The following is a 49,920-nucleotide window of genomic DNA, read 5'->3' as shown; positions in this document are numbered from 1 at the left end:
CAATGTTATTCTGAATTAATGAATTAATTCGTGTGTCACTGATATTGATTTTTTATCCCGAAGGACTATTTTGAAATCTACTATCAATGCTCACACAGATTGTTTGATTAAATTGTTAAAGAGCGTGCTTACCAGCTAGGCCGTATCAGCGAGGTGCGTATAATACGCTACCTTTGAAGCTTGTCAATCGTTTATTTTAAATTACTTTAAAATGTTTTTTATGACTCAAACTCATTGAGCTTGTTGCTTCGGACTTGGTTGGTAACTTGCGTTGCCGTCCGTGTCTGTGGGGTCGCATTATAGGGATTGAGGAAGCCTTGGCAAGGCTTTATTTACAATTAAAGTTCGTTCGCTCATTAAACAAACAATGCGATGTTTTTATCCGCTAAATTGCAACTTTAAATACAGTTTCTGTAGGATATGTTAAAGCGCAAGCTTATTTCGCTTACGTGAATGATTGCTAGGACTGATATCAATGTTATCCAATGCAAAACGCGCTACGCTGTTATCAATGTCATTAACATAAACGGCATTAATCAACACTTCGTGTACCCCAAAAAACTTTTCTTTAAGTTCGATTCGCGATAATGGAGATGAGATAACCAGTAACTGTTCCGCAATAACTTTACCTTCACGGTCTAATCCAAGGAGATTAAGGCTAAATTCACCATCGTGATCATATATTTTACCAATATCGAAAGCGTAAAAATCAAATAGTAGTTGCTCTTTATGTTTTATAGAAATACCAGGAGCGCAACTATTACTGCCCATATCGATAGAGAGAAAGTTTTCACTTTGGTTACTATCACCTAAATTAGCGGCGATTTTAAAGTCGTAATAGAAGAGTGTCCCTCCATCAAAGTATCTACTTGCCTTAAATTCAAATTCTTGTGATGCATAAGGCTTATAATTAAACTCCTTACCAGATGATAAGTCTTCAAAATCTACCCATTCAGCCAAGCTTAGTGGTGTAAATAATATGCAAGTTATAAACATGTAACACTTATATAATGACATTTAACCTTTTCCTTACAACTCATCTGCAAATATGTAACACTACCAATCATAAACTAAAAGTCACCAACACATATTATTCTAATTTCAACCGTTTGATCGTTCTATCACTTATACATCTACTTAATAGACAACACCGAACATAGCGATTAGGCTATTTTTATTTTTAAAGGGAATAACATGCGCCAACACCTGAGATCTTTTTTTTCTTTACCGCTTCTTATAAGTTTCTTCATTTCTATTATTTTCAGTCATATTAGCTATGCACAAAACAGTACCTACGATCGAATCAACAAAGAAGGAACTTTAATTGTTGGAATGTCAGGCGAACAGCCACCATTCAATTTTGTGTCTAATACAGATATGATTGTTGGTTACGATGTTGAGCTAGCAACTATTCTAGGCGAAGCTTTAAAAGTTAAAGTCGTTATTGAACTAATGCCATTTGATCAGTTGATGAACGCCCTTTCAAAACAAAAAATAGACATTATTATTTCTGGTTTTTCGTTTAGTGAAGAGCGTAGCAAGAAAATCACTTTCATTGGACCTTACGCGCTCTCTGGAAAATCGTTGTTAATTACAAAAGAAAAATTAGAAGATATTAAGGGTACAACGGGGTTTAACCATAAGAGTGTTCACCTCATGGCTTTAGAAAATTCAACCAGTAAAGATCTTGCTAAAGATAGACTCAATAAAGCCAAGCTAACGACCATCAAGCATTATGAGGATGCCCTTTTGGCATTACGTTCCGGAGAAGCCGATGCATTAGTGGCAGACCTCGCAATATGTGAACTTGCTGTAATCCGCGATACTAACCAACAATTAACTACTTTACCAAAACCATTAGCAGTTGAAGAAATTGGCATTGCAATTAATAAAAATGAACCACTTTTAGCTGATAAACTATCCGAGCAACTTCGTAATTTAACTAAATCAAACTCCCTAAAACAGTTACACGATAAATGGTTTAGCAATCCAGCCTGGTTGGAGTTTCTACCTTAGCATTATTTATTTAAGAGGGTGGCTACCCTAGCTCACCTCTTAAATCAGATTGAAAAAACTCAATTAATTCCTGATGTGGCAGTGATTGACTCAATAAGTAATATAATTTCGCAATCACTGCTTCTGTTGTCATATCGCCACCACTTATCACCCCGGCCTCATTCAAAGCATGTCCCGTGGCATATCCCTGCATATTAACAGCCCCTTTTAAACATTGGCTACAATTAACAATTAAAATCCCACGCTCACTAGCGCGTTTTAATGTATCTAATAGTTGCTTATCTTGTTGTGCATTACCCACGCCATAAGTGAGCAAAACCAGTGCTTTTAAGGGACTTTTTAATAGGTTGTCTAACACTTGCCAATTTAAACCAGGGAAAAGATGTAAAATAGCAATCGACTGCACCTCGATTGAACGTACAACTAATTCTTCAGTAGGCACTGCTACTGGTAATTTGCTTAATTTTTTTATTTCGATACCAGCTTCTAGCAGTGGCGCATAATTAGGAGAGACAAAGGCATCAAAACCATCTGCATATTGTTTAGTTGTTCGGTTTCCTCTAAACAGGTAATTATTAAAAAATAGACAAACTTCATTGATCGGGTGATGAGCTGCAATATATAAAGCGTTTAATAGATTAATACGGGCATCAGTGCGTAACTGAGAAAGTGGAATTTGTGAGCCGGTGATAATAATAGGCTTGCTTAGGTGCTCAAAAATAAACGACAATGCAGACGCGGTATAGGACATTGTATCTGTGCCATGTAATACAATAAAACCATCAAAGTCATCATAGCGAGATTGAATATCGAGGGCGATTGTATGCCAAATTTGTGGCGATACGTTAGCCGAGTCTATCAACGGCATATATTCATTAATTTCAAACTCAGGCATATCATCATGATAAAAATCAGGCATATTTGCAATCGTTTCGGTTAAGTATCCCGGAACAGGCACAAAGCCTGACTGCGAAGGCTTCATACCAATTGTGCCTCCGGTATAAGCGATATAAATGCGTTTCTTCATATTGTTATTACCTATGTAATGATTCCCAGTAAGAGTATGAAGCAAACCACAATTTTTTTTACTCTAAATCAATATATTTTCATCATTTTATTTTTGTTAAAGAAACTTAACAAACCAGCCATAACAACACTTATTTTTAACAAATAAGATGCGAGAGCAAGAAATACGCATCCATTTGTTAAATATTATTATTTGATTAAAAAGACATTTAAAAGAGCAACAAATATGCCTGTTATCAATCCCTCTTCTCGTATTGATCTAGATCAATTTAGAGCTTAACTTACTCCTAATGACTTTTTAATTTAATGGAGACAAGCTATGTCAAATTTTGAATTAGCACACCAAGCACCAAGTAAAGCATCAGAGTATATCGCCTATAAAATTACACAGATATTAAAATTCACACTTAATATTTTTTACGGAAAAAAATATGCTAAACGCGCTGTTATTTTAGAAACTATTGCAGCAGTACCAGGAATGGTTGCAGGTATGCTTAATCATTTAAAAGCATTACGACGAATGCGTGATGACGAAGGTTGGGTGCGAGAATTGTTAGATGAAGCAGAGAATGAACGCATGCACTTAATGATCTTTCTCGATATTGCTAAGCCAACCTGGATTGAACGAACATTAGTCTTATTAGGGCAAGGGGTTTTCTTAGGCGTTTATACCTTACTTTATTTACTCTCTTCTAAAACTGCACATCGCGTAGTGGGCTATTTTGAAGAGGAAGCTTGCATCAGCTATACAGAGTTTTTAGATAAAATAGCCTCTGGCGAAGTAGAAAATATCGCGGCACCAGATATAGCCAAAAAATACTATCAGTTAGCCGATGATGCGCGCTTAATGGATGTTATTTATCGCATTCGAGAAGATGAAGCCGAACATCGTAATCGCAACCATGAGTTTGCTAATGCCTTTGAAAATGACCAATTACCGTCACACCAACAATAAAATAAAACTGTTGGCATCTAACTGCCTACTTTTGTTGCGATTGTTCAAGGTATTGAAGTACCTCTGCAAAGGGGTACTTCTCTAACAGCGCAAAACCAGTTATTTTACGCACTTTTAAACGCGTAAAAATAGGTGTTGTTAATCCACATAAAAAACGAGCAACCAATGTATGGCTGTCATGCCCCGCTAGTTTTTTCCTAATCGGTGTAGTCAGTTCGTCTAGGTCAAAGTCATTTAATGGCTTTAAAGGTTGAGCTTCAGGAAGTTTAGTGATGACTCCTTTACAAACACTACAGTGCCCACATGTTTGGGTGAGATTATCATCTGAAAAATAGTTAGCTAATTGCAAATTTAAACAGCAATTATTAGCAAAGAAATTAAGCAAAAAATGGATCCTATCTATCTCACTTTTCTCTTTATCGCTGAATCTTTTCGTGAGGTGAGCGACTAAATGTTCGCCAATCATCTCTTTAGCAACATGATAAACATGAGTCATCTGTTTAGTTTGTAGCTCAATGAGTCCCTGCTGATCTAAGTAATCTAAGGCATTGATCACCCGAGTACGATCCGCTGAATAGTTACCTGCTAACTTATCAAAGTTAACCGTCGACCACGTTCTCGCGGTATCTGAACTGCTAAATATCGCCTTAATAAATTTAACACGTTCGCTATTAAAGCGCTCAAGCAACGTAGCCTCGGTAGTGAGTAGCTTAAATTTGTACTCCGCATAATAGCTATAGGCAGGTTGCAATACTCCTTCTAGTTCAAGGTAAACAAGCAGTGTTTTTAAGGCAGATAATCGAATATTGGACTCACTCGATAAGCTATTCATCAACACCTCCCACTGCTCGCTACTGCTTGCGATACGATTGATGACATGTTGAATTGCAGTCTGCTCAGGCGTTTCACTGAAAACAAAGTTTTCTAATATATTGAGATTATCTTGATTAGCCAATACTAAACAATCGGCGGGTTTACCATCTCTACCCGCCCTGCCAATCTCTTGAGCATAGTTTTCTATCGACTTAGGCAAGTCATAATGGACAACAAAACGAATATCACTTTTATCGATGCCCATACCAAATGCAATGGTCGCAACAATTAAAGGTAACTCTCCCGACATAAAGCGTTGTTGAATATGGTTTCGTTGCTCACTGTTCATGCCTGCATGGTACGCTTGCGCTTCAATACCATTTTGTGAAAGTGCACTCGCAACGCGCTCAGCAGTTTTCTGCAAAGTCACATAGATAATTCCAGCGCTATTAGCACGCGCCTTTAGCCAAGGAGTAAGGTGATTCAGTTTATCTACTTCGGTAGAACCGATAACAGCAAGGTTCAAATTACTACGATAGGATCCGGTAACGGTAATATTCTTATTTTCGATTGAAAACTTACTCGCCATATCATTAACCACCTGCGTAGTAGCAGTCGCCGTTAGCAGTAATACCTGTTTAATATTAAAAGCTTGGCGATAAAAGGCCAGCTTTAAGTAGTCCGGGCGAAAATTATGCCCCCACTCTGAGATACAGTGCGCCTCATCCACGACAAGTAATGAAATAGGTAACTGTTTTAAAAAGTGACGAAATCGTTCATTGTTCAAACGCTCTACCGAGATAAACAATATTTTTATCTCGCCTCTGCTTAAAGCGCTATACACCGCTGAAGATTCAGATGCGCTTTGCATTGACTGAATACTAGCAGCAGCAATCCCCTTACTGTGTAGAAAATTGAGCTGATCTTGTATTAAAGCTAATAGGGGTGAAACAACAACGGTAAGATGCGCCAATTGTAATGCGGGTAATTGATAACATAAACTTTTTCCCGACCCCGTAGGGAAAATAGCAACGGCACTCTCGCCATTCAATAACGCCTCAATTACTGGTTTTTGTCCGGCACGAAAGGTATTAAAGCCAAAATATTGCTGTAATAAGTTTTCCATTGTTTTACCCTAAGAAGAAATACAATTGAGATGATAACACCATGAGAACTCATGCACTGCATAAACTTTATGAACAACGTTTAAGTGAATCTACACGCCCTTTTCTAGCACGAGGAGGTCGCATTTCACGATGCATTCATTGTATGTTACTTCCTTACTTATGTATTTGCCCGTTTAAACGAACGGTACAAACCAACAGCGCCTTTCTTTTATTGATGTATGACGATGAGATTTTAAAACCCAGCAATACTGGAAGACTAATCGCGGATATTATTCCTGATACTCATGCTTTTATATGGTCACGCACGCAACCTAACGAGAGAATGTTGGCATTATTACGCGATCCACAGTGGCAACCAGTGATTATTTTCCCAGCTGAATATTGCCAAGCAGAACGTGTTATCAGCTCACAACATAGTGATATTGGCGATAAAAAACCGCTTTTTATCCTGTTAGATGGGAGTTGGGCACAAGCAAAAAAGATGTTCCGCAAAAGCCCATACCTAGATAACTTACCTGTCCTATCATTTTCACCAGAAAATATTTCACGTTATTTAGTCCGTAAAGCAGTAAAGGATAATCAACTTGCTACGGCAGAAGTTGCGGCGCTAGCATTAGATTATATTGGCGAACCACAAAATAGTGCTCAATTAGCATTATTGTTTGATGTGTTTAAAGAGAACTACCTATTGGGTAAAGAACGAAAGCAACTACCAGAAGATGCAAGCTATTATAAGTTGAAAAGCTAAAAGGATTAAAAGCTGAAAGATCGAAGGCTGAAGGATTGAAGGATTGAAAGCTTGAAGGCTTGAGGGCTTGAGGGCTTGAAGGCTTGAAGGCTTAAAAGCTGAAGGCTTAAAAGCTGAAGGCTTAAAAGCTGAGGGCTTGAGGCATTCCAGCATTCCAGCATTCTCACTTTCTTTTAGACATAAAAAAAGAGCGCCTAAGCGCTCTTTCATATATTTAAACCTAAAGGTTTAAATATTAGTCGATGATTGTAGAAACAACACCAGCACCTACAGTACGGCCACCTTCACGGATAGCGAAACGTAGACCTTCATCCATTGCGATTGGAGCGATTAGCTCAACAACGAATTTAAGGTTATCACCAGGCATTACCATTTCAACACCTTCTGGAAGCTCTACAGCACCAGTGATGTCAGTTGTACGGAAGTAGAACTGTGGACGGTAACCTTTGAAGAAAGGAGTGTGACGACCACCCTCATCTTTGCTTAGTACGTATACTTCAGACTCAAATTTAGTATGAGGAGTAATTGAACCAGGCTTAGCTAGAACTTGACCACGTTCGATCTCATCACGCTTAGTACCACGTAGAAGAACACCAACGTTCTCACCAGCACGACCTTCGTCAAGAAGTTTACGGAACATCTCAACACCAGTACATGTAGTTTTAGTAGTATCTTTAAGACCGATGATTTCAATCTCTTCACCAACTTTGATGATACCACGCTCAACACGACCAGTAACAACAGTACCACGACCTGAAATTGAGAATACATCTTCAATTGGTAGGATGAATGGCTTATCGATGTCACGCTCTGGAAGCGGGATGTATGCGTCTAGTGCAGCAGCAAGCTCAACGATTTTGTCTTCCCACTCTTTTTCGCCTTCAAGCGCTTTAAGAGCTGAACCTTGGATTACTGGTAAGTCATCACCTGGGAAATCGTATTCAGAAAGAAGTTCACGAACTTCCATTTCTACTAGCTCAAGAAGCTCTTCGTCGTCAACCATGTCACATTTGTTCATGAAAACAACTAAGTGTGGAACACCAACTTGACGAGAAAGTAGGATGTGCTCACGAGTTTGAGGCATAGGACCGTCTGTTGCAGCAACAACTAGGATACCACCATCCATTTGTGCAGCACCAGTGATCATGTTTTTAACGTAATCGGCATGTCCAGGACAGTCTACGTGTGCGTAGTGACGAGTTTCAGTATCGTACTCAACGTGAGAAGTTGAGATTGTGATACCACGCTCACGCTCTTCTGGAGCGTTATCGATTGATGCGAAGTCTTTTGCTTCACCGCCGTTTACTTTTGCAAGTACGTTAGTGATAGCAGCAGTTAGAGTTGTTTTACCGTGGTCGACGTGGCCGATTGTACCAACGTTTACGTGCGGTTTATTACGTTCAAATTTTTCTTTAGACACAGTGTGTACCTTCTTTTTCAGTTAATACCTCTCCACGTGCCATCACATGGAAAGGCGATAGTTTAGTTTATTTTTTATTTCGCTTCAATAATTGCGTTAGCTATTTTTTTAGGCGCATCACCATATTCTAAAAATTCCATAGAATAGGAAGCACGGCCTTGTGTTGCTGAGCGTAATGAGGTCGCATAACCAAACATTTCAGCAAGCGGTACTTTAGCATGCACGATTTTAACACCACCAGGGCCTTCGTCCATACCTTCAATCATACCACGACGACGATTTAGGTCGCCCACAACATCACCCATCCAGTCTTCTGGTGTAGTGATTTCAACTTTCATGACAGGCTCAAGGATGGTTGCATCAGCTTTTAATGCTCCGTCTCTAAAACCTAACATAGCAGCTACTTTGAATGACATCTCTTGTGAATCTGTTTCGTGGAATGAACCACCAATCAGCGTTGCACGAATATCAAGCATCGGATAACCCGCTAACACACCTTGGTTCATTTGTTCTTCACAGCCTTTGCTAATCGCCGGAAAGTACTCTTTAGGAATACAACCATTTGTGACTTCATTAACAAATTCAAAACCTGCGCCCGCTTCAAGCGGTTCAAGCTTCAAGATGACGTGGCCATATTGGCTCGGCCCTTCACCTTGACGAATAAATTTACCTTCAATTTCAACCGTTTTACGGATGGCTTCTCGGTATGCAACTTGAGGATTACCCACGTTACAGTTAACACTAAACTCACGGCGCATACGATCTACGATAATATCTAGGTGAAGCTCACCCATGCCAGAGAGTAGTATTTGTCCAGATTCTTCATTCGTTTCAACACGAAAAGAAGGATCTTCTGCTGCTAACTTTTCAAGCGCAATGGTCAGTTTATCTTGGTCAACCTTCGTTCGAGGTTCAACTGCAATCTGAATCACTGGCTCAGGAAAGTCCATACGCTCAAGAATCACTTTATGATCAGCATTACATAGCGTGTCACCCGTCGTAACATCTTTAAGGCCGATTGCAGCAGCGATATCGCCAGCGCGCACCTCTTTGATCTCTTGACGGTCATTGGCGTGCATCTGAACGATACGGCCAAAACGCTCACGCTTTTGTTTTACTGAGTTATAAACATGATCACCTGAATTAACAACACCTGAATAAACGCGCATAAATGTCAACGTACCTACGAATGGGTCCGTTGCAATTTTAAATGCAAGCGCTGCAAAGGGTGCGTTATCGTCAGCAGGACATGCGACTTCATTCTCTTTTTCGTCGATGCCTTTAATGGCTTCAACTTCAATTGGAGAAGGCAAGAAATCAATCACTGCATCTAGTACTGCTTGCACACCTTTATTTTTAAAGGCGCTACCGCAGGTCGCTAGTACAATTTCATTGCTTAACGTACGAATACGTAAGCCCTGTTTGATCTCTTCGACAGAAAGTTCACCTTCTTCAAGGTACTTTTCCATCAGTTCATCGTTTGCTTCTGCAGCTGTATCAACAATCTCTTCGTGCAGTTCTTGCGCTCGCTCAACTAAGTCGTCTGGAATATCGTGATATTCAAACGTCATGCCTTGGTCTGCGTCAGTCCAGTTGATTAACTTCATTTTGATGAGATCAATCACACCGCTAAAGTCTTCCTCTGTGCCCACATTCAAATGAATTGGAACACAAGTGGCGCCTAAGCGTTCACGAATTTGTTCTACAACTGCTTCAAAATCAGCACCGGTTCTATCCATCTTGTTCACAAATACAATACGTGGAACGTGGTATTTGTTCGCTTGACGCCAAACAGTTTCTGATTGAGGCTCTACACCCGATGAGCCACAAAATACAACCACTGCGCCATCAAGTACACGTAAGGAACGTTCAACTTCAATGGTGAAGTCAACATGTCCCGGTGTGTCGATGATATTAATACGATGCTTGTCAAACTGACCTTCCATACCAGACCAGAATGTCGTCGTTGCAGCAGATGTGATAGTGATACCACGCTCCTGCTCCTGCTCCATCCAGTCCATTGTTGCTGCACCGTCATGTACCTCACCCATTCGGTGAGATATGCCGGTGTAGAACAAAATACGTTCAGTCGTTGTTGTTTTTCCCGCATCGACATGCGCAACAATGCCGATATTACGGTATTGCTCAATAGCTGTTGTACGTGCCAATCTGATGTCCTTTAATACTAACTATAATTTTTTTAAAGCAAAAAACGCAAGCAAAAGCTTGCGTTAAGATCCTACCAACGGTAGTGAGCAAACGCTTTGTTAGCGTCAGCCATGCGGTGAACGTCTTCACGTTTCTTAACCGCAGAACCTTTGTTATCTGCTGCATCAACTAGCTCACCAGCTAGACGTAATGCCATTGATTTTTCACCACGCTTACGAGAAGCTTCAACTAACCAACGCATTGCTAAAGCATTACGACGAGAAGGGCGAACTTCTACAGGAACTTGGTATGTTGAACCACCAACACGACGAGATTTAACCTCTACGCTTGGGCGGATGTTTTCTAGTGCTACTTCAAAAAGGTCTAGTGCTTCTTTTTCAGCTTTTTGTGAAGCTGTATCTAGTGCACCGTAAACGATTTTTTCTGCAACTGATTTTTTACCGTCAACCATTACAACGTTAACGAATTTTGCAAGGATTTCCGATCCGAACTTAGGATCTGGAAGTACTTTACGAGTAGCTATGACGCGTCTTCTTGGCATCTTATTATCTCCGTGCGCTTCAGGATTTTACCCAAAACATATTAAATTAAAATAGTGTTTGTTTGGCCTTACTTACGGATAGTCTTAAGACTTAGGCTTTTTAGCACCGTATTTAGAACGACCTTTACGACGATCTGCAACACCTGAAGTATCAAGTGCACCACGTACAGTATGGTAACGAACACCCGGTAAATCTTTTACACGACCGCCACGGATCAAGATTACACTATGCTCTTGCAAGTTATGGCCTTCACCACCGATGTACGAAGTTACTTCGAAACCGTTAGTTAGACGAACACGAGCAACTTTACGCATTGCTGAGTTAGGTTTTTTTGGAGTAGTAGTATATACACGAGTACATACACCACGTTTTTGTGGACACGCTTCTAACGCAGGAACATTAGTTTTTTGAACTTTGTCCTTACGCGGTTTGCGTACCAATTGTGAAATTGTTGCCATTATTAAATAGCTCCTAGTTGTGTGTGAAAAATCAAACCCTAAAATTTAGGGTGGCGAGAGTTTACGCTGCTTGAAAAGGGGAGTCAATAATTAAGCAATTGTGTTTTCGCTCACAGAAAAATCATAAGGGAAGGCTATTAGCTGCTAGTAAAAGAAAAATTCACTTTCTATGAATTCAATCGTGGGTTGATTTGTGTAGCTAGCAATATTGAGTTTCTGAAAGTAGTAACTTATACATCGAGAGAATTAGTTGGAAGATGCTTTTGAACTTACTGAGAGCTGAAAGAAAAAAACTGACAGCTTGTATTTATCACCACGCCATTTGACTATTATGGCTAACGATTAGATCAACAAAATCAGTGTAACTACAACTTTTACCAATTTTATTTTCAATGCCTCGCGCTTCTAAATCTGAAGTTAGTACCATTAAGCGACCCGCTTGATCAATTCTTTGCAATTGTGCAAACAAAGAATGTTTTGCTTGAACTGCAATCACAGCATCTTCTATCAATAGTAAACTATCTTGTTCAGAAAAAAGGCTTAAACATTGCTGTAACGCATGGGTTTGGAAAGGAGAGGTATTAATGGTGTGTAATATAGACATGTTAAAAGCTCAGTATTTGGTCTTGTAAAGCAAGTTTAGTTTTGATTTGTTGCGTATCTACCACGGTAACGTCAATGATCAGGTCTGAAAATGCTAGTTCGCGCTTCCATAATGAATCCTGACACACATAGATATTTTCAACATCATACAGCTCTAACATTTTGAAAAGGGGCTGATAATGTTTTTGTAGTGTATCGCTTGTGTTATGCCCATCTAGTAATTGATAAACGCCATCATCGATAAAAAACAAGGATAATGATTCATTAAAAGCAGACATAGCGAGGGTTAAGTCTAGAGACTCTCTCCCCTGTGAGCTACCATGTGGTAAACAACGATTAATAATACCAATTTTTTTTTCTTTCATCGAAATTGCACCAACCTATCAGCACCAGCACTAAGTTCAGCCAGTTGCCCTAGCCCACTCAATGTAAAGGGGGGTTTTAAATTAAACTGCTCAAGGGAAAGTTGATCTGCTTCAACTTGATTTACGACGCCACGACGAAGAGAAGCGGAAACACAGACCTCTAAAGGGAAATTGGACTGGATCGCTAATTTAGCCCAAAAGTCTGGCAAATTGACTTCATCAGTACTAGGGCTCACCAGCTGATTTGCATTGAGTACTCCCTCTTGATAAAAAAACACACCAACGATTTCATGGCCAGCCTGTAGGGCAGAAACACAAAATTGATATGCAGTGGCTGAACCTTGTGAACCATAGGGAGCACTTGATACAAGCACTGCAATTTTAGTTGATTGTTTACTCACCTATTCAAACTCTTTTAAAGGCGTAACCGCAACTGCTTCAACTTCGACCAAAACATCCTTAGGTAAACGAGCAACCTCGACACATGAGCGTGCCGGTTCAAAATCAGGGAAATACTTGCCATAGATTTCATTAAAAACAGCAAAGTCATTCATATCTTTTAAATAACAAGTTGTTTTAACGATAGTTGCAGCAGCAGCCCTTGCTTTATGTAATACCGCAAATAAATTTTTCATTACTTGTTCCGTTTGCTCTTCAATTCCACCTTCTACTATTTCCATCGTTTTAGGATCAAGTGGAATTTGTCCAGAAGTAAAAACAAGATTGCCGATTTGGTTTGCTTGTGAATAAGGGCCGATTGCTGATGGTGCATTAGGTGTAGATATAATTTTTTTAGTGCTCATATAAACCTCTTTTTATTATGTGGTTACTGAGATCAAGTTTGATACATTTTTCTTATTTTTCAAGGAGAAATATACATTTTGAGCGATAGTTTTTCTACAGGTAACAAAAAAGGTGCCGAAGCACCTTTTTATTTAAACGTCTGTTTGATTGCCTTGCTAATCACTACAAAGTAGTTTCAAAGCCGACTCTGAGTTGTTACAAGATAACTTTTCCTAAGCTGTTTTCAAAAAACCTTAAACAATAGTTATTTGAAAACAAAAGAGCAAGTAACCTTGAAGCCGACTCTTAATCGTTACAAGATAACTTTTCCTAAGCTGTTTTCAAAAAACCTTAAACAATGGTTATTTGAAAACAAAAGAGCAAGTAACCTTGAAGCCGATTCTGAATCGTTACAAATTAACTTACTCTAAATTGATTTCAAAAAATCTTAACTAACTGATTATTTTAAATATCAAAAGAGTAAGTAATTTTATAGCCGATTCTTATTTATTCACCGAAATCAACCGCGTTTAATAGATCTGCTAAGTTTTGCTCAGCAGCATCTACATCTACAACTGGCTCTTCAACCATTGGCTCAAGTGCTTTTGCTTTTTCAGCAGCACGCGCTTTATGATGAGCAAAACCAGTACCAGCAGGAATCAGACGACCAACAATAACGTTCTCTTTAAGACCGTGTAGTTTGTCACACTTACCAGCAACAGCAGCTTCCGTAAGAACACGTGTTGTTTCTTGGAAAGATGCAGCTGAAATAAATGATTCAGTTGCTAGTGATGCTTTGGTAATACCGAGCAGTTGGTATTCAAACTTAGCAGGTACTTTACCTTCCGCTTCAAGACGACGGTTTTCAATGATAACACGTACCACTTCAGCCTGTTCGCCAACTAAGAAGTTAGAGTCACCAGCATCAGTGATGAGACCTTTACGTAGCATTTGATTAACGATAACTTCAATATGCTTATCATTAATTTTTACGCCTTGTAAACGGTAAACTTCTTGTACTTCGTTAGTGATGTAGTTAGCTACTGGGCTAATACCACGTAAACGTAAGATATCATGCGGAGACTCAGGACCATCCGAGATAACCTCACCTTTTTCTATCTTCTCACCTTCGAAGATGTTTAGGTGACGCCATTTAGGAATCATCTCTTCATAAGTATTACCATCAGCTTGAGTAATCACTAAGCGTACTTTACCTTTGGTTTCTTTACCAAATGAAAGCGTACCTGATACTTCAGCAAGAATCGCAGCATCTTTTGGAATACGTGCTTCGAACAAGTCAGCAACACGTGGTAGACCACCGGTAATATCACGTGTTTTCGAGCTTTCTTGTGGAATACGTGCAACCGCATCACCAACTTTCACTTCAGCGCCATCTTCGAGGCTAACAATCGCGTTTGAAGGTAACGTGTATTGCGCAGCAACCGTTGTACCAGGGATAAACAGATCACTACCATCGGCGTTAACTAGTTTCGCTGTAGGACGCATCTCTTTACCAGCACTTGGACGTTGTGCAGGGTCGATAATGACAATACTAGATAGACCAGTTAATTCATCCGTTTCTTTGCTGATGGTAATACCTTCAACGAAGTCTAGGAATTCAATTTTACCCGCTACCTCAGTAATAATTGGATGTGTATGCGGGTCCCAGTTAGCGATAATTTCGCCAGCAGTAATCGCTTCACCATCTTGTTTATCAAGAACCGCACCGTAAGGTAGTTTATGGTTCTCTTTCGTACGACCTAATTCATCGATAACCGTTAATTCAGTTGAACGAGATGTCACAACAACTTTTTCATCTGAGTTAATTACAAATTTAGCATTGTGTAATTTAACTTTACCGCTGTTCTTAACTTGAATACTGTTCTCAGAAGCAGCACGCGATGCAGCACCACCGATATGGAACGTACGCATTGTAAGCTGTGTACCCGGCTCACCAATTGACTGCGCAGCCATAACACCGATTGCTTCACCTTGACCAACAACATGACCACGTGCCAAGTCACGACCGTAACATGCAGCACAGGCACCAAAGTCTGTATTACAAGTAATAACAGAACGTACCCAGATTTGGTCTACTGAACACTCTTCAATAAGATCACACAGTTTTTCGTCAAGTAATGTATTTCGCGCAAGTAATACTTCATCTTTAGTGCCAGGCTTAATGACATCCTGAGCAACAACACGACCAAGTACACGTTCACGTAACGGCTCAACAATATCACCACCTTGGATAAGCGGTGTTACTAATAGGCCTTCTGTACTGCCACAATCTTCTTCTGTGATAACTAAATCTTGTGCAATATCAACAAGACGACGAGTTAGGTAACCCGAGTTTGCTGTTTTAAGTGCGGTATCGGCTAGACCTTTACGTGCACCATGCGTTGAGATGAAGTACTGAAGTACGTTTAGACCTTCACGGAAGTTCGCTACGATAGGCGTTTCGATGATTGAGCCATCTGGCTTAGCCATTAGACCACGCATACCAGCTAGCTGACGAATCTGTGCAGGGCTACCACGTGCGCCTGAGTCGGCCATCATGTAAACACTGTTGAATGATTTCTGTTCAACGTATTCGCCTTGCGCATTTTCAACTTCATCTGTAGACAAGTTATCCATCATCGCTTTTGCAACTTGATCATTGGTACTTGCCCAAATATCGATCACTTTGTTGTAGCGCTCACCGGCTGTTACAAGACCAGCTTGGAATTGCTCGTAAATTTCAGAAACTTGCTCTTCAGCTTCATCAACTAATTTTTTCTTCGCGTCAGGAATAACCATATCGTCGATACCTACAGAGGCACCTGACAATGTTGCGTATTCAAAACCGGTATACATTAATTGGTCAGCAAAAATAACGGTATCTTTAATACCTAATAAACGGTAACAAGCATTTAGTACGTTAGAGATTGCTTTTTTACCCATATCTAAATCTACATGCGCGAAAGGAAGACCTTCAGGCATGATTAAAGATAGGATCGCACGACCTACAGTCGTTTCAACAATTTCAGTTGTTTGAGTACGTGATTTATCATCAGCAATATGTGTTTGCGTCATACGTACTTTAACGATTGCTTGTAAGTCCACAGCACGCGCACGGTAAGCTTTTTCAACTTCCTTTGCACTCTGGAACCACATGCCTTCACCCTTCGCGTTAATTTTCGAACGCGTCATGTAGTAAAGACCTAGTACAACGTCTTGTGATGGTACGATAATCGGCTCACCATTTGCAGGTGAAAGGATGTTATTCGTAGACATCATCAAAGTACGTGCTTCAAGCTGTGCTTCGATTGTTAACGGTACGTGTACCGCCATTTGGTCACCATCGAAATCGGCGTTATATGCCGCACATACTAACGGGTGAAGCTGAATCGCTTTACCTTCGATAAGTACAGGTTCGAATGCTTGGATACCCAATCTGTGAAGTGTTGGTGCACGGTTAAGTAGCACTGGATGTTCACGGATAACACTTTCTAGGATATCCCAAACTTCACCGCCTTCACGGTCAACTAATTTCTTAGCTGCTTTAATCGTTGTTGCAAGACCTAATGCTTCTAGTTTTCCGTAAACAAATGGCTTGAATAGCTCAAGTGCCATCTTCTTAGGAAGACCACATTGGTGTAAACGTAGTGTTGGACCTACTGTGATTACAGAACGGCCAGAGTAATCTACACGTTTACCTAGTAAGTTTTGACGGAAACGACCTTGCTTACCTTTGATCATATCTGCAAGCGATTTAAGAGGACGCTTGTTAGAACCAGTGATAGCACGACCACGACGACCATTATCTAATAGTGCATCTACAGACTCTTGTAACATACGTTTTTCATTACGTACGATGATGTCTGGTGCAGCTAGGTCTAACAGACGTTTTAGACGGTTATTACGGTTAATAACACGACGGTATAGGTCATTTAAGTCAGATGTTGCAAAACGTCCGCCATCTAGTGGTACTAGAGGACGTAAATCAGGTGGAAGTACAGGTAGTACTGTTAAAATCATCCACTCTGGTTTGTTTGAAGATTGGTGGAAAGACTCAACCAATTTCAGACGCTTAGTTAATTTTTTACGTTTAGTTTCAGAGTTAGTTGTACCAAGCTCTTCACGCATCTCAGCAATTTCATGCTCAAGATCAAGCTGTTTAAGCAATGCAAATACGGCTTCTGCGCCCATTAACGCTTCAAACTCATCGCCCCACTGTTCAAGCATGTCTAGGTATTCTTCTTCAAGAAGAATTTGACGACGCTCAAGATCTGTCATGCCTGGCTCAACAACCACGAAAGATTCAAAGTAAAGGATACGTTCGATATCACGTAACGTCATATCAAGCATTAGGCCGATACGAGACGGAAGTGATTTAAGGAACCAAATGTGCGCCACTGGCGATGCAAGTTCGATATGACCCATACGATCACGACGTACTTTAGATTGAGTTACCTCAACACCACATTTTTCACAGATAACACCACGATGTTTTAGGCGCTTGTATTTACCACATAAACATTCGTAATCTTTGATTGGACCAAAGATACGCGCACAGAATAGACCTTCACGCTCAGGTTTAAATGTACGGTAGTTGATAGTTTCAGGCTTCTTAACTTCACCAAATGACCACGAACGGATCTGCTCTGGAGAGGCCAAACCAATTTTAATTCCATCAAACTCTTTGGTTTTATTTTGTTGCTTTAAAAACTTAAGTAAGTCTTTCACGCTATTCTCCCATAGGAGTTAAAACTAGGCGCCTTACCTATCTAAGACGCCACATATTTTTTAACTAAAACGAATTTTAGTTTTCTTCATCAAGCTCGATGTTGATACCTAATGAACGGATCTCTTTCAACAATACGTTGAATGATTCAGGCATGCCTGGTTCCATTCTATGGTCGCCATCAACGATGTTTTTATACATCTTAGTACGACCGTTAACATCATCTGACTTAACAGTAAGCATCTCTTGAAGCGTGTACGCAGCACCAAATGCTTGTAGTGCCCATACTTCCATCTCACCGAAACGCTGGCCACCGAACTGAGCTTTACCACCAAGTGGTTGCTGAGTAACAAGGCTGTAAGAACCTGTAGAACGGGCATGCATTTTGTCATCCACTAAGTGATTCAATTTCAGCATGTACATGTAACCAACGGTTACTGGACGTTCAAACTCAATACCAGTACGGCCGTCAGTTAATCGTAATTGACCAGACTCAGGAAGATCTGCCATTTTCAGTAGTTCGCGAATCTCTGACTCGTATGCACCATCAAATGCTGGTGTTGCCACTGGTAAACCTTTGTATAGGTTCTTAGCTAAACGCATTACCGCTTCATCATCAAACTCGTTTAAGTCAACATGACATGGCGCTTGGCCAAACGAGTACATTTTTTGAATGAACTCACGTACTTTCGCCATTTCAACTTCACGTTGGCTCTTAACCATACGCTCAAGCTTCTCACCAACACCTTTACATGCAAGACCTAAGTGCGTTTCAAGAATCTGACCGATGTTCATTCGTGATGGTACACCCAGAGGGTTAAGTACGATATCAACTGGAACACCAAACTCATCGTGAGGCATATCTTCTACAGGAACGATGTTAGAGATAACACCTTTGTTACCATGACGACCTGCCATCTTATCACCTGGTTGTAGGCGACGACGTACCGCTAGGTAAACCTTAACAATCTTCTGAACACCCGGTGCTAGATCATCACCTTGAGTGATCTTACGACGTTTGATATCAAACTCTTTGTCGTAGTCTGCTTTAACTTCATCGTATTGAGCGATGATTTGGTCTAAATGCGATTGCTTTTCTTCATCATCAACAACAACTTCTAACCACTGTGCACGAGGCATTTGTAGTAAACGTTGCTCATCTTGGCCTGCGCCAATGAGGATGTTCAATGCTTTCTCAAAGATTGCGTTTTCTAAGATTTTGAATTTCTCATTCAAATCTTTCTTCGCTGCTTTAAGTTGCATCTCTTCAATTTCAAGTGCACGTTTATCTTTCTCAACACCATCACGTGTAAAGACCTGAACGTCGATTACTGTTGCGTAAGTAGAGTTAGATACACGTAGTGAGCTGTCTTTTACATCAGACGCTTTCTCACCGAAGATTGCACGTAATAGTTTCTCTTCTGGGGTAAGTTGTGTTTCACCTTTAGGTGTTACTTTACCTACTAGAATATCGCCAGGTTTAACTTCAGCGCCTACGTAAACAATACCAGACTCATCCAGCTTGCTTAATGCAGCTTCGCCTACGTTCGGGATATCCGCAGAAATTTCTTCACTACCCAATTTAGTTTCACGTGCTACACATGAGAACTCTTGGATATGGATCGTTGTGAAACGATCTTCTTGCGATACACGCTCAGAAATAAGGATTGAATCCTCAAAGTTGTAACCATTCCAAGGCATGAAAGCAATTTTCATGTTTTGACCAAGTGCTAAATCACCCATATCAGTAGATGGACCATCTGCTAATACATCACCGCGAACGATTGGCTCGCCCGGCTTACACGTTGGTTTTTGGTTAATACAGGTATTCTGATTTGAACGAGTGTATTTAGTTAAGTTATAGATATCGATACCCGCTTCACCTGGAAGTAGCTCGTTTTCATCAACTTTAACAACGATACGAGATGCATCTACGTAATCGATAACACCACCACGTTTTGCAATTACTGTCACACCAGAATCGATTGCCAAGCGACGTTCGATACCTGTACCTACTAATGGTTTATCAGCACGTAGAGTCGGAACTGCTTGACGTTGCATGTTTGCACCCATTAAGGCACGGTTAGCATCATCGTGTTCTAGGAATGGAATAAGTGACGCAGCAACAGAGATGATCTGTTGTGGTGACACATCCATATAATCAATATCTGCAGGCGACATAAAGGTTGTTTCACCTTGATGACGACACGGAATTGATTCTTCATTTAGTAAACCATTCTCATCAACACTTGCAGATGCCTGTGCGATAACGAATGAACCCTCTTCGATAGCAGATAGGTATTCAACTTGATCAGAAGGTTTGCCATCTACAACTTTACGGTAAGGTGTCTCTAAGAAACCGTAGTCATTAGTACGTGAAAACGTTGCTAATGAGTTGATTAGACCGATATTTGGTCCCTCAGGCGTTTCGATTGGACATAAACGACCGTAATGCGTTGGATGTACGTCACGTACTTCAAAGCCCGCACGTTCACGTGTTAAACCACCAGGGCCTAACGCAGAGATACGACGTTTGTGTGTTACTTCTGAAAGCGGGTTATTTTGGTCCATGAACTGAGACAGTTGTGAAGAACCAAAGAACTCTTTAACAGCAGCAGAAATAGGTTTAGCGTTGATAAGATCTTGAGGCATCGTTGCATCAAGGTCGCCTAAAGATAGACGTTCTTTAACAGCACGTTCAACACGTACTAGACCAACACGGAATTGGTTTTCAGCCATTTCACCAACACAACGGATACGACGGTTACCAAGATGATCGATATCATCAACAATACCGTTACCGTTACGGATATCGATCAGTGTTTTCATTACACTTAAGATATCTTCGTTAGAGAGCGTACCAGTACCTTCATCACCATCAATGCCAACACGGCGGTTGAACTTCATACGACCTACTTTAGAAAGATCGTAACGCTCTTCAGCAAAGAATAGATTTTGGAATAGACCTTCAGCAGCATCTTTCGTTGGTGGCTCACCAGGACGCATCATACGGTAGATTTCAACTAATGCTTCTAGGCGGTTAGTTGAAGAATCAACACGCAGCGTATCAGAGATGAATGAACCACAATCTAGCTCGTTAGTATAAATTGTTTGGAACGCTTTGATGCCAGATTGCGCAAGTTCAGCCAATAGTTCAAGCGTAAGAATATCATTTGCATTAACAATGATTTCGCCTGTTTCAGTGCTGATGTAGTCTTTTGCAGAAACTTTGCCTTCTAGGTACTCAAGTGGTACTTCAATGCTTTCAACGCCATCTTTTTGTAGTTGACGGATATGGCGTGCAGTTACACGCTTACCAGCTTCTACATACACATTACCAGCGCTTGCAATATCAAAGTTAAACTGTTCGCCACGTAGGCGATCAGCAATCAGTCCCATTGAGATAACACCATCTTTGATTTCAAAGTCAGTGGTATCAAAGAACATTTCTAGAATTTCTTCAGTTGTGTACTCAAGTGCACGTAACATGATAGTCGCAGGTAGTTTACGACGACGGTCAATACGAACAAATAGGTTATCTTTAGGGTCAAATTCGAAATCTAACCAAGAACCACGGTAAGGAATTACACGTGCGTTATAAAGAACTTTACCTGAACTGTGCGTTTTACCTTTATCGTGGTCAAAGAATACACCAGGAGAACGGTGTAATTGTGATACGATAACACGCTCTGTACCATTGATTACAAAGGTACCATTTTCAGTCATGAGTGGCATTTCACCCATGTAAACTTCTTGTTCACGAATATCTTTCACTGTGCCAGCAGGCGCATCACGATCATAGATAACAAGACGTAATTTTACGCGTAATGAGGCAGAATAAGTTACACCACGGATTTGACATTCTTTAACATCAAATACAGGGTCACCCAGACGATAGCTGACATATTGCAGCTCTGACGTGCCAGAGTAACTAGCAATAGGGAAAATGCTGTTAAAAGCGGCTTCTAAGCCAACTTCACCAGTTAAATCGACTTCAATGAATCGTTTGAATGAATCTAGTTGAATCTCCAACAAGTATGGTTTTTCCATAACTTGTGGGCGCTTCCCAAAATCCTTACGAATACGTTTTTTCTCAGTATAAGAGTAACCCATGTGGTTCCTTTGCTCGCTGATAAGTGATCATAGCTGTCCGACCTAGTTTTAGGCACTAATTTGTTCGACAACGGCGCACACTGTTTTGTCTTAATGATGCATTATATAACATCAACTTTAATGTCCGATGACCGTAAAAAACAATGAAAAATTACGGTATCCTATAGCGCAAAAAGGCCGGTGATTAAATAATCACCAGCCAATGCCATTTACATGGCTAATAAGTCAAAAGTCTAACTTATTTAAGTTCAACAGCTGCGCCGATCTCTTCTAGTTCAGCTTTAAGAGCTTCTGCTTCTTCTTTAGAAACAGCTTCTTTTAGTACTGTTGGGCAAGCTTCAACAGCTGCTTTAGCTTCTTTCAGGCCAAGACCTGTAGCGCCACGTACTGCTTTGATTGCTTTAACTTTGTTGTCACCGAATGAAGTCATTACAACGTCAAATTCAGTTTGCTCAGCAGCAGCTTCGCCGCCAGCAGCTGGACCAGCCGCTACAGCAGCTGCTGCAGATACGCCGAATTTTTCTTCCATTGCTTCGATTAGTTCAACAACTTCCATTACTGATAATTCAGCAACTGCTTCAATGATTTGGTCTTTAGTTAGAGACATGAGTCAATTCCTACTTTAAAAAATTAATTAAATGACAGCGATTAAGCTGCAGATTCTTCTTTCTGGTCGCGGATAGCAGCCAGAGTACGTACAAGTTTGCCAGCTGCAGCTTCTTTCATAGTAGCCATCAGTTTCGCAATTGCTTCGTCGTATGTTGGTAGTGTCGCTAGACGGTCAATTTGAGCTGGTTCAATGAACTCACCTTCAAATGCCAATCCTTTCACTTCAAACGCGTCATTAGATTTAGCGAAGTCTTTTAAAAGACGTGCCGCTGCACCTGGATGCTCGTTAGAGAAAGCAAGGATTGTTGGACCACTAAACGTGTCTGCTAGACATGCAAAGTCTGTACCTTCAACTGCACGGCGTGCTAATGTGTTACGAACTACACGTAGGTAAACATTGTTTTCACGCGCTTTTGCACGAAGTTCAGTCATTGCACCAACTGTTACGCCACGTGAATCGGCAACAACAGCAGACAAAGCAGCTTGCGCTACTACATTAACTTCAGCGACAATAGCTTGCTTGTCTTCGAGTCTTAATGTCATTTGGTTTTACTCCTGGATTCCACTGGTTATTACACCAGTAAACACCCCCATCATAAATAATGGGGCACTATTTCGGTTATCGGATCCAGTAGAATAATTCTTTCTGGGGTCCGGCACCATCTACGTAGGGTATTAAGTAATATTATGTTAAAACAATAATGTTACACCTACGGTCTCAGAAGGGACCTAAGGCCCTCCAAAGTAAGGCGACAAATTATACAGGTAATTTGCCGACTTGTATAGCAACAGTTTCACAATCAAATTGTGAACTGAAGCTATAAAAATTACGCTACTACAGTATTAAGAGATGCTTGGTCAACTTTAACGCCAGCACCCATTGTTGTAGATAGAGAAACTTTTTTCAGGAAAACGCCTTTCGCGCCAGCTGGTTTTGCTTTTTTAAGCGCAACAAGTAGTGCTTCAAGGTTTTCTTGAATTTGCTCAGCAGAGAACGATGCTTTACCGATTGTAGAATGGATAATACCATTCTTATCGTTACGGTAACGTACTTGACCCGCTTTAGCATTTTTAACAGCTGTTGCTACGTCAGGTGTTACAGTACCTACTTTCGGGTTAGGCATTAGACCACGAGGACCTAAGATTTGACCTAATTGACCAACAACACGCATAGCGTCTGGAGATGCAATTACAACGTCAAAGTTCATTTCACCAGCTTTAACTTGTGCAGCAAGATCGTCCATACCAACAACGTCAGCGCCAGCTTCTTTAGCTTTTTCAGCATTAGCACCTTGTGTAAATACAGCAACACGAACGTCACGACCAGTACCGTGTGGTAATACAGTCGCGCCACGTACGTTTTGGTCACTACGACGAGAATCAATACCTAGGTTAACTGAAACATCAACACTTTCGTTGAATTTAGCAGTTGCTAGTTTTTGAAGAAGCGTAACCGCTTCATTGATTTCGTATTCTTTAGTCGCGTCTACAGTGTCACGTACCGCTTTCATGCGTTTAGATAATTTAGCCATGGTATTAACCCTCTACTTCCAAGCCCATTGAACGAGCAGAACCCGCTATACAACGTACCATCGCATCAAGATCGGCACCCGTTAGATCAACTTCTTTAGTTTTAGCGATTTCTTCAAGTTGAGCAACAGTTACTTTACCCACTTTATCTTTATTAGGAACGCCAGAACCAGATTTGATGCCAGCAGCTTTCTTAAGTAAGTAAGATGCAGGTGGAGTCTTAGTTTCGAAAGTGAAAGAACGATCAGAGTAAACTGTAATTACTACAGGTACTGGAGCGCCTTTTTCAATTGAATCTGTTTTTGCATTGAATGCTTTACAGAATTCCATGATGTTAACACCGTGTTGACCTAATGCAGGACCAACTGGTGGTGACGGGTTAGCCATACCAGCTGAAACTTGCAGCTTGATATACGCTTGTACTTTTTTAGCCATGATAATACTACCTATGTTTGGGTGTAGCGCTGATTTTCAACGTCAGCTTCCCGTTTCGAATTAATGCTCAATTTTATTTACTGAATAGTCAGTAAATAAAAAAGGCGGCAAATTATACCTATAATTCACCGCCTTTCACAAGCTATTTTGTACTTTTTTTGAACTGTTACAGACAGCTTTTAGCTATCGGCTGTCAGCAGTCACTTTACAACCAAGTGCGCACCTTTTTTACTCGGCTATAAAACGAAAAAAGGCGAAGGATTCACGCTCATAAATGAGGAAAATCTTTCGCCCTACCAGCACCGCCAGGTGCTGTTTTACTAAAAGCTAACAGCTAACCGCTGAAAGCTATCTTGTATCAGTCTTTCTCTACTTGCGAGAACTCTAAATCAACAGGCGTTGCACGACCGAAGATAGAAACAGATACTTTTAAACGGCTCTTATCGTAATCAACTTCTTCAACCGTACCGTTAAAGTCAGCAAATGGACCTTCAATAACACGAACGATTTGACCTGCTTCAAATAGCGTACGAGGACGCGGAGAATCAACTGATTCTTTCAAGCGGTTCATAATGTTATCCACTTCTTTTTGTGAAATAGGTGCAGGACGCTCTTTCGTCCCACCAATAAAGCCCATAACACGGTCAGTGTTTTTCACTAAATGCCAGCTTGCATCATTCATCGCCATTTCGACTAATACATAACCAGGAAAGAACTTACGTTCGCTTTTGCGTTTTTGACCCGCACGCATCTCAACTACTTCTTCAGTTGGCACTAAAATCTCACCGAAATGCTCTTCCATTTCGTTTAATTTAATATGCTCGATTAACGTTTTTTGCACACGACCTTCAAACCCAGAGAACGCTTGCACTACGTACCATCTTTTCTTTTGTACTTCTTCAGACATATTAAACCCTTAAACTTAAATAGAGGTGGTAATGAAAGCAACAACACGAACAAAAACACCATCAAGTCCCCACAGCACAAGACCTACAATGGTCGATACTGCAAGAATAATAAGGGTTGTTTGCACTGTTTCTTGGCGTGTAGGCCAAACCACTTTACGTACTTCTAAACGTGAATCTTTTGCAAAACCTATAAATGTTTTACCTTTTTCAGTCATCGCAGCTGACAATACAGCAAGCGCGGCCATTACTAGTAGCACTAAAACACGTGCAACAACATGCACAGTTTCACCGTACATATAATTACCAACGATAATAGCGACTAATAAAGAGATGGTAACAGCCCATTTTAGCCCGTCCATTGAACTACTGCTGTTTTCGGTATTTGTTGCGTTCATAACTCATCTATCCAGTGTTAAATATTAATAATACTTATCAACAAAGTTGCCAATAAATACGGTACAAGCCCAAAATGCTGATACCTAAAAATAAAGCACGTCAGTATAAGGACTTTTAGTGGTTTTGTAACGTGCTAATCTTGGGTTTTGTTAAAAAATGTACTTTTAAGCGTTAACTTACGCTATAAGTGCAGGTATGAATGAGCCATGTGAACATACAATGTGGCGCTTAATTCTCATAAACAGTTGATATTTAGCTTTTGTGTAAATTGTGCACCTAGTTTCGAATCCCCCTGCGCATCTTTTGGTAATGACGCTGCATAGGCTATCTGCTCACTGGTTGTATTAGCTTCAATAATGTTCATCGCGCAATTAGCCCGAAATTGCTCACTTAGTTGTATATCATCTTTCTGTAACCATAAAAAATCTACATAGTAAGTATCTTCATAGATTTCTAGTTGTAAATCGGTAATCGGTAACTGCAATGGTTTTTGCAGTGGTAAAAAGAAGCTTAGGGTTAATTTATAATCTTCTAATATTAATTTTTCTTGCAGGGGATCTGCAAAAGATAACGTTTTTCCTTGCCACTCTAAGAATGTAAAGTAATCATTGGCTTTAATATTTACTAACATCTCACGACTCAATCTCTTTAAAGTGCCGGGCAGTTTGCGTTCACTAACATCTTCCCCCGAAAGGGCATCTGATGTCGTTATTAAATCAAAAGTCCAAAACATTTTAAAGCCGGTAAGGTGCGTGTCATTACCCTCTATTTCTGTAAACACTGAAACCCATGAATGAGGGTGTGCTTTCAACGTGGAAATAGAAAACAACAATGTAATGAAGGATATGCGAATAATATAAATTAATGAAGAGAAATGCATTGTTAATACTCTAAAAGCGTCATGAAATCGCAGAGTAGCATTATTTGAAGCATTAGGAAAAAACGATTAGTAAAGTGTTGCTAAGGTAGAGATTATTTGTAATGAAATAAGGTTCTTTATTTCATTACAAATCAACTTAAAAGTGATTATTCACCTTTTTTGTCACGCGATAAAAGTGCAATAGCGGCTTCTTTAACTGCTTTATTTTCATAAAGAACAAGGTAAATCTGCTCACAAATTGGCATCTCAATATCAAAGCGTTTGGCAAGATTATAAACTTCTTCAGTATTACGGTAACCTTCCACTACTTGACCAATTTCAATCTGCGCTTGCTCTATGCCTTTGCCTTGACCTAGTGCGAGACCAAAACGTCGATTACGGGATTGATTATCTGTACAAGTTAGCACTAAATCACCTAATCCAGCCATCCCCATGAACGACGACTCTTTCGCTCCCAAAGCAACACCTAAACGAGTTAGCTCTGCAAGACCGCGAGTAATAAGCGCTGTACGCGCATTCGCACCAAAGCCAAGACCATCAGCAAGCCCTGCACCAATGGCGATGACATTTTTGACTGCGCCACCCAATTGCACTGCGATAAAATCATCGGAGATATAGGTTCTGAAATTTTTACGGTTATGGAAGAAGTCAGCGATATCTTGGGTAAATGTCAGATCTGTGCCAGCAACTGCAACAGCTGTTGGTAAACCTTTAGCCACTTCCATGGCAAAAGTTGGCCCAGAAATCACTGCCAAAGGATATTTATTACCAAGCACATCTTTAGCGACCTCTTGCAATAAGCGACCCGTTTTAGCTTCCAAGCCTTTAGTGGCCCAAGCGATACGATGCTCTGATCTTAAAAATGGTTTTATCTGTGCTAATACCAAACCAAACACATGGCTTGGTACGACCAATAAAATAGTATCAGTTGCATCTAAACAAGTCGCCAAATCCGCCTCTGCAGTCAACAACTCAGGGAATGAAATACCCGGCAAAAAAGCCTTGTTTTCACCCTCTTTTTGCAAGCGTTCAATATGCTCCGCTTCATGCCCCCAAATAAATGTTGGGTGCCCATTACAAGCCAAAGATACAGCAAGGGCGGAGCCATATGACCCCGCCCCTAAGACTGTAATGGCTTTGCCTAGCTTATCATTAGCCATTCAAATACCTATTTTGTTGTCTTTCTTAAATTCTCTTACGAATCTAATTTTGCACTTTCAGCTGCTTTTTCTGCTTCAGCTTGTTTTTGCATCATTGCGTTTTGGAAAAGCGCATCGAAGTTAACAGGTGCTAAGTTAAGCTGTGGGAAAGTACCACGTGTCACTAAGTTTGAAACTGCTTCACGTGCGTAAGGGAAAAGAATGTTCGGGCAGAAAGCGTTTAAGCAATGTGCCATTTGTGGGCCTTCAAGTTGACCAACAGAGAAGATACCTGCTTGTTGTACTTCACATAGAAAAGCAACATCTTCACCAACTTTAGCTGTAGTCGTTAGTGTTAAGACAACTTCATAAACACCGTCTTCAAGTTTTTGACTTTTAGTATCGATATCCATTGAAACTTCTGGTGCCCACTCTTTCTTAAAGATAAGTGGCGAATTAGGGCATTCAAAAGAGATATCTTTTACAAAGATACGTTGAATGTTGAATTCGATTTGTGGTGCTTGTTCTTGTTGTTCAGCCATGGTATTCCCTTATTAAATGTGTATATTTATAGTTATTAGCGCAACATTCCTGTCGCATTTATTAACGCAAAATCCTTTGCGAGAAATCTTATTGAGCAAGCAATTTGTCTAGCTCGCCACTTCGTTCTAATGCATAAAGCTCATCGCAACCACCAGTTGCTTGGTCATTGATAACTAACTGAGGCACCGTTCTACCTCCAGTTAATTCTGTCATTTTTGCTCTTGCATCCGCCTCAGAGACATTAACCTCTGAATAGGTAACTTGCTTATTGTCGAGTAACTGTTTTGCTCGAATACAATATGGGCACCAAGCGGTGGTATAAATTATTACTGTTGCCATTATTTACTTCTTGGTTGTTGGTAAATTAGCAGACTTCCATCCGCCCATACCTGAAAATAGGTTCGTAACTTGTGTAAACTCTGCTTTTACTAACTTAGCAGCGGCGCTAGCAGAGCGAGAACCAGATTCACAGACAACTATAATGGGGGTCTGCTTATTATTTTCAATAGCAGAAAAATTTCCTTTTTCAATTTGTGACAGAGTTATATTTTTTGCATTAACAATATGGCCATTTTGAAACTCTTCTTTAGAGCGGACATCAACGATAACTGCATCTTGTTTGTTAATAAGCAACGTAGCTTCTTGAGCAGTAATTGTTTTAACACCACTAATTTTATCTTTGATTAAGCTGTGAATTAGCATTGCTGCGATAGCGACCCACGCAACAGATAACATCGGATTATTTGAGAAAAAATCTATATATTCTTGCATTATTTAGCTCTTTTTAAAGTTTAAAGGAAAAATCTTTGCTGATTATACCAAGCTAAAGCCATTTTATTTACTATTTACAAGAAATAAATCCGCTAAATTTAAGCTTCACTTGATCCACGCAGTGACAAGCATCTCAAATGTAGTAAAATCACACCATTCTATTTTTACTTTAATCCAAAGGAGATCGACATGACGATTGCTAAAAAGCCACTTGTACTACTGATTATGGATGGTTGGGGCTACCGCCCTGATATGCCAGATAATGCAGTATCTAACGCAAACACACCGGTACTTGACCAACTGTGTAAAGACTATGCTAATGAACTTATCTCTGCATCAGGTATGGATGTAGGTTTGCCAGATGGGCAGATGGGTAACTCTGAAGTTGGCCATACAAACATCGGTGCAGGCCGTACTGTTTACCAAAACCTAACTAAAGTGACTAAGTCTATTTTAGATGGTGATTTCTTTGATAACGCTACTTTTGTTGAAGCCGTAGACAAAGCGGTTGCATCTGACAAGGCGGTTCACATTATGGGCCTTGCATCACCAGGTGGTGTTCATAGTCATGACGACCATATTGTTGCAGCAATCGAACTTGCAGCAAAACGTGGCGCGAAAAAAGTATACGTTCACGCATTTTTAGATGGTCGTGATACGCCACCTCGCAGTGCAGCTGGTACATTAGCTAAATTTGAAGATACTTACAAAAAAACCGGTGTTGGCCGAACTGCTTCTTTAGTAGGTCGCTACTATGCACTTGATCGTGATAATCGTTGGGAGCGAGTTGAAGAAGCTTATAACCTTATTACTGAAGCAAAATCTGAGTTCACTGCGGATAACGCTTTGGTAGGTTTAGAAGACGCTTATGCACGTGATGAAAATGATGAATTTGTTAAAGCAACTGTTATTGGCGATAAAGTCGCAGTTGAAGATGGCGATGCAGTGCTATTTCTAAACTTCCGTGCTGACCGAGCGCGTGAAATTACTTACGCATTCACAGATGCTAACTTTAGTGGTTTTGATCGTAATGTTACACCAAATGTTAATTTCGTAACGTTAACTGAATACGCTTCAGACATTACTGCACCAGCGGCATTCCCAAGTGAAGAGTTAACTAATACGTTAGGTGAATGGTTAGCAAATCATGACAAAACACAGCTACGTATCTCAGAAACAGAAAAATATGCACACGTTACATTCTTCTTCAATGGCGGTATGGAAGATGAGTTTAAAGGTGAAGATCGTAGCCTCATTAACTCTCCTGCTGTTGCAACCTACGACATGCAACCAGAGATGAGCTCTGTTGAACTAACAGAAAAGTTAACTGCAGCAATTCGTAGCCAAAAATACGATGTGATTATCTGTAATTACCCTAATGGCGATATGGTTGGCCACACTGGCGTATACGATGCAGCGGTTAAAGCCTGTGAAGCAGTTGATAGCTGTGTAGGCGAAGTGATTGAAGCACTTAAAGAGGTAGAGGGCGAGTGTCTAATTACTGCTGACCATGGTAATGCTGAGCAGATGATTGACCCTGAAACAGGTGGCGTTCACACGGCACACACTAACTTGCCAGTACCATTTATCTACTTTGGCCGCCCAGCAAGTATGCAAAAAGGCGGTCGCTTATGCGATATCGCACCAACCATGCTTAAATTAATGGATATGGAAATTCCTGCAGAGATGACAGGTACACCACTAATTTCATTAAAATAGACGCATCACGCAGTATTTAGTTATTTTACTCAACTTCTTTTGCTAAAGTGGGTAAAATTTCTAAATACTGAATTTTAAAAAGTAGAAAAATCAATGAATAGCAAAACCATTATCCAACGCACTTACAAAAAAGATCGTTTTAACGCTATCTTACTGAATAGCCTTTTCTTATTTTCCCTTGCTTTTTTAACTCTCCCTACACCTGTAGTGGCACAAAATCTCAGCACGTTACAAAAACAGATAAAAGAAAGTAAGAGCAGTAAAAAAGAACAAACTAAATTGCAGCAACAATTAGAAAGCCAAATTGCTCAGTCAGAACAAGAAACAGCAGCAGCCAGCTTTAAACTTCAACAAACAGAAGAAGCGATTGCACTTGAGAAAAAACGTCTCCGTGATTTAAAAGCTGAAACAGAACAGTTAAATATTGACAAAGTTAAACAACAAAAATTATTGGAACAACAATTAATTAGTGCCTACATGGCAGGACAGAATGACCTTGTAAAACTGCTACTTAATCAAGAAGACCTCAGTAAAATTATTCGTGCTAAAAGCTATTACCACTATTTGAATAAAGCGCGTTTAGAAAGCATTGAACAATTACAGGCAACACAAGAGCGTATTGAGAGCAATAAAAATGAGCAAACAGATTCTTTAGCTAGCCTGCAGAGAATGCGCGATGAGCAAGTTGAAAATAATCAAAAATTAGCTGAAGAGCGTGATAAACGTACCAAAGCATTACGTGAACTAAAGCAAGATATTAACTATCAATCGGTGCGTTTAGCACAACTTGGCGATGCAGAGAAAAAACTTAAAAAACAATTAAAGAAACAGCGCGAGGCACGCGCAGAAAAAGAGTTAGCAGCCGCGAAAGCAAAAGCGACTAAACAGATGACACCAAAGAGTGAGGATAAAAGCCACTCCAAAATTGCGACACTGAAAGGACAATTAAAATGGCCTATTCGTGGTAAGGTACTTGCTAGTTTTGGTAGCCAACGTAGCGACCAAGTAAAATGGAAAGGTATTTCAATCGCAGCCAATGAGGGTGAAAAAGTACGCGCAGTCGCAACGGGCCGTGTTTTATTTGCTGGATATTTTAAAGGCTACGGCATGGTTATCGCACTCGACCATAGTGATGATTACATTACGCTATATGGTTACAATCAAGCATTACTACAAGAAACTGGTGACATTGTTTTTCAGGGCGATGCTATTGCATTAGCAGGACACAGTGGTGGACAAGACAAAAATAGCCTTTACTTTGAGCTAAGTCATAAAGGTAAAGCGCAGGACCCAATGTCATGGCTTGAGCCTCGTAGACGTTAAATATATGGCACAGCGACTGACAAGCTTTCTCATACTCTTGACCTTTGTTTTGCAAGCGCCACATAGCTTTGCAAAACAACCGGTGAACATAGCCATTGTTATTGATGATATTGGTAATAGTGCACACGACTTACTCGCACTTAGCCTTCCACCAGCAATCACATTATCTATTCTACCCTACACGCCACACGCAAAAAAAATAGCACGTTTAGCCATCGCGCAGGAGCGTGAGTTACTATTACATGTTCCTATGCAAGCAAAACAACATAACGATAAATTAGGCCAAGGTGCATTAATGCTTGATATGCAAGAGCGTGCCTTTAAAGCTCAACTGCGCAAAGCGCTGGATTACCTTCCTGATGTAACTGGTATTAATAACCATATGGGTAGCACATTAACAGAGCATGTTAAACAGATGCAATGGACAATGGACGTACTCAATAAGCAAGGAGTTTACTTTTTAGATAGTCGCACGACTGCAAACACAATCGCTGAAAGTACGGCTAGAATATCAGGAACTCCAGCATTAAGAAGGCATGTATTCTTAGATAACATTAAAACGGATGTTGCGATGGAAAAGCAATTTTCACAGGCAGTTACGCTGGGTCAACAGGGCAATGCAGTGGTTATTATTGCACACCCTTATCCAGAAACCATCCGTTTTCTGAGTAATAAGTTCAAACAAAAAAATAAGCAAATACAATTAGTGTCATTGCAAACACTATTACCAGAGCGTGATCGCTTGGCAATGGCAAAAAAGCGTAACGAGTTTCGTCAAGCTAATAATGTCGTCATTAACGATGCCGATCACCCTAAAGACAAACAACTTCAATAACAACAAGAGTTCATTATGCGTTTATCTGTTTTTACTCCCCAAAGCTCACAGCAACTATTTATTGACCTACAAAAGCTATATAAAGGTTACTTAAGTGACTCGCAGCTAACAACTCAGGGATTGCAAGATCTAATAGAAACACCAGATAAACTATTTTTTATTACCCTGTTTAATGCACGTCACCTAGGCGCAGTTCAAGTGACAATTGATAAACACACGGCAACGCTTAGCTTATTATGCATTAGAGATATTACCCGCAGACGTGGTGTTGGAAAAAATTTATTACGTGAAGTTGAGAAACAACTTGCCAATGACGGTGTTAAAGAAGTGCAACTGTTATTATCTGAAATATCTACACCGGAGCAACAAGGTATGCAATTATTTATGCAATCCTGTGGTTACCAACTAGATGCTCAACTACTTGTTAAGTCGCTATAAATAAAAAAACCACGCCAACGTGGTTTTTTTAGGAGTCAGTATGATCGACTAGCGCCCTGCTTGCGGAAAGCCTCCCATCATCATATCTAATACGGCTTGAATATGATCCGTGCTTTCATCTTTTCTGTCTTGCTCAAGGTTAACAAACCCCTGCATTGCAGAGCGCCAATAAGTCATGGTTGCTTTATTGTCTAATACCGCGACTAAGAATGTACCTTTTGCATAGCGTTTATCTGTTATTCCACTATTACTTACACCAGGCAACAAACCAAATTTATCTTGAATTTTTTGATCTGCTAAATCATCTTCTAATGCAAAAAGAAAACCAATTACAACATCTGCTTGTATTGGATCGGGCTGATAGACATACCCTTTTGTATTTAGATATTGAATGATTTCTGCACGTAAATATTGCTTAATATCCGCTCTGCTTTCATGACTAACAGCAGATAAAACATGATTGTAATCTTCATTCCAAGTAAAGGTCTTAAAAGCCGGTAAAACATCAGCAGGTTTTGCACTACTAACAACGGTCATGCGAGTTGCTTTACGTGCCTGATCTGCATCTTCTGCCGTTGAGCTACATCCAGCAGTTATAAAAATTGTTGCCACCATGCTCAACGCTAAAAGCGTTTTTTTCATATCAATCTCCATTTTCTTAGTCTTCAGTTACAAACGAAGCTGCTTTCTGCATTGTTTCGATACCAGCTCCGGGTATATGTCCATTTTCACTGAGGTGACGACGCCATGCTCGCGCACCCGGTAATCCTTGAAATAACCCTAGCATATGTCGAGCAATATGGTTCAAATATGATCCACTCGCTAACTGTTGCTCAATATAAGGATACATCTGCTCTAATACCTCAAAGCGAGTCAATATTGGTTTATCACAAGCAAATAAGCTTTGATCAACTGTACTTAGTATATAGGGATTAGCATAAACCTCACGTCCTAACATCACACCATCTAAATGTTGTAGATGTGTTTCACATTCTTTTAAGGTTTTTATTCCACCATTAATGGCAATTGTTAAATCTGGAAAATCTTTTTTTAGCTGGTATACACGCTGATAATCAAGAGGAGGTACATCACGATTTTGTTTAGGACTAAGTCCGCTTAACCAAGCTTTACGGGCATGAACGATAAAAGTATTACAGCCCTTATTATGTACTTTTTCAATAAAATCACAGAGAAACTCATAGGAATCCAGTTCATCAATACCGATGCGCGTTTTTACTGAAACAGGTAAATCAGTTGCTTCTTGCATCGCTTTAATAGCATCACCAACAAGATCACCTTCAGCCATTAAGCAGGCGCCAAAACGCCCATTCTGCACACGGTCAGAGGGACAACCTACATTTAAATTGATCTCATCATAACCACGCTCCTTACCTGCTAACGCCGATTGTGCAAGATCAGCCGTTGCAAAACCACCCAGTTGCAAACATACTGGGTGCTCACTATCCCCTTTCTGCAAATAATCTCCCTTGCCATATAAAATAGCACCAGTCGTCACCATCTCTGTATATAACAGGGTATTCTTACTCATCACACGGTGGAAGTGGCGACAATGTCTATCAGTCCAATCCAACATGGGGGCAATAGAAAAGCGGTTTGAGGGGTAATTTACATTAGTTTGAGTCATGGTTTCACTTAAAATTAATCGCTATTATTGCTTATATGATAACATGACAATCTTACTGTTAATATGAGTCTACAACATGCATAACGCTTTATTAGAACGTGCTATAAAAATTTGCTCAGAAAAAAAATTACGTTTTACGGCCATTCGCCAACGTGTATTTTTACTGATGTTGGAGCAACAAGGTGCCGTCAGTGCCTACGATTTACTCGAGCAGTTACAAAAGCATGACAGAAGCGCGAAACCGCCAACCATTTATCGCGCTTTGGACTTTTTACTTGAGAACCATTTTATTCACAGAATTGAGTCACTAAACGCTTATTTGAAATGTGAACATTTTGGCTGCGAGCATCCCATGCAATTACTTATCTGCGAAAAATGTAAACAAGTGATAGAGCTGAGCGATCCTGTGATAGATAACGCATTTTCTGATCAAGCGCAGCAGTCCGGGTTTAAAATAACTAATAAAATTTTAGAAGCACATGGTATTTGCCATAACTGCCTCTATAATTAGCTACTTACATAAAATTAATAATATAAGTGTAGAAAATATGAACGCAGAATTCGTAAATCCTTTTTTGTCATCTTTTATCAATGTATTACAAACCATGGCACAAATTGAAGTTAAGCCAGGAAAACCAAGCCTTAAAAAAGATGCCATTGCACGTGGTGATGTTTCTGGTTTGATTGGCATGGTAGGGCCGACTGCTAAAGGGTCTTTTTCTATTAGCTTTGATAAGCCACTCGCACTAAATGTTTTTCGTTTAATGGTAGGTGAAGAGATAGAAGATATTTCTGATGATATTACTGATATGGTCGGTGAAATTACTAATATGGTCGCAGGTGGTGCTAAGCGTCAGTTAGGAGAAAAAGGCTTTGAATTTAGTATGGCAACTCCAATTGTCGTCTCAGGCCCTTCTCATACGATCAAACATCAAGTTGATGGTTCTAAAGTATTAATGCCATTTACCTCAGAGCACGGCAGCGCTTTTATTGAGATATGCTTTAACCAATAATACCTATCACCTCACTATTGAGTTAGTGAGGTGATTTTGTTTTTTGCTCGACTCCCCATTGATTTATTTACCCCCAATTCTGATTAATGTCTTCATTACTAAACTAATCCTAAGGTTATTCAGCTCTGCTGTAATTTTAGGATCGCTTAACTTAAGCCCATCAACTTAGTAACCTCTTTGTAGGCAATGCCGTCAATAAATACGTGAGATAATTCAACTATATTACCTCGTATATTATGAATTATACCAATCGAATTGAGTATGTGATCTAAGTTTTGCGCATGAAAAGTGACTTAACGCAAGACGAAACCTGACACCAATGGTTGTTCCCTTTACGAAATTTTAACGCTGAAATAGCTTCTTTTAACCATTAAGATTGATCAGCTATTTCGTTTGGTATTAGACTGAGGATTACATTGCCCGTAAATTTAAGCAAAAAAACCTCCGGATAGGGAGCTATACGGAGGAAAACTAAGGAAGAAACTATAAACTAACTAGTTCAAAAGGTTAGTCCTTATTCTTTAGGAAAAGTTCAGGATCTTTTTAAAATTTATACTTAATGTGCTTCATCCCAGTTATTACCCATGTCTGCATCTGCAATCAACGGAACATCAAGTTGCGCTGCATTGGCCATAATTGATTGGATTTGTTGGGTGTAGCCTTCAACACACTCCTCTTTAATACTAAAGACTAATTCATCATGTACTTGCATTAATAGTTGTACAGTACCTTGTGGTTGTTGTTTAACCCAGCTAGCCACATCAATCATCGCTTTCTTAATGATATCGGCAGCCGTCCCCTGCATTGGAGCATTGATAGCAGCTCGCTCAGATGCTTTTTTAAGCATGCCATTACGTGAGTTTATATTTGGTAACTGTAAGCGACGCCCAAGGATAGTTTCTACATATCCCTGCTCTTTGGCAGTTGTACGTGTCTCTTCCATATAGGTTAATACACCAGGATAACGGTTGAAGTATCTATCCATGTATTGCTGTGCTTCTTGACGACCAATATTTAACTGCTTCGCCAAACCAAAAGCACTCATACCATAGATAAGTCCAAAGTTAATCGCTTTCGCACTACGGCGTTGATCCACACTCACTTCATCTAAGCTCACTGAAAAAACTTCAGCTGCAGTCGCTTTATGGATATCGACACCATGTGAGAAAGCATCTAATAAGCCTTTGTCCTGAGACAAGTGGGCCATAATACGCAATTCGATTTGACTGTAATCGGCAGCGACAATTTTATACCCTGCTGGTGCAATAAACGCTTGTCGGATTCGACGACCTTCTGTACTTCTGATAGGAATATTTTGAAGATTTGGATCGCTTGATGATAAACGCCCTGTCACAGTAACCGCTTGATGATAAGAAGTATGAACGCGTCCTGTTTTTTCATTCACCATTTTTGGCAATTTATCAGTATAGGTCGATTTCAATTTACTTAAACCACGGTGCTCAATAATAAGCTTAGGTAGCGGATAAGTCTGCGCTAACTCTACTAATACCTCTTCCGCAGTCGAGGGGGCACCTTTAGGGGTTTTCTTAACAACAGGTAAATTTAACTCTTCAAACAGAATGGTTTGTAACTGTTTAGGAGAGCTTAAATTGAAAGGTTTCCCCGCTTCTTGGTAAGCAAGCTCTTCAATCTCTGATAAACGTTTTGCAATCTCAGTACTTTGCACAGCTAACAGTTCGCTGTCTATCTCAACACCGCCTCGCTCAACATCAGACAAGACGCTCAGTAAAGGCAATTCAATTTCATTAAATAGCGTCAATAGTGACTCTGAATCCTTAAGGCGGCTATATAACTCAAGGTGTAAACGTAAAGTAATATCTGCATCTTCCGCTGCATAGGGTGCTGCCTCTTTAATACTAATTTGATTAAAGGTCAGCTGTTTTTTACCTTTACCAGCAATCTCTTCAAATGAAATACATTTATGGTCTAGGTATTTCAGGGCCAGAGTATCCATATCATGCTTACCGGTGCTATCAACGATATAAGACTCAAGCATGGTATCAAACTGAATTCCTTTGAGTTCTATACCATGGTTTAACAATACACTACGATCATATTTTAAGTTTTGTCCGACCTTTTTCTGATTTTCATCTTCTAGAAGCGGCTTTAACTTAGCGAAGGTATCGTTGAAATCTAGCTGTTGTGGGGCATCGATATAATCGTGAGCTAAGGGTAAGTATACTGCTTCTATTTCAGGTTCGCCTTCATCCCCTGCATTGGTTTGAATTGCAAATGAGAGACCGACAACCTCAGCTTGCATGTAATCTAAACTTGTTGTTTCTGTATCAAAAGCGAATAATTCACTGCTTTCTAGTTTTTTGATTAATTGTATTAACTGGCCTTGTGTATAAATGGTTTTATAGCGAGAGCGATCTATCAGAGCTTTATTTGCAGGAGCAACCTTATCGCCATCGACACTGCCATTTTTTGCACTTTGTGAAGCACTCTGCGTCGAACTCGTGCCATCAAGCAGTGCTGATAGCCAGCGTCTAAACTCTAATTTACCAAAGAGCTTAATCAGCTCATCTTTATCCTGCTCACGATGTTTGAAATCATCGTAACTAACGGACAATTCCACGTCTAACTTGATTGTGGCTAATTGATAGGACAAGCGCGCCATCGCTTCATTATCTGCCATTTTCTTAGCCATGGTTTTACTACCACGAAAGCCGAGTGGGGCTAGTTTATCTAAGTTTTGATAGATGGTGTCCATAGAGCCTATACCCTGCAACATAGCCAATGCTGTTTTTTCACCTACGCCAGGAACTCCAGGAATGTTATCAACTTTGTCACCCATTAATGCCAAGTAATCAATTATCAACTCTGGTGGAATACCAAATTTTTCGTTAACACCTTGAACATCCATCACTGTATCAGTCATGGTATTGATTAGTAGTGTATTATCATCTACTAACTGCGCCATGTCTTTATCGCCAGTACTAATCAGGGTTTTAATTCCCTTTGCACTAGCTTGTTGCGCTAACGTACCAATAACGTCATCGGCTTCGACACCATCAACGGTCAGAATAGGTAACCCCATCGCTTTAATAACCGCATGTAATGGCTCAATCTGGATACGTAAGTCATCAGGCATACTTGGCCGATTTGCTTTATAGTCGCTATACATATCATCGCGAAATGTTTTTCCCTTTGCGTCAAATACCACCACAATGTGCGAGGGATTAAACTGACGCATTAAACTCTTAAGCATGTTGACCACACCATATACAGCCCCCGTTGCTTCACCGGCTGAATTCGTTAAATGTGGAGGAGAGAAAAATGCTCGGTAAAGATAAGAAGAGCCATCAACAAGTACAAAGGGATTTTCAGGAATAGTCGGCATTAGCTTATAACCCAGTTATTAGAAATAGACTGCGATTATAGCAAAGTTAAGTACTTTAAATAGCCTTAGATTTGGGGAGTGCGTGTAAGTGGATATTCACTTTCAACGCACAACAACTCTGTGGATAACTCTGTTAGTAGTTTCTAAGAAAAATTGAGCTGTAACAATAAAAATAGATTATGCTCAATTTATCAATAAGATACATTCTAAATGTGACAAAATTTGGACTTTTGGCTAAAAAGGAAATGTGCATAACAAATAAACAAGCGCGTTAATTTTAAGCGTTTTTATTGTTTAATGCTGTTATTTACCGGGTTAGCATACATTTTTAATACTGTTTCTTGTAACGCTGCAGGCATATTGTCTAAACGTGACGCAAAGGCATTTTTATCCGCTTCGCTAATCGCCTGCAACTGCTGTTTAGCCGCAATATAGTTAGATGGATGTAAGTAATAATTTTTATAAATTTGTTGATCAATTGCGTTTGCTACTTGCTCAGCATCTTCAAAGTCACCTTCAAGTGGTCTACCAAATGCAACATGAACATGCCCTTTTTTGCCGACAATACCACGCACGATACTTTCGATGTCTTCAAACTCTGATTTTTTATATTCCCCAGTTTGAGCTTTGTCATAAAGCTCTTTGGCTTTCTGTTGGTCACAGGCATCAAATTCATAGGAAACAGCAACAGGCACGATATTAAGCTGCTTAATATAATCGCTAAAAGCAATTTTCTGTTTTTTACCCTGCATGTAAAACATTTTTATTAGCGCAGGCTCTGTTTTATCAAAACCATCTTTAGCGCGTCCTTCTCGCTGTGCAATCCAAATGCTACTGTCACTTTGTAAAGAACTAAAAATATAATCTGAAAGTTGTAATACCGCTTTCATCATCTCACGCGGTGCTTTTAAAGCGCGCTTTACAATGAAGCTTTTGTTCATGCGCATTAAATCAGAGGTAAACGGCTTACTAAGCAAATTGTCTCCAATAGCAATTCGTACCGTTTTAAAGTTTTCAGAGAATAAGGCCCAATTAACGAAGGAAGGATCCATTGCAATATCACGATGATTAGAAACAAATAAGTAATTCTTATTAGCATCTAAATTTTCAAGCCCTGAATAGGTGAACTTGGTAGTCGTTGAGTCGATCATATGTTGCATATATCCACCCACAATTTGTTGCATCTCATCAATGCTATTAATCGCGCCCCACTTATACATAAAATAGCGTCGTAATAATGGCTTTAATAGAAAGCCACTGAATTTAGCTATTTTAGAGAATCGGAAACTGATAATCGCATCGATAAATTCATCACTGTTAATAACACGTCGGATCGCAGGCTGGATCTCATCATCATTATAAGGGCGAATATCACTAAATCTATCTGATGAAGTTGGCATTTATTTCTTCTCTGTAAAATGGAAGGCGCATTTTACCTGCTTTATCAATATTTACCAAGTTGGTTTAAAACGGAACAGTTCTTGTCGCAACAGTGTTTTGTAAACATCTGATTCTATGTGGGATTCCAACATGTATTGTTCAATCCAAGCCGATTTAAATAATCGTGAAGCACGTAATTGGTCATATTTAGCAAAGCGGACCGCCTTAAAAAGTACTTTGCCTATTTTACCACGCTCGTCAAAGGGCGTTAAATCAACTTCCTCTTGCAATGCATTTACAAGGTGGGGAAATGACTTAGAAAAAAGCTTCTTCGATAATGATAAGCTGAGTTGTAGCCCAGACTGTGAGACCAGTAATGCTTGTAAGGAGGCGGCGTCGGTCTGAATATCATAAAAAAAGTCATGGCGTAATTTTTCACCCTTTTCACGGGCGTGATCAAGGCAAGCATTACGTACTACTTCAAAAGAACTTAAATATTGTTGATAACTGGCAACATAAGCAAAGTTAACCATCGCCGAGAGTAACATCCCTTCATAAGGACGACGATAGTTTTCATCAATCATTAATGCCGTACAAGCTTGCCCTAATGTCATCTCGTAACGCCATAACTTTTTAGCAAACAATCGGTTATGTTGGCTGTAAGCATTAATACGATATTTAAATAATATGGCAGGAACTAAATAGCGTAATACATCGGTGCCTATAAGCCCAACTGCACTCTGGATGTCTCGCACTTGTCGTGGAGAACGCCCTAATTCAGTCATAAAGTCTTCGCTGGCCACCAATGACAGCAAACGATTGCGAGTGCCTATATTGTTGTCTAAAAGTGATGCAAGCACAGAGTAACGAGGCTCACCTGCAAGCAGTTTTTTGATCAGGTCAACCGTACTATCTCGCAACTGAAGTTGCTCTAAAATTACCGTATCGATATGCGATAACTTTTCATTAACGACTTTTAATAATGATTGTTGGAAGTAGCGCGTTAATAATGCATTGCGTTTATCACTTAGCCGTTTATCGGCTTTTTCCCGCATTACTCGCTCTTTTTCAACATCCAATAAGATACGCTTATTCCAACCATCTTGTTGAAGCTCTGAAGGCAAACCTAAGGCTTTATCATCAAGCTCTGCTTCGGAGAGACCATCGTTATACTCCTCTTCTTGATAAATCTTATTCTTTCCCACTAAAAAACGCAGAAACAGTTTATCTACCGATTCCATCAGAGAAATATCTGGTAATTCAGTGGGTTTAGTTGTCATTAATATTTCTTAATGTTTATAGTGACTTAAATAAATGCAAATGCATCACCAAAGATATGCTCGACAGATGCATTTTGTTTTAAGAAATCTTCACGCGCTATTTTTGCCATTTCAAAGCGCCCAACGACGTAAATATCAAAAGCATTAAGGTCAGAAAAGTCCTGTAAAACAGCATGGTGTACATAACCTTTATGTCCCTGCCAATCGTCTCCAGCCATTTCAATCACTGGATGAAAATGCACGTTTTCATGTTCACTGGCCCATTTTGCAGCTTCTTTTTCAAAATAAAAATGTGACTGCTCTTTTACGCCCCAGTATAGGTAAACCGGATTAGTTAGATGAAGGTCAACAATCTGTTCCAGAATCGACTTTACATAAGCAAAACCTGTTCCGCCTGCTACAAGTATAATGGGACGTGTAGATTCTTCACGTAAGTGAGCATCACCATTAGCGATCTCCACCTCAACTTGCCCTTCATTTTGCATCTGCTCAATGACCTGCATTGCGTAACTATTTTCAGGCGTTGCACCGATATGAAGCTCTATTAGGTCAGCACTTGGCGCATTAGCGATAGAAAAATGGCGTTTGTCTTTTTCACCCATGACTACCGAAACATATTGACCCGCTTTGTAGGACACCGCTTCCTGGGGTTGCAAAAAAATACGGTATAAAAAATCATTAAGTTTTTCAATGGAACTTACTTTACAAGTAACAATAGACATTTATTTCTCTTTAATGGGGATTAACAAATTAGTAACATTTATTATGACAAAATATCTAATTCTTGCCAAAGTGTATCTATTTTATCTTTTACTTTTTCGTCCATAACGATAGGGACACCCCATTCTCGATCTGTCTCTCCAGCCCATTTATTAGTTGCATCGAGCCCCATTTTTGAACCTAGTCCTGATACCGGCGAGGCAAAGTCTAAATAGTCAATCGGCGTATGCTCTACCATCGTGGTATCGCGAGCCGGATCCATGCGCGTAGTAATTGCCCACATCACATCATTCCAATCACGAACATTTACATCGTCATCACACACAATTATAAACTTGGTGTACATAAACTGACGAAGGAAAGACCAAATACCTAACATCACACGTTTGGCATGGCCCGGATAACGTTTCTTAATAGAGACAACCGCCATACGATAGGAGCAACCTTCAGGAGGTAAGTAAAAATCTACAATTTCCGGAAATTGCTTTTGTAAAATAGGAACAAAGACCTCATTTAAAGCAACGCCTAAAATAGCAGGTTCATCAGGTGGTCTACCCGTATATGTACTATGGTAGATCGGCTTTTCTCGTGTTGTGACATGAGTTACCGTCATGACTTGGAAGTCATCAACTTCGTTATAATAACCAGTATGATCGCCATAGGGGCCTTCTGGTGCAAGCTCTCCAGGTTGCAAATAACCTTCTAGTATTACTTCAGCAGTGGCTGGCACATCTAAATCATTACTTAAACTTTTTGCTACTTTAGTGCGTGAACCACGTAATAGGCCAGCAAAAGCATATTCGGATAAGCTATCTGGAATTGGCGTTACTGCGCCTAAGATAGTCGCAGGGTCAGCGCCAAGTGCAACAGAAACAGGAAAGGGTTTACCTGGGTTAGCTTCTTGCCATTGTTGAAAGTCTATCGCACCACCACGATGCGATAACCAACGCATAATAATTTTATTTTTACCAATTAATTGCTGGCGGTAAATCCCTAAGTTTTGACGTTTTTTGTAAGGACCACGAGTGATCGTTAATCCCCATGTGATAAGCGGAGCAACATCGCCGGGCCAACATCTCATAACCGGTAGCTTAGTGAGATCAACTTCTTCTCCCTGCATCACAATCTGCTGACAAGCTGGTTTGGATACCGTTTTAGTAGGCATGTTTAACACTTGCTTAAAAATAGGTAGTTTTTCCCACATTGCTTTAATGCCTTTAGGCGGTTCAGGCTCTTTTAAATATGCAAGCCACTCACCGACTTGGCGTAACTCAGAGACTTTTTCTTTACCCATTGCTAATGCAACACGCTCTGTTGTGCCAAACAAATTAGTTAATACTGGTGTTTCAAAACCTTTTGGGTTTTCAAATAACAAAGCAGGTCCACCGGCACGTAATGTGCGATCAGAGATCTCTGTCATCTCTAAATTAGGATCAATCTCTTGCTGGATACGCTTTAATAAACCCTTCTCTTCTAGCTGCGCTAAAAAGTCGCGTAAATCATCAAATTTCATAGTGTTATTCTCAAAAAATGGATAAAAAAAACGCTACATAAAAGTAGCGTTATTAACATGACAATATATACGTACTATTTAGTCTTTTGGTTCTTCATTGCATCGAAGAAATCATCGTTGCTTTTGCTTAAGCCAAGTTTATCGATCATAAACTCCGTAGCGCCTGTCTCACCCATAGGGTGTAATATTTTACGTAGAATCCACATACGTTGTAATTCATCAGCTTTAGTTAATAGCTCTTCACGGCGCGTACCAGAGCGAGTGATATCAATCGCAGGGTAAGTACGTTTTTCAGCAAGCTTACGATTAAGATGAATTTCAGAGTTACCTGTGCCTTTAAACTCTTCGTAAATAACTTCATCCATTTTAGAACCGGTATCAATTAGAGCTGTTGCAAGAATTGTTAAACTACCACCCTCTTCAACATTACGCGCAGCACCAAAGAAACGTTTTGGACGATGCAAAGCATTGGCATCTACACCACCCGTTAACACTTTACCAGAGCTTGGTACAACAGTGTTATAAGCACGCGCCAAACGAGTAATAGAATCAAGCAAGATGATAACGTCTTTTTTATGCTCAACTAAACGTTTTGCTTTCTCGATAACCATTTCGGCAACCTGCACGTGACGGCTCGCAGGCTCATCAAAAGTGGAGGCAACTACTTCACCACGTACTAGGCGACTCATTTCTGTCACCTCTTCTGGACGTTCATCGATTAATAATACGATTAATACCGCATCTGGATTATTTTGAGTAATACTTTGCGCAATGTTTTGCAGCAGCATTGTTTTACCGGCCTTAGGTGGCGCAACAATCAAACCACGCTGACCTTTACCAATCGGAGAAACAAGATCAAGAATACGCGCAGTGATATCTTCTGTACTTCCGCTTCCACTTTCTAATCGTAAACGTTCATCAGGATGGATAGGAGTTAAGTTTTCGAAGAGGATTTTATTGCGGGAGTTTTCAGGTTTATCAAAATTGACTTGGTTAATTTTTAATAAAGCAAAATAACGCTCACCATCTTTAGGTGGTCGAATCTTACCTTCGACACTATCACCAGTTCGTAAATTGAAGCGGCGAATCTGACTCGGAGAGATGTAAATATCATCCGGTCCAGCAAGGTATGAACTATCAGAGCTTCGTAAGAAACCAAAACCATCTTGTAATATCTCGAGGACACCAGCACCAAAAATATCTTCACCGCTTTTTGCGTGGGCTTTTAAGATGGCGAAAATAATATCTTGCTTTCTTAGGCGAGCTAAATTTTCTAGCCCTTTTGATTCACCAAGTTTTACAAGATTGTGTACGGGAGTGTTCTTTAATTCAGTTAGATTCATAAGTTATATAGATAATCAGATTTACTGTGAGTGGATGATGAGTTGTCAGAAATGATTTGCTCATATTTTGAGCGTAAAGGTAGCATTAAAAATTGTAATAGTCCAGATTGGACACGTTGTAGATCACAACTTATCCAATCTGTTATTCATTTTTAGATGTTTGCTTCTAAAAATTCAACTAGTTGTGATTTTGAAAGCGCACCAACTTTAGTCGCAGCAACTTTACCATCTTTAAATAATAGTAGTGTTGGGATGCCACGAATACCAAATTTAGGTGGCGTTGCGTTATTTTCATCGATGTTTAGTTTACCGATTGTAACTTTACCTGCATATTCAGTAGCCACTTCACCAAGAATAGGGGCAATCATTTTACAAGGTCCACACCATTCAGCCCAAAAATCAACTAAAACAGGTCCTGATGCATTTACTACATCTTCGTCAAAACTTGCATCACTTAAAGTTACGATATTATCGCTCATTGTACTCTCCAGAAGGAATTAGCTAGTAAATAAATACTATATCATGAATATAGCAAAAATAATTTTCATTATTTGAATCGATCTCAATACTTATTGCAAGCATAAACTGTTATGCTCTGCAAATGAATAAAACACATCTAACTCAAACAAAATTTGCAGACCTTCCTCTTGAGAAGCGTCTAATTTCAGGTCTAACCGAACAAGGTTACGAATTCTGCACACCTATTCAAGCATTGTCACTGCCTATCACCCTTTTAGGAAAAGATATCGCAGGACAAGCACAAACAGGTACTGGTAAAACCTTAGCGTTTTTACCCGCAGTATTTCATCATTTACTCGTTAATGACGCACCTGAAAATCGCCGTAAGAATCAACCGCGGGCTATCATTTTAGCACCGACACGTGAACTTGCGATTCAAATTCATAAAGATGCGATTATACTCGCAAAAAGCACCAACGTACGCTTAGGTTTAGCATATGGGGGTGAGAAAGTTGAAATTCAACTTAACAAGCTAGAAAAAGGCGTCGATATTTTAATTGGCACCACTGGCCGTATTATCGATTTCGTTAAACAGGGTGTTATCAGCCTAGAATCGATTCAAAGCGTGGTACTTGATGAAGCAGACCGCATGTTCGATTTGGGGTTTATTAAAGATATCCGCTATCTATTCAGACGTATGCCAGCTGCAGACCAACGCTTAAATATGTTGTTTTCTGCAACTCTATCGCACAAAGTACAAGAGCTCGCCTTTGAGCATATGAACGATCCGGAGCATATCCAGATTGAGCCTGAAAAAATGACCTCTGCCAATATCACAGAAGAGCTGTTTTACCCTTCAAATGAAGACAAAATGCTATTGTTGTTGACCTTGATGGAAGATGAGTGGCCAGATAAAGCAATCGTTTTCGCAAACACCAAGCATGCTTGTGAAAAAGTATGGGGATACCTTGCTGGTGACGGTTTACGTGCAGGCTTGCTGACCGGTGATGTACCACAGAAAAAACGTGAAAAAATATTAAAACAGTTTACAGATGGCGAAGTAGATATTTTAGTTGCAACAGATGTTGCAGCACGTGGTTTACATATACCTAAAGTTTCACACGTATTTAACTTTGACCTACCCGATGATTGTGAAGATTATGTACACCGTATAGGTCGTACTGGTCGAGCTGGTCAAACGGGCCTAGCGATAACATTAGCCTGTGAAAAATATGTTTTTAATCTTCCTGCTATTGAAGAGTATATCAAACATACTATACCAGTCAGTGAGTATGATAAAGATGCACTATTAGATTCCTTGCCTGTTATGAAAGTGACAAAATATAAAGCACATAACAGCACACGACCAAACAGTCGTAAAGATAACTATCACCGTAACCATAAGAGATAAGTTTAACGTTATGACTGCACCACGCTATACCATTATCGATTTAGGCTCTAACAGTTTTCACATGTTAACAGTGACCCAAAATGATAATGGTTTTAGCGTTTTTTCAAAGAAGAAACAGAAAGTTAGATTAGCGTCAGGACTTGATAGTGACAACAACCTGGATAAAAAAACCATTCAAATAGGTTTAGATTGCCTACAAACCTTCAGAAATGAAATAGACACTATTCAACCTCGAAAAATAATCATCACTGCAACTGCAGCATTACGTCTTGCCAATAATAAAGCACACTTCATCAAGCAAGCAGAAGAGATTATAGGGCAGCCTATAAACCTTATTTCAGGCATAGACGAAGCGAAAACCATCTATCGAGGTGTCGCTTTTACTGAGCGTTTAGATGAACAGCTACTAGTTATAGATATCGGTGGTGCAAGCACAGAGCTTATCATCGGGAAAGGCAATACTGTCCTCAAAGCAGAAAGCTTGAATATGGGCTGTGTTACCTGGTTAAACGAACATTTTTCAAATCAGTTATTATCTGCAGAAAATTTCAATCAAGCAATTACGCAAGCTAAACAAGTTATTCAGCCTTTCTTGAATGAGTACAAGTTACTCAATTGGTCAATCTGCATGGGAGCATCAGGTACGATCCAAGCCGTCAATGAAGTGAATGCGAAACAACAAATAGCTTCAAATCTAACACTACCTGTACTGAATGAAATAAAACGACAGTGCATCCTTTCAAAGAGCAACGCTCAATTGCAGGTAGAAGGGTTAAAAGCGTCTAGGATTCCGGTATTTGCGAGTGGCTTGTCCATTTTAATTGCACTTTTTGAATGCTTTGAAATTGAGTTTATCAGGCCTTCAAAAGGCGCGCTAAGAGAAGGTTTGATCAGCATTCTATTTGAAGAAAAATCAGCAGGCATGACCTGTAAACACTTCTCAAAACTTACTTAAAGGCCGAGAATCGCTGTTTAGTACTTCTTTCGTCAGATACCCCGACGTTAAAAGACTTGTTTGCTACAACATCACCATTTAGCGTAATACTCATTTTCCAACAACCGCACTTATCATTAATAGGCGACCAGACAGTATCACCGAGATAGAAATCCCAATCATTATTAGTTATATGCACCTCTCCAGTAAAAGGCGCCCTAATATTGCCGTTCGTATCATAAATCCCCGGGTGATCAATGCAGTAAAAGATCTTTTGACCGCGAGCGCTTTTAACATTAATTGTTAAACCAAATTCAATGTCTATTTCAGCAGGTACCTCAGTAGTAAACTCCATAATTTTCGGTAAATCTTTAGATTTAGATTCCCAAGTAGAATAAATACCATAGGATCTCAGTGTAATCTGTGGCTTCTTTTTGGCCATGCTTTAGCAATTCCTCATAATTAAAGGGTAATTATAACGTTAGAATGTTGGCGAAGTAATTGTAGGTAAGAAAAAATTGGAGTGTTAATAGGCGATGACTGAAGACTGTCCATAAACCATCGCTACTAATGTACGCATTGTATGGTGAAACACCTCAGACATGATTATTAATCATTTCTTTCTGTCCGATTACGGCAATCAATTAGCCATACTTCATTTATAAAAGTCCTAAAACCAAAAAATTCCTGATGTAGTCACAAGGGTTATTCTGATATTTAAGGCTTAGCTCGGTTGGCGATGGGTAGACATTGCTCATGAGCCATCGCTTCGCGATATTCGCCCTACTATCCCATGATTTGCTACTACCTACGGCAGGCTGTTCACCTTTCCCCATGTGGGAGTAGGTCATAAATCGTAGGCAATAAAAAACCCCTGTCGGGAACTAACTCAACAGGGGTTTGTTATTGGGCGTTTGGCGATGGGTGAACATTGCTCATGAGCCATCGCTGTCGCGATACTCGCCCTACTATCACATGACTTGCTACTGCCTACGGCAGGCTGCTCACCTGCCCCATGTGGGAGTAGGTCTTCATTTATCAAATGCATAAAACGAAAAAATCCCTGCTGACGTAGTCAACAGGGATTGTTCGTATTAGGCGTTTGGCGATGACCTACTCTCACATGGGGAGACCCCACACTACCATCGGCGCAACTGCGTTTCACTACTGAGTTCGGAATGGAATCAGGTGGGACCACAGCGCTATTGTCGCCAAACAAAAAAGTTAATTAGAAAAGCTGTTTGTTTCCACTATTTAACTTCGTTAAACAGTACGAAACTGCAAATTACTTCGTAATCTGCTTGTTCTTCTTAATCTTTGCAATGTTTTCGTAAAATATGCTTCGCAAGCATTTCTTTTATAGTCTTTCGACTCGTCTTGGTATACAAAACTCTTAGAGTTTGTATGGTTAAGCCTCACGGGTAATTAGTACAAGTTAGCTCAATACGTTAGATCGGAAGAGCGGCCG

The 49,920-nt window shown here is 39.9% G+C and carries 45 protein-coding genes and 1 rRNA gene; 11 read left to right on the top strand and 35 right to left on the bottom strand.

Annotated features, from left to right (window positions below):
• Nucleotides 1-423: 423 nt before the first annotated feature.
• Nucleotides 424-1,017 carry a hypothetical protein gene (locus CW745_RS15860; RefSeq protein ID WP_101109680.1) on the bottom strand — a complete coding sequence of 198 codons (594 nt, stop codon included), beginning with the start codon at nt 1,015-1,017 and terminating at the stop codon, nt 424-426.
• 177 nt (nt 1,018-1,194) lie between these two features.
• On the opposite strand from CW745_RS15860, the gene CW745_RS15855 reads away from it, so the two are divergent.
• Nucleotides 1,195-2,016, top strand: a complete 822-nt coding sequence (locus tag CW745_RS15855; protein ID WP_101109679.1) for a transporter substrate-binding domain-containing protein — start codon at nt 1,195-1,197, stop codon at nt 2,014-2,016.
• A gap of 22 nt (nt 2,017-2,038) precedes the next feature.
• Here the strand turns inward: CW745_RS15855 and ansA are convergent, their stop codons facing one another.
• On the bottom strand, nt 2,039-3,043 hold the full coding sequence (gene ansA / locus CW745_RS15850; RefSeq protein WP_101109678.1) for an asparaginase: 1,005 nt from the start codon (nt 3,041-3,043) through the stop codon (nt 2,039-2,041).
• A gap of 318 nt (nt 3,044-3,361) precedes the next feature.
• Here ansA and CW745_RS15845 point away from each other — a divergent pair, with 318 nt between their 5' ends.
• Nucleotides 3,362-3,997 carry an alternative oxidase gene (locus CW745_RS15845; RefSeq protein ID WP_101109677.1) on the top strand — a complete coding sequence of 212 codons (636 nt, stop codon included), beginning with the start codon at nt 3,362-3,364 and terminating at the stop codon, nt 3,995-3,997.
• 25 nt (nt 3,998-4,022) lie between these two features.
• Here CW745_RS15845 and CW745_RS15840 read toward each other — a convergent pair whose 3' ends face one another.
• Nucleotides 4,023-5,936: an ATP-dependent DNA helicase RecQ gene (locus CW745_RS15840; protein ID WP_101109676.1), complete on the bottom strand. Its 1,914-nt coding sequence runs from the start codon at nt 5,934-5,936 to the stop codon at nt 4,023-4,025.
• A gap of 41 nt (nt 5,937-5,977) precedes the next feature.
• Between CW745_RS15840 and CW745_RS15835 the strand changes: the two genes are divergently transcribed.
• Nucleotides 5,978-6,685 carry a tRNA-uridine aminocarboxypropyltransferase gene (locus tag CW745_RS15835; protein WP_101109675.1) on the top strand — a complete coding sequence of 236 codons (708 nt, stop codon included), beginning with the start codon at nt 5,978-5,980 and terminating at the stop codon, nt 6,683-6,685.
• A gap of 235 nt (nt 6,686-6,920) precedes the next feature.
• On the opposite strand, the gene tuf is transcribed toward CW745_RS15835, so the two are convergent.
• The 21 genes from tuf to CW745_RS15725 all read right to left on the bottom strand — a co-directional run bounded on the left by tuf (nt 6,921) and on the right by CW745_RS15725 (nt 29,075).
• A complete protein-coding gene (tuf, locus tag CW745_RS15825; RefSeq protein ID WP_101109673.1) occupies nt 6,921-8,105 on the bottom strand; it encodes an elongation factor Tu in 1,185 nt (394 codons plus the stop codon).
• A gap of 74 nt (nt 8,106-8,179) precedes the next feature.
• A complete protein-coding gene (gene fusA / locus CW745_RS15820; RefSeq protein WP_101109672.1) occupies nt 8,180-10,273 on the bottom strand; it encodes an elongation factor G in 2,094 nt (697 codons plus the stop codon).
• A gap of 71 nt (nt 10,274-10,344) precedes the next feature.
• Nucleotides 10,345-10,815: a 30S ribosomal protein S7 gene (gene rpsG, locus CW745_RS15815; RefSeq protein ID WP_101109671.1), complete on the bottom strand. Its 471-nt coding sequence runs from the start codon at nt 10,813-10,815 to the stop codon at nt 10,345-10,347.
• 84 nt (nt 10,816-10,899) lie between these two features.
• Nucleotides 10,900-11,274 carry a 30S ribosomal protein S12 gene (gene rpsL / locus CW745_RS15810; RefSeq protein ID WP_101109670.1) on the bottom strand — a complete coding sequence of 125 codons (375 nt, stop codon included), beginning with the start codon at nt 11,272-11,274 and terminating at the stop codon, nt 10,900-10,902.
• Nucleotides 11,275-11,584: 310 nt separating this feature from the next.
• A complete protein-coding gene (gene tusB, locus CW745_RS15805; protein ID WP_101109669.1) occupies nt 11,585-11,878 on the bottom strand; it encodes a sulfurtransferase complex subunit TusB in 294 nt (97 codons plus the stop codon).
• A gap of 1 nt (nt 11,879) precedes the next feature.
• Nucleotides 11,880-12,242, bottom strand: a complete 363-nt coding sequence (tusC, locus tag CW745_RS15800) for a sulfurtransferase complex subunit TusC (protein WP_101109668.1) — start codon at nt 12,240-12,242, stop codon at nt 11,880-11,882.
• Nucleotides 12,239-12,643 carry a sulfurtransferase complex subunit TusD gene (gene tusD, locus CW745_RS15795; RefSeq protein WP_101109667.1) on the bottom strand — a complete coding sequence of 135 codons (405 nt, stop codon included), beginning with the start codon at nt 12,641-12,643 and terminating at the stop codon, nt 12,239-12,241. The genes tusC and tusD overlap by 4 nt, the downstream gene beginning before the upstream one ends.
• Nucleotides 12,644-13,045, bottom strand: a complete 402-nt coding sequence (locus CW745_RS15790) for a RidA family protein (protein WP_101109666.1) — start codon at nt 13,043-13,045, stop codon at nt 12,644-12,646.
• A 487-nt stretch (nt 13,046-13,532) separates the two neighbouring features.
• Nucleotides 13,533-17,753 carry a DNA-directed RNA polymerase subunit beta' gene (gene rpoC, locus CW745_RS15785; RefSeq protein ID WP_101109665.1) on the bottom strand — a complete coding sequence of 1,407 codons (4,221 nt, stop codon included), beginning with the start codon at nt 17,751-17,753 and terminating at the stop codon, nt 13,533-13,535.
• Between the two features lie 76 nt (nt 17,754-17,829).
• A complete protein-coding gene (gene rpoB / locus CW745_RS15780) occupies nt 17,830-21,864 on the bottom strand; it encodes a DNA-directed RNA polymerase subunit beta (protein ID WP_101109664.1) in 4,035 nt (1,344 codons plus the stop codon).
• A gap of 238 nt (nt 21,865-22,102) precedes the next feature.
• Entirely contained in the window at nt 22,103-22,471 is a 369-nt protein-coding gene (gene rplL, locus CW745_RS15775; protein WP_101109663.1) for a 50S ribosomal protein L7/L12, read from the bottom strand.
• Between the two features lie 41 nt (nt 22,472-22,512).
• Nucleotides 22,513-23,016: a 50S ribosomal protein L10 gene (gene rplJ, locus CW745_RS15770; protein ID WP_101109662.1), complete on the bottom strand. Its 504-nt coding sequence runs from the start codon at nt 23,014-23,016 to the stop codon at nt 22,513-22,515.
• Nucleotides 23,017-23,300: 284 nt separating this feature from the next.
• Nucleotides 23,301-24,005 (bottom strand): 50S ribosomal protein L1, encoded by a 705-nt coding sequence (gene rplA, locus CW745_RS15765; RefSeq protein WP_101109661.1) that lies wholly within the window; start codon nt 24,003-24,005, stop codon nt 23,301-23,303.
• Between the two features lie 4 nt (nt 24,006-24,009).
• Nucleotides 24,010-24,438 (bottom strand): 50S ribosomal protein L11, encoded by a 429-nt coding sequence (gene rplK / locus CW745_RS15760; protein WP_101109660.1) that lies wholly within the window; start codon nt 24,436-24,438, stop codon nt 24,010-24,012.
• A 358-nt stretch (nt 24,439-24,796) separates the two neighbouring features.
• On the bottom strand, nt 24,797-25,345 hold the full coding sequence (gene nusG, locus CW745_RS15755; protein ID WP_101109659.1) for a transcription termination/antitermination protein NusG: 549 nt from the start codon (nt 25,343-25,345) through the stop codon (nt 24,797-24,799).
• A 15-nt stretch (nt 25,346-25,360) separates the two neighbouring features.
• Complete coding sequence (gene secE, locus CW745_RS15750) at nt 25,361-25,741, bottom strand: preprotein translocase subunit SecE (protein ID WP_101109658.1); 381 nt, start codon at nt 25,739-25,741, stop codon at nt 25,361-25,363.
• 236 nt (nt 25,742-25,977) lie between these two features.
• Nucleotides 25,978-26,622 carry a DUF1007 family protein gene (locus tag CW745_RS15745; RefSeq protein ID WP_101109657.1) on the bottom strand — a complete coding sequence of 215 codons (645 nt, stop codon included), beginning with the start codon at nt 26,620-26,622 and terminating at the stop codon, nt 25,978-25,980.
• 146 nt (nt 26,623-26,768) lie between these two features.
• Nucleotides 26,769-27,782 carry an NAD(P)H-dependent glycerol-3-phosphate dehydrogenase gene (gene gpsA, locus CW745_RS15740; RefSeq protein WP_101109656.1) on the bottom strand — a complete coding sequence of 338 codons (1,014 nt, stop codon included), beginning with the start codon at nt 27,780-27,782 and terminating at the stop codon, nt 26,769-26,771.
• Nucleotides 27,783-27,817: 35 nt separating this feature from the next.
• The gene (gene secB / locus CW745_RS15735; protein ID WP_101109655.1) at nt 27,818-28,303 is read right to left on the bottom strand and encodes a protein-export chaperone SecB; all 486 of its coding nucleotides are present in this window, start codon (nt 28,301-28,303) and stop codon (nt 27,818-27,820) included.
• Between the two features lie 88 nt (nt 28,304-28,391).
• The gene (gene grxC / locus CW745_RS15730; RefSeq protein WP_101109654.1) at nt 28,392-28,643 is read right to left on the bottom strand and encodes a glutaredoxin 3; all 252 of its coding nucleotides are present in this window, start codon (nt 28,641-28,643) and stop codon (nt 28,392-28,394) included.
• A 3-nt stretch (nt 28,644-28,646) separates the two neighbouring features.
• Nucleotides 28,647-29,075, bottom strand: a complete 429-nt coding sequence (locus tag CW745_RS15725) for a rhodanese-like domain-containing protein (RefSeq protein WP_101109653.1) — start codon at nt 29,073-29,075, stop codon at nt 28,647-28,649.
• A gap of 189 nt (nt 29,076-29,264) precedes the next feature.
• Between CW745_RS15725 and gpmM the strand changes: the two genes are divergently transcribed.
• From gpmM to panM, 4 genes are all read left to right on the top strand, one after another.
• The gene (gpmM, locus tag CW745_RS15720) at nt 29,265-30,794 is read left to right on the top strand and encodes a 2,3-bisphosphoglycerate-independent phosphoglycerate mutase (RefSeq protein ID WP_101109652.1); all 1,530 of its coding nucleotides are present in this window, start codon (nt 29,265-29,267) and stop codon (nt 30,792-30,794) included.
• A gap of 93 nt (nt 30,795-30,887) precedes the next feature.
• Nucleotides 30,888-32,117: a peptidoglycan DD-metalloendopeptidase family protein gene (locus tag CW745_RS15715; RefSeq protein WP_101109651.1), complete on the top strand. Its 1,230-nt coding sequence runs from the start codon at nt 30,888-30,890 to the stop codon at nt 32,115-32,117.
• A gap of 4 nt (nt 32,118-32,121) precedes the next feature.
• On the top strand, nt 32,122-32,952 hold the full coding sequence (locus CW745_RS15710; protein WP_101109650.1) for a divergent polysaccharide deacetylase family protein: 831 nt from the start codon (nt 32,122-32,124) through the stop codon (nt 32,950-32,952).
• A 15-nt stretch (nt 32,953-32,967) separates the two neighbouring features.
• Nucleotides 32,968-33,390 (top strand): aspartate 1-decarboxylase autocleavage activator PanM, encoded by a 423-nt coding sequence (panM, locus tag CW745_RS15705; RefSeq protein ID WP_101109649.1) that lies wholly within the window; start codon nt 32,968-32,970, stop codon nt 33,388-33,390.
• A 48-nt stretch (nt 33,391-33,438) separates the two neighbouring features.
• Here the strand turns inward: panM and CW745_RS15700 are convergent, their stop codons facing one another.
• Both CW745_RS15700 and dusA read right to left on the bottom strand, forming a co-directional pair.
• Nucleotides 33,439-34,032 (bottom strand): DUF4136 domain-containing protein, encoded by a 594-nt coding sequence (locus CW745_RS15700; protein WP_101109648.1) that lies wholly within the window; start codon nt 34,030-34,032, stop codon nt 33,439-33,441.
• 16 nt (nt 34,033-34,048) lie between these two features.
• Nucleotides 34,049-35,035: a tRNA dihydrouridine(20/20a) synthase DusA gene (gene dusA / locus CW745_RS15695; protein ID WP_101109647.1), complete on the bottom strand. Its 987-nt coding sequence runs from the start codon at nt 35,033-35,035 to the stop codon at nt 34,049-34,051.
• 76 nt (nt 35,036-35,111) lie between these two features.
• Here dusA and CW745_RS15690 point away from each other — a divergent pair, with 76 nt between their 5' ends.
• Both CW745_RS15690 and CW745_RS15685 read left to right on the top strand, forming a co-directional pair.
• Entirely contained in the window at nt 35,112-35,546 is a 435-nt protein-coding gene (locus tag CW745_RS15690) for a transcriptional repressor (RefSeq protein ID WP_101109646.1), read from the top strand.
• 37 nt (nt 35,547-35,583) lie between these two features.
• On the top strand, nt 35,584-36,048 hold the full coding sequence (locus CW745_RS15685) for a chemotaxis protein CheX (protein ID WP_101109681.1): 465 nt from the start codon (nt 35,584-35,586) through the stop codon (nt 36,046-36,048).
• Nucleotides 36,049-36,604: 556 nt separating this feature from the next.
• Here CW745_RS15685 and polA read toward each other — a convergent pair.
• From polA to trxA, 7 genes are all read right to left on the bottom strand, one after another.
• Nucleotides 36,605-39,412 carry a DNA polymerase I gene (gene polA, locus CW745_RS15680; RefSeq protein ID WP_101109645.1) on the bottom strand — a complete coding sequence of 936 codons (2,808 nt, stop codon included), beginning with the start codon at nt 39,410-39,412 and terminating at the stop codon, nt 36,605-36,607.
• 287 nt (nt 39,413-39,699) lie between these two features.
• Entirely contained in the window at nt 39,700-40,812 is a 1,113-nt protein-coding gene (locus CW745_RS15675) for a 1-acyl-sn-glycerol-3-phosphate acyltransferase (protein WP_101109644.1), read from the bottom strand.
• Between the two features lie 51 nt (nt 40,813-40,863).
• Nucleotides 40,864-42,072, bottom strand: coding sequence for an HDOD domain-containing protein (locus tag CW745_RS15670; protein ID WP_101109643.1), 1,209 nt, complete (start codon nt 42,070-42,072; stop codon nt 40,864-40,866).
• A 26-nt stretch (nt 42,073-42,098) separates the two neighbouring features.
• Entirely contained in the window at nt 42,099-42,794 is a 696-nt protein-coding gene (fre, locus tag CW745_RS15665; protein WP_101109642.1) for an NAD(P)H-flavin reductase, read from the bottom strand.
• Between the two features lie 41 nt (nt 42,795-42,835).
• Nucleotides 42,836-44,305: a 4-hydroxy-3-polyprenylbenzoate decarboxylase gene (gene ubiD / locus CW745_RS15660; protein ID WP_101109641.1), complete on the bottom strand. Its 1,470-nt coding sequence runs from the start codon at nt 44,303-44,305 to the stop codon at nt 42,836-42,838.
• Between the two features lie 74 nt (nt 44,306-44,379).
• On the bottom strand, nt 44,380-45,648 hold the full coding sequence (gene rho / locus CW745_RS15655; protein WP_101109640.1) for a transcription termination factor Rho: 1,269 nt from the start codon (nt 45,646-45,648) through the stop codon (nt 44,380-44,382).
• A gap of 152 nt (nt 45,649-45,800) precedes the next feature.
• Complete coding sequence (gene trxA, locus CW745_RS15650) at nt 45,801-46,127, bottom strand: thioredoxin TrxA (protein ID WP_101109639.1); 327 nt, start codon at nt 46,125-46,127, stop codon at nt 45,801-45,803.
• 122 nt (nt 46,128-46,249) lie between these two features.
• On the opposite strand from trxA, the gene rhlB reads away from it, so the two are divergent.
• Both rhlB and CW745_RS15640 read left to right on the top strand, forming a co-directional pair.
• The gene (gene rhlB / locus CW745_RS15645; RefSeq protein ID WP_101109638.1) at nt 46,250-47,518 is read left to right on the top strand and encodes an ATP-dependent RNA helicase RhlB; all 1,269 of its coding nucleotides are present in this window, start codon (nt 46,250-46,252) and stop codon (nt 47,516-47,518) included.
• Between the two features lie 10 nt (nt 47,519-47,528).
• The gene (locus CW745_RS15640; RefSeq protein ID WP_101109637.1) at nt 47,529-48,473 is read left to right on the top strand and encodes a guanosine pentaphosphatase; all 945 of its coding nucleotides are present in this window, start codon (nt 47,529-47,531) and stop codon (nt 48,471-48,473) included.
• On the opposite strand, the gene CW745_RS15635 is transcribed toward CW745_RS15640, so the two are convergent.
• Nucleotides 48,466-48,894 carry a DUF3859 domain-containing protein gene (locus CW745_RS15635; RefSeq protein WP_101109636.1) on the bottom strand — a complete coding sequence of 143 codons (429 nt, stop codon included), beginning with the start codon at nt 48,892-48,894 and terminating at the stop codon, nt 48,466-48,468. The genes CW745_RS15640 and CW745_RS15635 overlap by 8 nt on opposite strands.
• Nucleotides 48,895-49,552: 658 nt before the next feature.
• Nucleotides 49,553-49,668, bottom strand: a 5S ribosomal RNA gene (gene rrf, locus CW745_RS15630).
• Nucleotides 49,669-49,920: the final 252 nt, after the last annotated feature.

Origin of the sequence: Psychromonas sp. psych-6C06 (genome assembly GCF_002835465.1) — a bacterium.
Lineage (GTDB): Bacteria > Pseudomonadota > Gammaproteobacteria > Enterobacterales > Psychromonadaceae > Psychromonas.
The sequence above is the reverse complement of the archived record's forward strand: the minus strand, read 5'-3'. Positions and strand labels throughout refer to the sequence as shown.

What these genes read in the sequence shown, in the direction of transcription:
- gpmM (WP_101109652.1), top strand. Translation starts at nt 29,265, where the DNA reads ATGACGATTGCTAAAAAGCCACTTGTACTACTGATTATGGATGGTTGG.
- rplJ (WP_101109662.1), bottom strand. Translation starts at nt 23,016, where the DNA reads ATGACATTAAGACTCGAAGACAAGCAAGCTATTGTCGCTGAAGTTAAT.
- CW745_RS15790 (WP_101109666.1), bottom strand. Translation starts at nt 13,045, where the DNA reads ATGAGCACTAAAAAAATTATATCTACACCTAATGCACCATCAGCAATC.
- CW745_RS15835 (WP_101109675.1), top strand. Translation starts at nt 5,978, where the DNA reads ATGAGAACTCATGCACTGCATAAACTTTATGAACAACGTTTAAGTGAA.
- CW745_RS15860 (WP_101109680.1), bottom strand. Translation starts at nt 1,017, where the DNA reads ATGTCATTATATAAGTGTTACATGTTTATAACTTGCATATTATTTACA.
- CW745_RS15700 (WP_101109648.1), bottom strand. Translation starts at nt 34,032, where the DNA reads ATGAAAAAAACGCTTTTAGCGTTGAGCATGGTGGCAACAATTTTTATA.
- panM (WP_101109649.1), top strand. Translation starts at nt 32,968, where the DNA reads ATGCGTTTATCTGTTTTTACTCCCCAAAGCTCACAGCAACTATTTATT.
- tusC (WP_101109668.1), bottom strand. Translation starts at nt 12,242, where the DNA reads ATGAAAGAAAAAAAAATTGGTATTATTAATCGTTGTTTACCACATGGT.
- polA (WP_101109645.1), bottom strand. Translation starts at nt 39,412, where the DNA reads ATGCCGACTATTCCTGAAAATCCCTTTGTACTTGTTGATGGCTCTTCT.
- grxC (WP_101109654.1), bottom strand. Translation starts at nt 28,643, where the DNA reads ATGGCAACAGTAATAATTTATACCACCGCTTGGTGCCCATATTGTATT.
- CW745_RS15840 (WP_101109676.1), bottom strand. Translation starts at nt 5,936, where the DNA reads ATGGAAAACTTATTACAGCAATATTTTGGCTTTAATACCTTTCGTGCC.
- CW745_RS15725 (WP_101109653.1), bottom strand. Translation starts at nt 29,075, where the DNA reads ATGCAAGAATATATAGATTTTTTCTCAAATAATCCGATGTTATCTGTT.
- dusA (WP_101109647.1), bottom strand. Translation starts at nt 35,035, where the DNA reads ATGACTCAAACTAATGTAAATTACCCCTCAAACCGCTTTTCTATTGCC.
- rplA (WP_101109661.1), bottom strand. Translation starts at nt 24,005, where the DNA reads ATGGCTAAATTATCTAAACGCATGAAAGCGGTACGTGACACTGTAGAC.
- ansA (WP_101109678.1), bottom strand. Translation starts at nt 3,043, where the DNA reads ATGAAGAAACGCATTTATATCGCTTATACCGGAGGCACAATTGGTATG.
- gpsA (WP_101109656.1), bottom strand. Translation starts at nt 27,782, where the DNA reads ATGGCTAATGATAAGCTAGGCAAAGCCATTACAGTCTTAGGGGCGGGG.
- trxA (WP_101109639.1), bottom strand. Translation starts at nt 46,127, where the DNA reads ATGAGCGATAATATCGTAACTTTAAGTGATGCAAGTTTTGACGAAGAT.
- fre (WP_101109642.1), bottom strand. Translation starts at nt 42,794, where the DNA reads ATGTCTATTGTTACTTGTAAAGTAAGTTCCATTGAAAAACTTAATGAT.
- rplK (WP_101109660.1), bottom strand. Translation starts at nt 24,438, where the DNA reads ATGGCTAAAAAAGTACAAGCGTATATCAAGCTGCAAGTTTCAGCTGGT.
- CW745_RS15845 (WP_101109677.1), top strand. Translation starts at nt 3,362, where the DNA reads ATGTCAAATTTTGAATTAGCACACCAAGCACCAAGTAAAGCATCAGAG.
- rho (WP_101109640.1), bottom strand. Translation starts at nt 45,648, where the DNA reads ATGAATCTAACTGAATTAAAGAACACTCCCGTACACAATCTTGTAAAA.
- tusB (WP_101109669.1), bottom strand. Translation starts at nt 11,878, where the DNA reads ATGTCTATATTACACACCATTAATACCTCTCCTTTCCAAACCCATGCG.
- CW745_RS15690 (WP_101109646.1), top strand. Translation starts at nt 35,112, where the DNA reads ATGCATAACGCTTTATTAGAACGTGCTATAAAAATTTGCTCAGAAAAA.
- rplL (WP_101109663.1), bottom strand. Translation starts at nt 22,471, where the DNA reads ATGTCTCTAACTAAAGACCAAATCATTGAAGCAGTTGCTGAATTATCA.
- rpsL (WP_101109670.1), bottom strand. Translation starts at nt 11,274, where the DNA reads ATGGCAACAATTTCACAATTGGTACGCAAACCGCGTAAGGACAAAGTT.
- CW745_RS15635 (WP_101109636.1), bottom strand. Translation starts at nt 48,894, where the DNA reads ATGGCCAAAAAGAAGCCACAGATTACACTGAGATCCTATGGTATTTAT.
- CW745_RS15675 (WP_101109644.1), bottom strand. Translation starts at nt 40,812, where the DNA reads ATGCCAACTTCATCAGATAGATTTAGTGATATTCGCCCTTATAATGAT.
- nusG (WP_101109659.1), bottom strand. Translation starts at nt 25,345, where the DNA reads ATGTCTGAAGAAGTACAAAAGAAAAGATGGTACGTAGTGCAAGCGTTC.
- CW745_RS15640 (WP_101109637.1), top strand. Translation starts at nt 47,529, where the DNA reads ATGACTGCACCACGCTATACCATTATCGATTTAGGCTCTAACAGTTTT.
- CW745_RS15745 (WP_101109657.1), bottom strand. Translation starts at nt 26,622, where the DNA reads ATGCATTTCTCTTCATTAATTTATATTATTCGCATATCCTTCATTACA.
- secE (WP_101109658.1), bottom strand. Translation starts at nt 25,741, where the DNA reads ATGAACGCAACAAATACCGAAAACAGCAGTAGTTCAATGGACGGGCTA.
- CW745_RS15670 (WP_101109643.1), bottom strand. Translation starts at nt 42,072, where the DNA reads ATGACAACTAAACCCACTGAATTACCAGATATTTCTCTGATGGAATCG.
- CW745_RS15685 (WP_101109681.1), top strand. Translation starts at nt 35,584, where the DNA reads ATGAACGCAGAATTCGTAAATCCTTTTTTGTCATCTTTTATCAATGTA.
- rpsG (WP_101109671.1), bottom strand. Translation starts at nt 10,815, where the DNA reads ATGCCAAGAAGACGCGTCATAGCTACTCGTAAAGTACTTCCAGATCCT.
- ubiD (WP_101109641.1), bottom strand. Translation starts at nt 44,305, where the DNA reads ATGAAATTTGATGATTTACGCGACTTTTTAGCGCAGCTAGAAGAGAAG.
- CW745_RS15710 (WP_101109650.1), top strand. Translation starts at nt 32,122, where the DNA reads ATGGCACAGCGACTGACAAGCTTTCTCATACTCTTGACCTTTGTTTTG.
- secB (WP_101109655.1), bottom strand. Translation starts at nt 28,303, where the DNA reads ATGGCTGAACAACAAGAACAAGCACCACAAATCGAATTCAACATTCAA.
- rpoB (WP_101109664.1), bottom strand. Translation starts at nt 21,864, where the DNA reads ATGGGTTACTCTTATACTGAGAAAAAACGTATTCGTAAGGATTTTGGG.
- CW745_RS15715 (WP_101109651.1), top strand. Translation starts at nt 30,888, where the DNA reads ATGAATAGCAAAACCATTATCCAACGCACTTACAAAAAAGATCGTTTT.
- rhlB (WP_101109638.1), top strand. Translation starts at nt 46,250, where the DNA reads ATGAATAAAACACATCTAACTCAAACAAAATTTGCAGACCTTCCTCTT.
- CW745_RS15855 (WP_101109679.1), top strand. Translation starts at nt 1,195, where the DNA reads ATGCGCCAACACCTGAGATCTTTTTTTTCTTTACCGCTTCTTATAAGT.